This is a genomic window from Curtobacterium sp. 458 (assembly GCF_030406605.1).
GTDB lineage: Bacteria > Actinomycetota > Actinomycetes > Actinomycetales > Microbacteriaceae > Curtobacterium.
In genome coordinates this window covers 2,369,830-2,427,500 of the sequence record NZ_CP129104.1, presented here as the reverse complement: position 1 = coordinate 2,427,500, position 57,671 = coordinate 2,369,830, and the positions used below count along the sequence as shown (strand labels likewise).

The window sequence follows — 57,671 nt, the reverse complement described above, 5'->3', positions numbered from 1 at the left end:
TCTCGCGCCAGAGCGCGGCGAGCATCTTGCGCTGTGGCGAGACCACGTCGACGCGGTGGTACGCGTCGCCGGTGTAGCCGATGGCGGCGTGCTCGCGGAGCACCGAGAACCCGGCGTCGGCGAGCACCGGGTCACCGGAGACCAGCTCGGCGACCCAGTCGTTCACGGCCGGCGCGCTCCGCATGTACGCGGGTGACATCCCGCGGAGGAACCCCATGTTCTGCACGGCGAGCGCCGTCTTCACGTACGAGCGCTCCGGACGCGACCGGTTGAACGCCGTGCGGATGGACTGCTGCGGCTGGTGGTCGTCCGGTCCCTCGCCGAGGTCGACGAGGTCCTGCCGGCCGAGGTCCGGCGCGAAGGTGACTGCGATCCGGTGCTGCCACTGCCACGGGTGCACCGGGAACCACGTGTACTCGTCCGGGTCGAGCCCGCGTCGTTCGAGCGTGTCCCGGAACCGGTCGATGGTGGCCGGGTCGAGTTCGGCCTGCCAGTGGGCTCCCTCGGTGCGGCCCGCGGCGAGCGCCAGGTGCGTGTGCTCCCGGCGGGCGGCGAGCCACCGGTAGCGGAAGCGGCCGCCGGACTCCGGCGCGTAGGCCCGGTACTCGTCGAGTCCGAACCCGATGCGGCCGTTGGCGGCGACGAACGCGGGGTGCCCCTCGGTCATCGCGGCCTCGGCGTCCTGGAACGACGCGACGACGTCGCCGTCCGTCCGGCCGCGGGCGAGTTGTGCGGCGGACGGTCCACCGCGGCGGTGCTTCGCGGCGGCGCTCGCGAGGGTCGATGCGATCTCCTCGAGGTAGGTGCCGAGGAGCTCGTCGGGGATGCCGAGGACGTGGTGCAGGGCGAGCACGAGGTCCTGTGCGTCGAGCGGTGCCGGGCGGCCGTCGCGGGTGCGGGTGAGCGACGGCTCGTCGATCGACCAGTGCTCGAGCGCGTGCACGCGAGCGCGGAAGCGGTAGGTCGAGTCGCCGGCGTCGAGTACCCACTCCCCGCCGTCCGGGCGCGGGCTGACCAGTCGTTCGTGGGTGAACTCGGCGATCGCCTTGGCGACGAGGTGCCGCTCGGCCGGCTCGAGGTGCTCGGGGCGGAGGTGCGCCGCCGGGCCGTCGTCGTCGGGCACCCCGATCCGTGCCGTGTCGAGCACCGACAGCATCGCCCGCTTGCCGTCGACGTCGACCACGCGGAGCGCCCGGAACCCGACCTCGGCGTTCTTCCGCTGCACCGCCGTGTTCCGGACGTCCGGCTCGACCACGACCCGGCGAGCGCCGAGCGCGTCACGGCAGTGCTCGACGACGGCGCGCATCACGGCGGTGGTGAGGCCGTGCACCCGCCCGCCGCCCGGTGCGGTGTCGGCGGGCGGCGGCGCGACGAGCAGGTGCATCCCGACGTCGCCGGGTACGGCGTCCCACACGTCGGTCAGCAGCACCACGGCCGGGTCGTACGTCTCGGCGTACGCGATCGGCGCACCGTGTCGGTGGAGCAGCCAGCCCTGCTGCGCGGGGTCGTCCTGCACGGCGCGCAGGGACGCGCGCACCGCCGGGACGTCGTGGTCGGACATCCCCCACCACACGGACGCCGGGTGTGCGAGCCACGTCTGGACGACGGCGGCGTCCCGGTCCGGGTCGACGGGCTGGACGGACGGGAGGCCCGTGGCGGCGTCCGCCGTGTCGGCGAGCGTCGCGGGGGCGCTCACGCCGAGACCCCCGCGGTCGCGCGGCGAGCGGCCGCGGCCGCGCCGTCCACCGGTCGGGCGGTCGCCGGCGCGTCGGTGGTGACCCGCGGCTGTGGGGCCGGCCGCCCACCGGGCAGGCCGAACTCCTGGAAGGCGATCCGTTCCTCCAGGCCGTACACGGCGCGCCCCGTGACGGACCGGATGATCGAGGCGTTCCGCCAGGCACCCATGCCGAGGTCAGGGGCGGTGAGGCCGTGTGTGTGCTCCTCCGCGTTTTGCACCCACAGACGGCCGCCGAGCGTGTCGACGTGGAGGTCGCGCGCGACCGCGAACCGACCCCGTTCGTCGCGGGCCACGAGGTGCTCGACCGGGGCGAGGAAGTCGGGCGTGCGCGGGCGGTAGCCGGTCGCGAGGACGAGCCGGGCGACCTCGTGGGTCGCCTCGGTGCCGAGCTGTCCGTGCCGCAGGGTCAGGGTGTACCGGTCCCGGTCGGGGAGCCACTCGGCGGCGACGACGCTCGTGTCGGTCCGGAGGGTCGTCGGGACGGGGCCGCGCGCACTGGTGCGGTAGAGCGTCTCGTACACCTCGTCGACGAGGTCGGCGCTGATGCCCTTGTAGAGCCCGCGCTGCTCGCGCCCGAGGCGGTCGCGGACCTCGTGCGGCAGGGCGTGGAAGTGGTCGGTGTACTCGGGGCTCGTCATCTCGAGGGTGAGCTTGGTGTCCTCCATCGGGAAGAACCGGGGCGAGCGGGTGATCCAGTCGAGGCGGTAGCCGCCGTCGCGGATGCCCTCGAGCAGGTCGCGGTAGACCTCGGCGGCGGACTGCCCACTGCCGATGACCGCGATCGAGTCGGCGCGGCGGAGCTCGTCGCGGGCGTGCAGGTAGCCCGCGGAGTGCACGACCGGGCCGCCGACCCCCTGCAGCGCCTCGGGGACTGCGGGCTCGGTGCCGATCCCGAGGACCACGTGGCGCGTGCGGTAGCGCTCCGGTCCGTCGGCCGTCTCGGCGTGGACGGTGAACGTGTCGGTGGCCTCGTCGTGCTCGACGGCGACGACCCGGCGACCCCACCGCAGCGTGTCGAGGCGGTCGGCGGCCCAGCGGCAGTAGGCGTCGTACTCCACGCGCAGGGGGTGGAAGTACTCGCGGATGTAGAAGGGGTAGAGCCTGCGGGTCTCCTTGAGCCAGGCGAGGAACGTGAACGGCGACGTCGGGTCAGCCATCGTCACGAGGTCGGCGAGGAACGGGACCTGAATCGTGGCGTCGTCGAGCATCATGCCGTGGTGCCAGGCGAAGCCGTCGGCCTGGTCGAGGAACACGGCGTCGAGGTCGTCGAGCGGGTCGGTGAGGCAGGCGAGACCGAGGTTGAACGGTCCGATGCCGATGCCGACGACGTCGTGCACGGCGTCCGTGGGGCCGGTGCTCGTGGTGCTGGTGCCGGTGCTGGTGCTGGCGGTCATCGCGCGGCTCCCGTCGTCTGGGCGGCATGGTGGGCGTCGTGCTGGGCGGCGTGCTGCGCTGCCCCCAGCTCGGCGTGCAGCCGTCCGGCCGTCGCGGTCACGTGGTCGAGCGCCGCGGCGACCTGCTCCGCCCTCGTCCCGGGGTTCAGCAGCGTCAGCTTGTTGCACGGTCGGCCGTCGATCACGGTCTTCGCGACGAGCACCCGTCCCTCGGCCAGGAGCGCAGCCCGGAGCGGGGCGACGAGGGCGTCCGCCTCGTCGTCGGTCACGTCGTCCGGCTGCCAGCGGAACAGCACGGTGCTCAGCTGCGTCGGGGCGACGAGCTCGAGGTCGGGGTGTCGTCGGACGTGCTCGTGCACCAGGGCGGCGACGTCGAGCACGGTGTCGAACGCCCGCCCGATCGCGGCGGCCCCGCTCGCCCGGAGCGTCGCCCAGAGCTTCAGCGCGTCGAGCCGGCGGGTCGTCTGCAGGGACTTGTCGACCTGGTTCGGCTCCTCGGCGTCCTCGGGGTTGAGGTAGTCGGCGTGCCACGCGGCGCGTCGGAGGTCTGCCGGCTCCCGGATGAGCAGTGCGCTCGAGGACACCGGCTGGAAGAACGACTTGTGGAAGTCCGCCGTGACGCTCCGAGCTCGCTCGATGCCGTCGAGCAGGTGTCGGCGTGTCGGAGACACGAGCAGCCCGCAGCCGTACGCGGCGTCGACGTGGAGCCAGACGCCCTCGAGGTCGCACACGTCGGCGATCGGCTCGAGCGGGTCGATGCAGCCACGGTCGGTGGTCCCGGCGGTGGCGACGACGGCCATCGGGACACGACCCTCGCGGCGGGCGTCGGCGACCGCGTGGGCCAGGGCGTCCGGGCGCATCCTGCCGGAGGGGTCCGTCGCGACGTCGACGACCGCGTGCTCCGGGAGCCCGAGGACCATCGCGGACTTCCGGACACTGAAGTGGCTCGACGCGGTGGCGAACACGACGAGGTCGTCGAGCGCCGGGCGGCCACGCCGCCCCGTCACGGCGGGCGCGCTGGTCGCGGCCTGGCGGGCGAGCAGCAGGGCGTGCAGGTTCGACTGCGACCCACCGGAGGTGAAGACCCCGTCGCCGTCCGCGAACCCGATCGTCTCCGCGGCCCATCGGACCACCCGGCGTTCGATCTCGGTGCCGATGCGCGACTGGTCCCACGTGTCGACGGAGGGGTTGACCGCGGCGAGCACGGCCTCGGCGGCGACCGCGGGCAGGGCCACGGGGCAGTTGAGGTGTGCGAGCGAGTCGGGGTGGTGGAACCAGACCGCCTCGGCGCTGAAGAGCCGGTCGACCTCGTCCGCCGCGGCCTCGGCGGTACCGAGCGGGGTGTCGAGGTCGACCTCGGCGATCCGCTCGCGGAGCTCCGGTGCCGGGGTGTCGGTGGTGGGCGAGGACACGGTGGCGAACCGGTCCGCCGTGCGGGCGACGGTGGCCTGCACGACCTCGCGGTACCGGTCGGCGCGGTCGGTGTCGAGGATTTCGAGCTGAGGTGTAACGCTGTTCACGTTAGGTAAGGCTAACCTCACTATGTGTCTCAGCGGAACCTCGAACGGGGGAAGAACGGTCGTTCCACCCCGGGGCCCGGATCGTCAGCCCCAGTCGATCCGGTCGAACTCCGCCCGGAGCCGTGCCGCTCGCCCGGGGTGCGTCTGCCCGACCCATCCGATACGGCCGAGCAGGTGCGCGCGGAACTCCGGGTGGCCGTCCCGGTTCTGCGAGTCCGGACCGGACCGGACGCAGTTGTGCAGGATCGCGTGCAGTCGGTCGACCTCGGCGCGGCCGGGCGACAGCCGGTCGTTGACGACCACGCCGGTGACCGACTGCCGGACCCCGCGACGCCGGACCCGGGTCTTGTGCGGGTTGACCGCGTGGCCCTGGTCCCGCACGATCCGCTCGACCCCGGCGACGAACGCCCCCACCCGGGCCGCGAGTGCCGCTCCCCCGCTGAACGTCAGGTCGTCGGCGTACCGCGTGTACGTCGCTCCGGCAGCAGCGGCCCACCCGGCGAGGCGGGCGTCGAGGTGCCGGAGCACGAGGTTCGCGAGCGCCGGCGAGGTCGGCGCGCCCTGCGGCAGGTGCGCCTCGGCCAGGGCACGGCGCAGCGCGGACCGTTCGTCGAGGGAGCCGGCGCCACCGCTCGGCATCGCACGCAGCACGCGCGGCGGGACCTCGTGCACGCACAGCCCGGTGAGGACGTGCGCGACCGGCTCGGCGAGACCGGTGCGCCGGAACACGCCGTACACGCTCGGCGCCCGCACCGTGGCGAAGAACGCGGTGAGGTCCATCGTCACGACGACCTCCGTCCCGACGTGGAGCGCCGCACTCGTCACGACGCTCCTCCCAGGGACGAAGCCGTGCGCCGCCTCGTGCACCGGCAGGGTCGCGAGCAGCCCGTCGAGGACCGTCCGCTGCGCCCGGCGGAGGAGGTGCATCGGCGCTTCGAGCAGCCGGGGCGTCCGGCCGGGACGGACCGTCCACGTGTGCCGGTAGTGGTGCAACGGACCGTCGGGGTCCGCACGCCGGTTCCACCCCTTCGTGTCCGCGAGCCAGAGGAGCCGACCCACCGTCAGGTCGAGCGCGCGAGCGAGTTCGGGCAGCGTGTCGACGACCAGCGGTCCCTCGACGTGTCGTCCGGCCTGGACCGGGGCGACCCGCCGCGCGAGGACGGACACCGGGCGACGACCGATCCGCCGCGCGTGCTCGGAGACGAGCCGGGGCGTCGTCACGAGCACGTCGGCGAGGGCTCGGGGCGCGTCCGTCGGCGGTCGCGGGAACGCCTCGAGTGCGGCCACGACGGCAGCGCCGACGAACGACCGCTCGGGCCCGACCACGTCGTGACCCGCCGCCCGGAGCGTCGCGAGGTCCCAGCCCTCGGCCGCGAGGAACCCGTCGGCGAGGGCGACCGCGATCACGTCGAGGGGCGTGGCGTTCCCGGGGGACCCGTCGGTGCCTCCGTGCGGCAGCGCGCGCGGAGCGCGCCCGCCCGCTCGGGGCGTGGTGTCCTGCTGGTCCTGCGTACCCCGGGGTGACCCCGGAGAGGACGACGCACCGCGTACGTCATCCGCCTCCCCCGGGAACTCCACGCGCTCACCGTACGCGAGACCGGTGACGACGCGCCGCCGGGGCTGCATCGCTCGCGGAACGACGAACGCCCCGCTCCTGGAGGAGCGGGGCGTTCCGGTGGTGACCCCAGCGGGATTCGAACCCGCGTTACCGCCGTGAGAGGGCGACGTACTAGGCCGCTGTACGATGGGGCCGTGGTCCTGCTCGGGAGCGGGACGCACTCGTTGTCGGACTCGGAAGTGAGCCACCTGTGGTGACCCACTGCTGGTGACCCCAGCGGGATTCGAACCCGCGTTACCGCCGTGAGAGGGCGACGTACTAGGCCGCTGTACGATGGGGCCGTTCCGACAACTCGACAAGTATGGCACAGCGCTCGCTCCGCGCCAAAACGAGGCGTGTCGCCCGGGTGTGCCGTCGATCCGCGGCCCGGCCACGACGTGACGCGGCGGTGCGTGACGGACGGGAGGCGCGCCTCCAGGCCGTCTCACCGCGACCGTCCGTCAGACGGTCGTCGTGTCGCCGGGGGCGAGCACGGTCACGGCACCGGCGGGCTCCACGACCTCGCGGAGACGGCCGACGTGCATGCCGAGGCCGACCTCGGAGAGGGTCGCCTCGTGGATCGGGTACGCCCGGCTCGGCGCGATCGCGGCGACCCAGTCCATGAGCTCGCCGATCTGCAGCCAGGGTGCGCCGATCGGGGTCGCGAGCACCTCGACCGGGACGACGGGGACCGTGTAGGCGTCGCCGGGGTGGAAGAGCCGCCCGTCGACGAGCACGCCCGTGTTGTCGATCACGGGGATGCTCGAGTGGATGACGTTGTGCCGGGTGCCGTGGAACGTGAGGTCGAACGGTCCGACGGTGCGGGCGTCCCCGTCGGTGACCACGTCGACCCGGATGCCATCGTCCGCGAGTGCGTCCGCGACCCCCGCGGGGCCGATGACGACGGCGCCGGGGTTCGCGGCGAGGATCCGCTGGACCTGCTCGGGCGTGACGTGGTCGGGGTGGGCGTGCGTGACGACGACCCCCACGACGCCCGTGGTGTCGACCGGCCGGGTGAGGTTCCCCGGGTCGAGGACGAGCCGGGCCCCGTCGCGGGTGAGCACCTGGCACGCGTGTTCGAGCTTCGTGACCTCCATGCCCGCGACCCTACGCGCGGACTCGTCACCGCGGCGGCGCTGCGCGTCACCGCGGCAGCGCTGCGCGTCACCGCGGCGGCGCCGTCGTCCCCCGCACCACGAGCTCCGCGGTCGCCGGCCGGAGCGGCTCCGACCCGTGCCCCTCGACCTCCGCGAGCACGGCACGCGCAGCCGTCCGTCCCTGCGCTTCCGGGTCCTGCGCGACCGTGGTCAGGCCCACGGTCGCGCCGTACTCGTGGCCGTCGACCCCGATCACGGAGAGGTCCTCGGGGACCCGGAGACCGGCACGCTGCGCCGCGAACAGGAGTCCCAGGGCCATCTCGTCGGACGCGCAGAACACCGCCGTGGGTCGCGCGGAGCCGGACCCGGAGCCGGAGCCGGCCCCGGCGCCGGAGCCGGCCCCGGCGCCGAGCAGCGCGGCGCCGGCGTCCGCTCCGCCCGCGAACGAGAAGCGGCCGTCGACCATCCACTCGGGCCGGACGTCGCAGCCAGCGGCCGTCATGGCGTCGACGAACCCGTCGTGCCGCAGGTACGGGACGGCGACGTTCATCCCGTCCTCGTCCTGCCCGCCCATGTACGCGATCGACCGGTGCCCCAGTGACGCGAGGTGCTGCACGGCGAGGTGCGACACCACCGCGTCGTCGACCCCGACGTTCCGCAGCCCCGGGGCCGGTCCGCCGATGACGATCATCGGGTGGCGGGTGAGTTCGAGCTCGGTCCGCTCGGTCTCGTCGAGCACGAGCGACAGCAGCACGAGGGCGTCCACCCGGTGCCGGAGCATCGAGCGTCGGAACGCTCGGTCGCGGTCGCCCCCGGCCCCGCCGAGGTTGTACAGCACCAGGTCGTGCCCGGCCCGGCGGAGCTCCGCGTCGACCCCGCCGAGCGCCTTGACGTAGAACCACCGGTCGATCACCGGGACGACGACGCCGACGGCGCGCTGCCGGCCGGTGGCGAGGCCGGCCGCCGCCGAGCTCGGGACGTACCCGAGCTCGTCGGCGACCCGCCGCACCTGGTCGATCGTCGGTCCGGCCACCGACGGCAGGCCGCGCAGCGCGCGGGACACCGTGGACTTCGACAGTCCGGTGACGGTGGCGATCTCCTGGATGCCCATGGGTCCGGCCTGGAGGCGCGTCACCCGTCCGCCGGGCGACCCGCGTCCGCCGTCCGGCCGGCCGGGACGACCGGTGCGGACCGGACGACGCCGGTCGAGCGGGCCGGGGCGGTCCGCGCCGAGACCGCGCCGTCGCCGGCCGAGCGGGTCGGGGCGGTCCGCGCGGGGACCGCGCCGACGCCGTCCACCTCGCCGGTGGCCTCGTGGTGCCGCCGGAGCACGGACACCCGCCAGCGGTCGAGCAGCACGATCGCCACGACGGCCGCCAGCAGGGTGAGGGCCCAGCCGAGCGCCGGCCGTCCCGTGACCTCGCAGAACACGGTCACCCCGAGGAACAGGACGCCGAAGGTGCCGACGAAGCCGATCGCCTCCTCGATCCGGGCGGTGGGTCGGGTGGGGCCGCGCTGTGCCATCGCCGTCAGCCCTTCACGCCGCCGGCGGTGAGGCCGGCCACGATGCGCCGCTGGAACACGAGCACGAGGATGACCAGCGGGATCGTCACGATCGTGCCGGCCGCCATCACCGCCGTGTAGGGCTCCTGGTGCGGCTGCGACCCGGCGAAGGACGCGATCGCGACCGTGACCGGCTGGGTGGCGTCCGAGGACAGCTGGGACGAGATGAGGTACTCGTTCCAGGAGGAGATGAACGCCAGGATCGCGGTGGTGAACACGGCGGGGGCGGCGAGCGGCATGATGATCCGTCGGAACGCCTGGATCCGCGTGCAGCCGTCGATGCGGGCCGCCTCCTCGAGGTCCCAGGGCATCTCCCGGAAGAAGCTCGCGAGCGTGTACACCGTCAGGGGCAGCACGAACGAGATGCTCGGCAGGATCAGGGCCTGGTACGTGCCCATCCAGCCGATGTCCGTGAAGAGCTGGAACAGCGGCGAGATGAGCGCGACGCCCGGGAACATCGACGCGGCGAGGATCGCACCGGCGATGAGCGACTTCCCCTTGAACTCGAGCCGTGCCAGCGCGTACGCGGCGCTCGTGCCGACGAGCAGCGCGATGACCGTCACGGTGATGCCGATGAACACACTGTTGAGCAGTGCGCGTCCGAGGTGGTTGCCGAGCGCGGTCGAGAACGCCGTCTCGTAGTTCGCGAACGTGAAGTGCGTGAACCACGGTGTCGGGTCGAACGTGAACCCGACGTCACGGAACGACGTCACGACCATCCAGTAGAAGGGCAGGAGGCACCACACGGCGATGACGACGGCCTGGATGCCGGTCCGGAGCTTCTGGCCGGTGTGGCGCTGGATCCGGACCTGGGTGCGGTCGACCTCGCGTTCGCGGGGCCGCGTCGTGGAACGGGGCCGGTCTGCTGCGATGCTCATCGGAGTTCACCCTTCTGCTGGGCTGCCTGGGTCTGGACGACGTTCGCGCCGAGGAACCGGACGAAGATGAACGCGACGAGGAAGATCACGAGGAACGTGATCGTGGAGAGGGCCGACGCGGAGTTGAACCCCTGCCGGATCTGGTCGACGACGAGCACCGACAGCGAGACGGTCGCGTTGCCGGAACCACCACCACCGCCGGTCATGATCGCGATGAGGTCGTAGATGCGGAGGGCGTCGAGGACGCGGAACAGCACCGCGACCATGAGCGCCGGCTTGACGAGCGGGAGCGTGATGTTCCAGAACCGCTGCATCGTCGACGCGCCGTCCATCTTCGCGGCCTCGTAGACCTCGTCCGGGATCAGCTGGAGGCCGGCGAGGATGAGGAGCGCCATGAACGGGGTCGTCTTCCACGTGTCGGCGATGATGATCGCCCACCGGGACGCCCACTCCCCCGAGAACCAGAGGACCTGGTGCCCGATGACGTGGTTGAGGACGCCGTTCGCGTCGAAGATGAAGTACCAGAGCTTCGCGGTGACGGCGGTCGGGATGGCCCACGGCACGAGGATCGCGGCGCGGACGAAGGCACGGCCCTTGAAGTTGCGGTTCATGATGATCGCCATCCACACGCCGATGACGGTCTCGAGGGCGACGGTCACGACCGTGAAGAAGAACGTGTTGCCCATCGCGGTCCAGAACTGGGACCCGAGGTTGCCGGGCGGGCAGGCGGTGTTGCCGCACTGCTGCCCCAGCCAGTGCACGTAGTTCGTGACCCCGGCGAAGCCGCCGGCCACGAAGAGCCCGGTCGCCTTGTCGAGACCGGCGTCGAGCTGGAACGACTGGATGACGGCACTGACGACGGGGTAGCCGATGACGATGGCGAGGAGCACGATCGTCGGGCCGATGAGGTACACGGCCCACCGGCCGTGCTCGGCGTTGAGGCCGCCCTTCCGCCGCTTCGGCGGCTCCATCCCCGTCGGGTTGGGGATGGCGGCGGGGATCTCGGTTGCTGCTGACACGTGACGGCCTCCTTGCCGGGTGTCGGGACGCGAGTGGGGGCGGACTGGGCCCACGCCGCCGGTTCCCGGCCATCGCGGAGCGACGGCCGGGCCGTGCCGGTGGGGGGAGGCACGGTGCACGCTGGCACCGTGCCTCCAGTCCGACGCGGCGCGAGCCGCTAGTTGCTGTTGCCGCTGGTCGCCGTCTTCAGGGCGTCCTGCATGTCCTTCAGGGCTTCGTCGACGCTCTTCGAGCCCTTCAGTGCCGCGTAGGTGTTGTCCTGGATCGCCTTCGTCACGGCCGGGTAGAACGGCGTGACCGGGCGGGGCTCCGCGGACTCGATCGACTTCAGCAGGGTGGGCAGGTACGGCAGCTTGCTCGTCAGCTCGGAGTCGGTGTACAGGTCACCGACCACCGGGGCGAGGGAGCCCTGCGTCGCGAAGAACTTCTGCGTCTCGTTCGACTCCAGGAACTCGAGGAAGTCGTGCGCGGTCGCCTTGTGCTTCGAGTAGACGCTGATCGCGGCGTTGTGGCCGCCGAGCGTCGAAGCGCCGGTGCCGTCCTTGCCGGGGATCGGGGCGATGCCGAAGGTGTCCTTCACCTTCGACGAGCCGTCGGTCTTGGCGAGGTTGTAGACGTACGGCCAGTTGCGCAGGAACAGGAGCTTGCCGTCCTCGAACGCGGTGCGGCCCTGCTCCTCCTGGTACGTGATCGCCTCGGCCGGGATGTTGCCGTCCTTGAAGGCGTCGACGAGGTTCTGCAGACCGGCCTTGGCGTCGGAGGTGTCGACGTCCGGCGAGCCGCTCTTGCTGAGCACCGAGCCGCCGGAGCCGTTGATCGCCTCGGAGGCGTTCACGGTGAGGCCCTCGTACTTCGCGAACTGTCCGGCGTAGCAGCCGATGCCGGCCTCCTTGGCGATGGAGCAGTCCTTCATCATCTCGTCCCACGTGGTCGGCGGGGTCTTGACGAGGTCCTTGCGGTAGTAGAGCAGCGCGCCGTCGGACGTCTGCGGAGCCGCGTACAGCGTGTCGTTGTACGTCGCGGTCTTCACCGTCGCCGGGAGGAGCTTCGACGTGTCGATCTTCATCTTGCCGGTGAGCGGCGTCAGCCAGCCCTTCGCGGCGAACTCCGCGGTCCAGACGACGTCGACGTCGACGACGTCGTAGTTCTCGTCCTTCGCCTGGAAGTGCTGCACGAGGTCGTCGTGCTGCTGGTCGGCCTGGTCGGACTGCTCCTTGAAGGTGACCTTCTCGTCCGGGTGCGCCTTGTTCCACTTGGCGATCAGCGGGCGGACGACGTTCGAGTTGTCCTTGCCCTGCACGTAGGTGATCGGTCCGCGGCTGTCCTGGCCGTTCTGGGCGTCACCGGAGTTCGCGGACCCGCCGCTCGAGCAGCCGGTGAGCACGAGCCCGATCGCGGCGATGCCGGCGACCGAGGCGAACCGCACCTTGGCACGTGTTGTCTTCACGGGGTTGTCTCCTCATCGAGATCACCAGGAGCCCCGATCGGGTGCGATGACGCTGCCTGGAGCAGGCGGCGGTGCCTGCTGACGGAGGAAGTTACGCCCGCGATCGACGTTCCGCAACCGGTTGCATTGGTTCCGTGACCTGCTCGTGATGACCTTCCACCGGGAGGTTTCTGCGAATCTGCCGAAAGTGTGCGCTCACTCTCCCGTCGTTCCTGGGATCGTCGCTGCGCGGGGTGCGGGGCACCGGTGCGGGGTTCCGCACGAACACCGCCGTCACCCGGTCGCGCCGTTGTCCGGTGCCCGCACGCTCCGTAGCGTCGCGGACATGGCCCTGATCCCTCCCGTCACCGTGCCCGGCCCACGTCGGGTCGTCAGCCTCGACCTCGACGCGCCGCTCCCGGAGCTCGTCGCCGACCACCGCGGCTCCTCGGCGCTCGTCGTCGGCTACCGCGGCGGGTTCCCGGTGACGACGCTCGACGTGCTCCTCACCGACGACCCCGCTGATGCCCGTCGTGCCGTCGAGCCGCTCGTGGCGCAGACCGCGGGGACCACGGCCGGCGCCGAGGCGTCGACGTCGGTGCCGGACGAGGACCTCCCGCTCATCTCGGTCGTCGTGTCGACGATCGTCGCGCGCATCGAGACCATCACGACGCTCCTGGCGGTCCTCGAGCAGCTCGACTACCCGCGGTACGAGGTCATCATCGTCGACAACCGCGTGAAGGTGCCGGCGGACGACCAGCTCCCCCGGATCCTCGAGGGGCACAACGTCCGTCTCGTCGTCGAGCGCCGCCCGGGGTGCTCGGCCGGGCGGAACGCCGGGGTCGCGGCGGCGAAGGGCGAGGTCATCGCCTTCACCGACGACGACGTCCGGATCAGCCCGCAGTGGCTCCGGATGATCGGCTCGCGGTTCGTCCGCGAACCCGCGCTGTCCGCGGTGACCGGGCTCATCCTGCCCGAGGAGCTCTCCACCCCCGCGCAGATCTGGTACGAGGCGTACTACGGCGGGTTCAGCGGCGAGCGCACCTTCGAGCCGGTCACCATCGTCCCCGACGACGTCCCCGGTGCGATGCGCAACGCCCGCGCCCGCGCGATCGCCCCCGACGGCCGCGTGCTGAAGCACTTCGCCGTGTACGGCATCGGCGGGTACGGGGCCGGCGCGAACTGGGCCGTCCGGACCTCGGCGTTCCGTGCCGCCGGCGGCTTCGACCCGGTGCTCGGCGCCGGGGTCCCCGCCCGCGGGGGTGAGGACCTCGCGATCTTCATCGACATCCTGTGGGGCGGCGGCCGGATCGGCTTCGAACCGAAGGCCGTCGTGCACCACACCCACCGTGCCGACCTCGAGGGGCTCCACCACCAGCTGCACTCGAACGGCGTCGGGTTCACCGCGCTCATGTGCGCGCTCATCGTGAAGGACCGACGGCACCTGACGGCGCTCACGCGGCTGATGCCGATCGCGGCGAAGGTCAAGCTCAAGCAGCTCGTCACCCGGCTCGCGGGCAAGCGGGACGCGGCGCCGGAGACCGTGACGGAGGCCTCGACCACGAGCATCCCGCGGTCCCTGGCGTACCACGAGTTCCGGGGCTTCCCGGCGGGTCCGGCCGCGTACCTGCGGAGCCGTCGGTTCTGGCGGGACGTCGAGGAGGGGCGCTTCCACCCCTGAGCCGGCGCGGGGCGCTGTGGCGCGGCCGCGGGACCGCTGTCGCGCGACACGTCCGTCGTCGTGCGACAGCGGACGTGTCGCTCCAGCGCGCGTGCAACACCCGGCGCCCGCAACCAGCGACGCGGCCGTCGTCGTACGACAGCGGCGACGTCGTTCCGGCGCGCGTGCAACACCCGGCGCCCGCAACCAGCGACGCGGCCGTCGTCGTACGACAGCGACGACGTCAATCCACAGCGGCCGCCGGACCACCCGCCGTGCACTCGCGGCCCACCCGCGATGGCCTGACACCGACGCGACGTTGCACCCGTCGATCGACACGTGCAACGTCGCACCCGTGTCGCGCCGGTCCATGCGGGCGCATCGTGCGACGTCGCACCCGTCGATCGACGCGCGGGACGTCGGAACGCGCGCGTTTCGTCGCCCGGCGGACCCCGACCGGACCCCGACCCGCCCCGACCCGCGCCCGCCCGACCGCTACCGCGCGGCGAGCCGCCCGCGCACGTACCGCCACGGGCCGCCGAGCGCCGCGGTGAGCTCCGCGCGCTTCAGTCCGGCCGTCGCGGCGCGGAACTCGTCGTCCACCGGCCACCCGCCGACCGCGTCCACCGCTGCCGACACCTGATCGGCACCACCAGCACCACCGCTGCCCTGGCCGAGCGCCCCGAGCTGCCGGAGCGCCCCCACGGCTCGCCGGAGCACGGCGAGCGCGGTACCGGGGCGTGTCATCAGCTTCGCGACCCACGCCCCGAGCCCGGTGCCGTAGCCGAGGGCCTGGGAGCGCAGCGCCTCCCGGTCGGCACGGTGCTTGTGCCACACGATCGCCGAAGGCTCGACGGCGAGCGCCCCACCGGAGAACAGCACCCGCGTGAACAGGTCGGGGTCCTCGCCGGCACGCGCGGGGGTGCCCGGACCGAGGGCGACGTCGAACCCGCCGAGTTCGAGGGCCGCAGCGCGACGGAGGGACATGTTCGCGCCGGTCCCGAACGCGCCGACCGAGAACGGGAAGAGCGGCAGGTCCGCCGGCGGCGCCGCGGTCCGGTACACCCGGCGCTCGGTGTTGCGCGCCCAGGTCACCCGCTCGTCGAAGTACCGCTGCGTCGGCGTCCGGAGCTCACCGCTCGGCACGAGCCCGGTCACGCAGACCACGTCCGCGTCGCGGGCGTACGCCGCGGCGATCGCCGCTGCCCACCACCGGTCGACGACCACGTCGTCGTCGACGAAGGCGACCACGTCGCCGGTGGCCGCCGCGAGACCGGCGTTCCGTGCGCGCGAGACCCCGGCACGGGCCTCCAGGACGTACTGCAGGCGAGGGTCCGTGAACGACGCGACCACGTCGCGGGTCGCGTGGGAGCTGGGTGCGTTGTCGACGACGATCACCTCGAGGTCGTCCCACTCGGACGCGAGCACCGAGGCGACGCAGCGGCGGACGTCGTCCGGTCGGTCCCGGGTCGCGACGACGACGGTGATCCGACCGACGGTCGGACCCTGCGGGGCGGCCGGGAGGCTCGTGGCGCGCAGGGCGCGCAGCGCGCGTGCCGTCTCGGCCGGGTCCAGGGCACCGTCCGTGCCGACCGCGAGGTCGACGGAACCCGCGAGTTCGCGGCCGTCCCGGACGAGGAGCCGCGCGCGGTGGAACCCCTCGGCGCCGGCGAGGACGACGGCGTCGGCCGCGAGTGCCTCGCCCCGGTCGACGGCGCCGACCCAGGCGGCACCGGACCAGGTCGGTGCGTCCGCAGCGGGCATCGCGGGCTGCAGGGTGAGCACGCCGGTCATCGTGGGACGGTCGGTCATGCTCCGATGCTCCGGTGCTGTCGTGCGGCGGTCAACGACGGTCGCGCGTGGGTGCGCGGACCTTGCGGTTTGCCGCCACCTGACAGCCCCGCTCCCCTAGGATCGTGGGGATCCCCGGGCGTCTGGTCGGGGGCACGAGGAGGACGCATGCCGCTGGGCCCGACGAACGAGTCCGGGACGCTCCTCGAGGTCGTGCTCGACGACACCGTGACGTGCGTGTGCGGCCACCCTCGTGAGGCGCACGAGCACTACCGCCCCGGCACCGACTGCGCGCTCTGCGACTGCCCGAAGTTCCGCAAGAAGCGCTGATCAGGAGCCTGGGTGCGGGAAACCGCTGCTTCCCCGCACCCGGTCCGACGCCGCCTTGTCGGGGTCCTGCGGCCACCGTAGCGTCGCGGTCATGGCCAACTCCCCCGCCGTGGCGTGCGTCGTCCTCGCCCACGAGGACCCGGCGCACGTCCGACGCCTGATCGAGGCGCTCGCACCGTTCCCCGTGTTCCTGCACGTCGACGCGCGCACGCCCGAGTCGGAGTGGACCGCGATGACCACCGACCTGCCCGAGCGCGTCCGGCTGCTGCCGCGGATGCGCACCGGGTGGGCGAAGTGGGAGAACGTCGCCGCCGAGGTCGAGGGCTACCGGGCGGCACTCGCCGCGACCGACGCCTCGCACGTGGCGGTCCTCACCGGGAGCGACTACCCGCTCGGGAACCCCGCCGAACTCACGGCGCTGCTGGAGCAGCACCGTGGCACGTCGTTCCTCGGCGTGCACCCGCTGCCGTACGCGGAGTGGGGCCGGGGTGGCGGTCTGCCGCGACTCCGCTACCCGCACTGGGCGTGGCGGAAGCACATGGTGCGCGTGCCTGTCCCGCGCCGACTCCCCCGTGACCTCACGCCGGCCGGTGGCTCGCAGCTCAAGGTCCTCGCCCGCGCGCACGCCGAGGCCGTCGTCCGCGCTGTCGACACCCGCCCCGACCTCGTCCGGTTCTGGCAGCGCGTGTGGATCGCCGACGAGACCTTCGTGCCGTCCGTGCTCTGGACCGAGTCGCTGACGCCGGGCTTCCGTGACGCCCACGTGCCGCACTCGCTGTGGTGGATCGGGTGGGACGGCTCCGCGATGAAGAGCCCGCCGTGGCTGACGCTCGCGGACGCCGGACGGCTGCTCGAGTGGCGCATGCAGCCCTCGGCCGAGGCGCGTCGGGCACCGCAGCTGTTCGCCCGGAAGTTCTCGACGGACCGGAGCTCGGAGCTGCTCGACCTCGTCGACGCGGCGTTCGGGCTGCGTGAAGCGGGCGCGACGGCCCTCCGCGACACGACCGCCGTCGACCGTCGGGCGGTCGTCCGGTGAGCGTGCCGCAGGAGACCCGGACGGACCAGCCGGCGACGCGACGCGAGGCACGGGAAGCACGTGCGGCCGCGACGCCCGCTCCGGCCGGCACGCCGGAGCCCACCGGCGGAGCCGACACCGGGACGACCCACACGGTGTCGTCGAAGTTGTTCGGACGCGGCCTGCTGTACGTCGTCGTCTGGTCGATGCAGCTCGTCGTCTCGTCCCTGATCTCCCCGGTGCTGGCGCACCTCATGCCGCCGGCCGAGTTCGGCGTGCTCGCGTCCGCGATCGCCCTCTACCAGGCGCTCGGCGTCCTCGCGGTCGCCGGTCTCGACCAGGCCGCGGTCCTGCAGCGCGCCGAGGACGGGAACGACCGTCGCGCGCGGGGGCTGCTGAGCGTCGGCATCACGACCGCCGTGCTCGTCACGGTCGTCGCGCTCGCGTCGATCCCGGTCTGGGGCGACGCCGCCGGCTTCGTCGGGCAGCACCCGCTGCTCCTCATCGCCGTGCTCTGGGTCGGACCCGCCGCGGTCGTGCAACTGTCGCTCGCGCTCCTCGTCGCCCAGGACCGCATCCGCGTGTTCGCCGTCACGAGCCTGCTCTCGTCGATCGGCGGCTCGATCATCGGCCTCGGGCTGCTCACCTTCGTGCACGCCGACGCCGTCACCTACGCCTGGGGCGGCGTCGTGGCGCAGGGCATCGCGATGGTGATCGGCGTCGCGGCCACACGCCCCCGGATCGCCGGTCTGTTCGACCGCGCCACCACCGCCCGCGCCTTCCGCCTCGGCATCCCGATCGCGCTCGGCAACCTGTCGTACTTCGTCCTCAACGCCGGCGACCGCATCGTCGTGCAGCGCATCCTCGGCCCCGAGGAGGTGGCGCGCTACCAGATCGCCTACGTCGTCGGGTCGGCCGTCATCCTCCTGCTGTCGTTCACCAACCAGGCGTGGGCCCCGCACTTCGCCGCCCTCCGCGACGCCGTCGCCCGCCGCGAGCTCGCCATGCACGCCCGTGACGAGCTCTACAAGATGCTCGCGCCCGTGCTCCTCGCCGTGACCCTCGTCTCGCCGGTGGCCCTGCCGATCCTGGCGCCCGCCTCGTACCGCGTCCACGAGCTGACCGTCGTCGTCCTCATCGTCGCCGTCACCGCCCTGCCCGTCGTCGCCAGCGGTGCGACCGGCCGACTGCTCGTGATCGAGCGGCGCGGCGTCGCCGTCGGGGTGATCGCCGCGATCGCGGGCGTCGTGAACATCGGCGCGAACCTCCTCCTCGTGCCGTGGCTCGGGCTGTCCGGCGCCGCCGTGGCGACCGTCGTGGCGTACGTCGTGCTCGCCGTCCTGCAGCAGGCGTCCCTCCCCGACCGCCGCGCGTGGAAGGGCCCGGGCTGGCGCGTCACCGTGCCGGTCGCCGCTGCGCTCGCCGTGGCCGTCGCGTCGCTCTTCGTCCCGCAGGACGTCTTCTGGAACTGGTTCCGCTTCGCCGGGGCACTCGCCTGCCTGCCGTGGTTCATCCGTCGTCTCCGAGCTGCCCGAGGAGGGTCCTCATGACCACCGCACGCCCCCTGCGCATCGCCCTCGTCACCTCCGGGCTGGCGATCACCGGTGGGCTCGAGCGGTGCGTCCTCGAGGACACCGAGGAACTCGTCGCGGCCGGCCACGACGTCGTCGTCTGGCACCGGGACGACGAGATGGCCCGCCCCGGCGAGGGCCGACCGCCCTACGAGCGACTCGGCGTGCGCCTCGTGCACGGGACCGACCCGCGCTTCGGCGTCCGCACGGCGTTCCGCGACGTCCTCCGCTTCGTCCGCGAGGGTCTCCGCATCCGCAGCTGGCGACCCGACGTGATCTGGTTGAACCGACCCGAGTACCTGCCCTACGGCCGCGTCCTGTCCGCGGTGTCGCGCGTGCCGCTCGCCGTTCACCTCCACCACGCCCCGAACTACGGGCGCCTCCGTCCGTTCGCCGGCGGGCGGACCCGCTACCTCGCGGTCTCCTCGGCGATGGCCGATGCGTGGGCCTCGGTCGGCGCGCCGCGCGACCGGATCACGATCGTCCCGAACGGCGTCGACACCGCCGAGTTCCCGCCCCCGACGGCCAACGACACGCGCGCTGCCCGCGAGCGGCTCGGCCTGCCGGCCGACGCCCCCGTCGTGCTCTACTACGGTCGCCTCAGCCGAGCCAAGGGCGTCGTGGCCCTCCTGGAGGCATGGAGTCGCGTCCGCACGGCGGCCCACGTCCGCGAGCGGGTCGCCGGCCCGTCCACGGCCGGCTCCGCGCCGACCGCACCGGTCCTCGTCCTCGCGGGCGCCCTCTACCCCGACGAGACGGCCCCCGTCCAGCAGGCGGTCGACGCGCTGCCCGACGGCAGCGTCGTGGTGCTCCCCGAGCGCGACGACGTGCTGCCGCTCCTGCACGCGGCGGACCTCGTCGTCGTGCCGTCGATCGAGCCGGAGGGCTTCGGTCGCACGGTCGTCGAGGCGATGTCGGCGGGGACGCCCGTCGTCGCGGCCGCGTCGGGCGGCACAGCCGAGATCCTCTCCGACGAGTGGGCGCGGTACACGGTCGACCCGACCGACCCGGACGCCCTCGCCGGACGGATCGTCGAGGTCCTCGCCGAGGCCGCGGCCGACCCGTCGCTGGGTGCGCGCGGCCGGGCCCACGTGAGCGCCCGCTACGGTCGGACCCCGCACGTCGCGGCACTGCTCACGGCGCTCGAGGAGCACGCGGGGCGCTGACCGCGGGCCTCGTCCGCCGTCGGCCGCTGCCCGAGCCGCCCGTGCCGCGCGTGCCGGACGCTCCGCTCGCGCGGAGCCAGCTCCACGGCGATCGTGCGGCGCGTGGCGGAGGTGATCCGTGCCTCCCGTCCGCCTCGCGGCCAGATCCGTGACGGCGAGACGCCGCGTCCGATCGCGCCACGGCCAGACCGCGTCGCGGGTCAGGACTCCGGGACGTCGACCGTGATCCAGTCGATGAGCAGCGAGCCGTCCGACTCCTTCGGCGGCACCCCACCGAGCGAGCCGGCCTGCACGACGAAGTGCATCGGCATCGTCGGGATGTCCTTGTCCGTCGAGGCGATCTGCCGACCGTCGATCGAGAACGTCATCCGCTGCGGCGTCCAGTCGATCGTGTACGTGTGCCAGTCCTTGAGCGAGGCCGCCGTCTCCTGGTGGATGCACTTCTCCGCCGGGTCCACGAGGCAGTGCACGTTCAGCCACGCCGGCGCACCGAGCGCCCCCTCCGGGAAGTCGACCTCGCCGTCGGCCCACACGTTCCGGTCGCTCCAGAGCAGGACGGCGACGCCGTACCCGTCGACCTCGTCGCTCCGGAGCCGGATGCTGTACCGGCCGGCGGTCTGGCCGCCCCACTTCCCGTCGACCAGCGGCACGATGCCGCCCGCGAGGGGTGTCCCGCCCGCGGTGGTGCGCATCCGCATGTCGAGCACGCCGTCGTGCGCCGTCAGCGCGGATGCCGAGTACCGGCCGGTGCCGGCGGTGTCCGCGAAGCCGTGGTACACGGAGAACCGGTCGGCGTAGGGCTTCTCGAAGCCGCCGGTCGCGGTCGGTTCGGCGAAGTCCTCGGAGAACACGCGCTTCCACCCCGAGGCGGCCGCGGTGGGCATGGTCTCGCCGCTCGGGTCGACGGCGCTGCCCGTGGACGACCCGGTCGCAGCCGCCGCGACGATCCCCGCGGTGACGACGAGAGCGCCCACCGTGAGGGCGACGCTGCGGCGCCCCGGGCGGCCAGGACGGCGGTGACGGGAGAGCCCGGCGCCGTGCGCGGGCGGAGCGCCGTTCGCCGATGCCACCTCGGGGTCGACCGTCGACGGCCGGACCGCTCCGGGGTCCTCGGTCGTGGTCGTGGTACGGATCAGCTCGTCCACGCGCGCACCTCCGCGAGTCCGGCGTTCTGGGTGCCGGAGGAGACGCCCGTGACGGTGAAGCGCACCCAGGTGACCGACCGAGCGGTGAAGTCGACGTTGAGGGTCGACCCGTCGTTCGGCAGCGATCCCACGCGGACACTCGTCCCGTTCGAGAACGTGAGGGTGCCGCTCGTGATCCGGTCCGTCGTGTTCGGTCGGTCGTGGAGCTCGATCCGTCCGAGCCTCTGCGCCGACGACCAGGTGAGCTGGATCCAGGTGCCGGAGCGGCCGTTCGGGGCGACCCACTCGGCCGACGGGTTGACCGGGTAGCCGGACACGACGCCGTCCACGGCCTTCTGGACGGTCTGCCCGTCGGCGGCGTTCTGCGCGCTCGCGGTCGGGGTGGCCGAGCCCGTGACGTCACCAGGACCCGGCGTCGGCGTCGGGGTCGGGGTGGGCGTCGGGGTCGGGGTGGGCGTCGGCGTCGGGGTCGGCGTCGGCGTCGGGGTCGGCGTCGGCGTCGGGGTCGGCGTCGGCGTCGGAGTCGGCGAGTCCGACCCCGCGATCGCCCGGATCTCCGCGAGCCCGGCGTTCTGCGTCCCGCTGCTCACCGAGGTCACGGTGAACCGCACCCACGTCACGGACCGCGCGGGGAACACCACCTTCTGCACCGCACCGCCGTTCGGCAACGCCGGCACCGTCACGCTCGACCCGTCCGAGAATGTCAGCATCCCGCCGGTCACCTGGTCGGTCGTGTTCGGACGGTCGGCGAGGTCCACCTCGACCAGCTTGCGCGCTGCGGTCCAGGACAGCTGGATCCACGTGCCGGCGCGGCCGTTCGGCGCCACCCACTCCGCGGCGGGGTTCGCCGGGTAGCCGGAGACGACCCCGTCGACCGCCTTGGCCGCGGTCTGTCCGTCGGCGGGGTTCTCGGCGCTCGCGGTGACGGACGCCGCCGCGGTGACGTCCGACGTCGTGGGCGTGGGGGTCGGCGGCGGTGTCGTCGACGCGGCGGTGAACGCGCGGATCTCCGCCAGGCCGACGTTCTGCGTGCTGCTGCTCACCGAGGTGACGGTGAAGCGCGCCCACGTCACGGACCGCGACGGGAACGTGACCTGCTGGACCGCGCCGGCGTTCGCCAGCGCGGGGACGGTCACGCTCGACCCGTCCGAGAACGTCAGCGTCCCGCCGGTGACCTGGTCGTCGCCGTTCGGTCGGTCGGCGAGGTCGATGGTCGTGAGCGACTTCGCCGACGCCCACGAGAGCTGCAGCCAGGTGCCGGCGCGCCCGTTCGGGGCGACCCACTCGGCGGACGGGTTCGCCGGGTAGCCGGACACCACGCCGTCGACGGCCTTGGCGGCGGTCTGCCCGTCGGCGGCGTTCTCCGCGCTCGCGGTGACCGTGGCCGAACCGGTGACGTCGGTGCGGTCGCTGCCCGGTGTCGACGGGTTCGTCGGCGCGGTGGGGTCTGCCTGTCCGACGGTGTACTGCCGCTGCAGCCACGCCGACTCGGGCCGTGGCGGCGCGCACGCCTCCCAGGTGGCGCACGTCTCGCTGTCGTGTGCGGCGTAGGTGAAGAACGCGGACGACTTCGCGGCGACCTGCTGGGAGGTGAGGTTCGTCGGGCGCCCCTCGATCGTGTAGCCGAGGTACCCGGTGAACGTGTGTGCGCCGGTGTACCGCTGCTGCGCCTCGTTCGCGAGGTACGCCACGGTGTGGTGGTCGCTGTGGTCCCCGTCGCCGTACCCGCCCGCGTGGTCGAGCGTGCGGACGGCCGTCGGCGCGTACCCGTCGAGGAGTCCGGAGATCGTCGCCCGCAGCTCGGCGAGCGTGTAGGTCGCCGGGTTGGGGGCGTCCGCGACGGTCGCGAGGGTCGAGGCGTAGCCCTGGTAGAGCTGCTGCAGGCCCGTGTAGCCCGTCGCCCAGAAGCCGTTGCCGCCCAGGTTGCCGTCCGGCAGGTCCATGAACACGAGGCTGATCCGCGGGTCCGCGGTGAGGGTCTCGAGCCGGAGCGTCTTGCCGGCGACGGTCAGCGTGGACGTCGTGGTGGCGGGGTCGACACCCGCGATCGCCGCGTACGCCGCGACGAGACCGGTCTGCCGCTCGCGCCAGTACCACGCGGGGTACCCGCCGTCGGCCGCCGTCACGACGACCGTCCGCACGCAGGCGCCCGAGTCGATGCTGGCGCGGAGGTCGGTGCCCTGGAAGAGCAGGTCGTCGTCGGGGTGGGCGACCACGTCGAGCACCCGACCGGCCCGGCAGTCCGCGGTGGACACCGGGTCGGTCGTCACGGCACCGGCCGCGGCACGGGCGCCGAGGACGGTCGTCCCCGTGAGCACGAGTGCCAGGGCGGTGACGGCCGCCGTGACGAGGCGGGCCGTCCGCGGCGATCGTCGGTGCGGTGCCTCACCTCGCGGCATGGCGCATGCCCTCGGTCGTGAGCTCGTAGACCACGGTCGTGCCCTTCGACCAGACGGGCGTCCAGTACGGCGAGTCGGCCATGGCGGCCGCGAGCTTCCGGTAGTCCGCGTCGCTCTGGTAGCCGTACCGCTCGTCGTAGGCGCCGAACGGTGCGGCCACGAGGGCGTAGTACTTCGTCGCCGACCAGGTGCTCACGAGCTTCCGCGTGATGTTCGACACGTCCGCGGTGGCGTCGTAGCCCTCGCTCGCCGGGTACGCCCCGAAGGCCTCGCGGGAGAGCGCTCCGACGTCGAAGTACCGGGCGCCGGTGTTGCTCGGGACGGCGTTCGCCGAGCCGGTGAGCAGCATGATCGAGCCCTTCGGCGCCGTCGCGTCGTAGTACTGCGTGGCCTCCGACTGGCTGCGCGTGGGGACGCGGTTCCAGTCCAGGGCGGTCTGTCCGAACGACCCGACGGCGACCATGCCCGCGATGAGTGCGGTGGCGGCGACGAACCGCACGGCGACCGGGCGTCCGGCCAGGGTGACGAGCCGACCGACGGAGGCGAACCGCCCGCCGGGCACCGGGAGTCCGGCCGCGAGGACGGCGATCCAGGGCGTCGCGAAGAGGACCACGCGGAAGATGCCCTCCTGGCCGTAGTTCGTCGCGACGAGCAGCGAGATCGGGCTCGCGGCAGCGAGCAGCAGCCCCCAGTGCACGCGGTCGCGGCGGAGCAGCACGGTGACGATCGCCGCGAGCCCGAGCACCACGAGGGCGGCGGCGGGCACGTCGAACGCGAGCCGCGTCACGAGCGGCTTCGGCAGCACGGTCATGTCGTGCGACGGCGGCTGCACGTTGGTGAGCACCTGCCCCACGGCGGCGAGCGACAGGAACTTGTCGAGGATGCTGCCGTTGAGCAGGGCGAACACGACGGCCGGCACGAGCACGACGAGCGAGACCCACCACGGACGCAGCATGCGGAAGACGACGAGCACGACGATGGCGGCGACGGTGAGGTACGGCGAGATCTGGTGCGTCACGGCGAGCACGATGCTGATCGCACCGATCCCGAGCAGACGCGACAGCCCCACCGGCTGCGGACGCATGATCGTCGTGGGCTCCCCGTCCTCCCCCGTCACGGTGACCCGCCGGAGCGCACCGGTGGCGAGCACGAGGATCGCGACCGACAGCAGGATGCCGGTCGACTGCGGCGAGAAGTAGGTCGTGTTGAGCGACCCGGTCATGGCGGTCAGGAACGCTGCGATCCACGGACGCCGTGCGCCCGGCAGCCAGTGCGCGGCGAGCACACCCACGCCGATGGTCGTGGAGAACGCGAGCAGGACGGGCACCCACGCGGCGATCGTCATCGCGTTCACGATGCCGCCGACGTCGGCGACCCAGGCACCGCCGGCGAACAGGCCGGACCAGGTCTGGAAGATGTCGGCGGCGGGGTCGGTGCGGCCGAACTGCCGGATGTACTCGAGCACCCCGACGTGCCGTGCGGCCGCCATGACGGTGGGCATGCCGTACGTGATCGCCTGGGCGAGCTGGACGACACCGCCGAGCACGACGACGGGCAGGGCGACACCCCGGCCGCGCACGAGGGCGACCACGGCGGCGGCGACGACGATCGCGAGGCCGATCGGCAGTCCGATGCCCAGCGACCCGAAGAGTCCGTCGGGGACCGGGTCGCCGACGTGCGTGATCGCGGTGACCACCACGACGAGGAGGCCGACGAGCGACGCAGACGTGACCGTGCCGGTCGTCGTCCAGGTCCACCGACGCTCCGCCCCGCCGGCGGCGGCGCGCTCGAGGCGCTGCCGGTGCAGGTCACGGAGGTCCCGCGGCACCGCGGCGGCGACCGCGACGGCGACCAGCAGGACCACCGCGGCGAAGGGCACCGCGGGCGCCCACAGTCCGGCCGTGGCCATCGTGTAGCCGATCGCGATGGTGCCGACGATCGACGTCGTGACCGCGAACAGCGCGAAGCGTGCGAGGGGCATCGGGCGCAGGAGCAGCATCGGCGCGACACCGACCACGGCGAAGAGGAAGACGCCGATCGCGGAGCCCCGCACCACCGGCAGGTCGAACGCCGCGCCGACCGCGGCGACGAGCAGGGTCACGACGACCAGGCCGGCGGCGGTCAGGCGTGCCGCAGGTCCCATCGCACCGGGCAGCACGGGCGCGGGCGCGACGGTGGCGAGCTCGTGCCGGCCGTGTCGCGTGCGGTCGATCGTGCCGGCTCCGCCGAGACGCTCGGCGAGCGCGAGGAACGGCGCCACGAGGACCGAGCGGCGCTCGACGCGGCGCAGGCGGCGGGACGTGTCGTTCCAGGCCTCCTCGACCCCGGCGAGCGCCGGGCCCGCAGTCGCGGCCGCAACGCCGTCGGCGCTACCGGTGGCTCCGGCCACCGCGCCAGCACCAGCACCACCAGCACGAGCACCGCCGGCACGAGCACCAGCACCAGCACCGACACCGGACGCAGCCGCAGCGACGGCCGGACGACCCGCCGCACGACGACCGCTCCCGCCGCCGAGCTCGGTGACCGCGTCGCCCTGCTCGAGCCCAAGCCGCGCGAACGCGGCGATGGCCTCGGGGACGGAGTCGACGGTCGCTGCGACGGTGTCGCGGTCGAGGGCGTTCTTGGTCATCCAGGCTCCGAGTCCGTGGCCGTGCGCGGCGGCGGTCCGGCGGAGCGACGAGGTGTCGTCCGCGGGCCGCACCCAGGCGATCGCGGCGGGTTCGACGGCGATCGCGGAACCCGCGAACAGCAGTCGGGTGAAGAGGTCGAGGTCGTCGCCGCCGCCGACCCGGGTCCCGGGTCCGAACGCGGTGTCGAACCCGCCGATCGAGAGCGCGGCCCGTCGGCGGACGGCGAGGTTGGCGCCGGTGCCGTAGGCGGCCGCCGCGAAGGGGTGCAGCGGTGTGTCGCCGGGCTCGTCGCCGAGTCGGAACACCCGACGGCGGATCGTGCGGGCAGCGGGCGTGTGCTCGTCGTGCCAGCGCTGCGCGGGCGTCCGGATCTCCGCGGTGGGCACGAGACCGGTGACGCAGGCCACGTCGTCGTCGAGCACGAACGGTGCCGCGATCGCCGCCGCCCAGTCGGGGTCGACGACCGTTCCGGAGCCGAGGAAGGTCACGACGTCGCCGGTGGCGGCGAGGAGTCCCGCGTTCCGCGCGGCGGCGAGCCCGCCGGTCGGGGCGGGCACCGTGGTGACGGTCCGACCGGCGATCTCGGTGCGACCGTCGCCGTCGGCTCCGGCGGAGACCACGACGACGTCGAGGGCGACGCCGCGCTGGGCGAGGACGGAGCGCATGGTCTCCCCCGCGTCCCCGTCCGTGCAGAGCACCACGGTGACGGACGGCAACGCCTGATCAGCGGCCGGTCGTCGTTCCGGGGTGGGCATGTGCCGGACGGCACGCTCGAGGGTGCGGAGCTCGATCGAGGGTCCGATCCGGCGACGGTCGGTCACCTCGGCCTCGACGAACCCGACGGGCTCGCCGCGGTCCCGCACCAGGAGCCGGGCGCGGCTGTAGCCGTCGGCGCCGGCCAGCCCGATCGCGTCGCGGTGTCCGGCGCCGTGGAGCTCGGCCCGGTCGAGTTCGCCGATCCAGACGGCGCCGTCCCAGGTCGGCACGAGCGAGGTGTCGACGACCGGGCGGAGCACCCGGGTGAGGGTCGTCCTGGTCATGGGGTACCGATCGGTTGGCGGACGGCGGGTGTGACGGGAGCGGAGACGACGACGCCTCCGAGGATCCGTCCGACGGCGTACCCGGTGATGGTCGAGACGACGGAGAGCACGATCGCGGCGGCACGGATGCCACCACCCCGTCCGAAGCGGCGCAACTCGCGGGCGACGGCACCGGGGATGACCCGGGTGAGGTAGGTGGACTCGCTCGACAGCGAATCGCCCGTCCCCACGCGGCGGCTCAGCACGGCCTTCGAGATGCCCTCGTAGTAGCTGCGCCGACGCAGGTACCGCATCGTGACGCGGTCCGCCGACACGCGGTGGGACACGTTCGAGCGCGGTTCGTGGCGGATCCGGCTGCCCGGCCGGGCCTGTGCGAGCCGGATGCAGAGCTCCGTCTCCTCGCACCCGAGGGGCTGGTTGCCGACCCGGCCGATGCCGGAGCGGAAGCCGCCGGCGGCGAGGATCGCCTCGCGGCGGAAGGCCATGCTCGACCCGATCACGTTGCGGACGTCGCCCGCGGTCTCGGGGAGGCCGGTGTAGCTGCAGCCGACGATCCAGAGGAGCTCGTCGGAGTAGGGCCCGGAGCCGGTCGCGTCGGGCCAGGAGGGGGTCGCCCGTCCACCGACCCCGACGACCTCGGGGTCGTCGAGCGCCGCGAGCAAGTGGCCGAGCCAGTCGGCGTCCGCCGTGGCGTCGTCGTCGAGGAACGCGACGACGTCGGCGTCCGTCAGCGCGACGCCGGTGTTCCGGGCACCGGAGAGCCCGCGGTCCTCGGTGTTCTCGACGACGCTGAGCTCCGGCCAGCGGGCCTTGGCCCGTGCGTACAGTTCGGGCTCGTGGTCGATCACGACGACGACCTCGGGCTGCTCGGGCTGGCGCTTCGCCGACTCGACGCTGTCCAGCAGGTCGCCCCACCGCAGCTGCGTGTAGGCGCAGATGACGACGGCGACGCTGCTCACGCGAGGTCCCCGTCGAGCGCGCGGGCGTCCAGCACCGCGGCGTCCGCGGTGCGGGCACGAGCGGTCGGCGCGGTGATCTCGCCCGTGGGGGCGTCGATCGGCGACACGGGCGCCGGCATCGTCAGCGCGGAGGCTGCGGCGAGGCGTGCGCGGCTCTTCGCCTGCGACGCCCGGCGACGCTCGTGCATGATCGACTTGAGGACGCGGATGCCGTCGGTCACGGCGTTGAGGTTGCTCGCACCGTGCACGCGGAGCTTCTCGTGGCTGCCGACCTCGGCGATGCGGAGCTCCGCCGCGGACCAGCGGCAGGTGAGGACCGTCTCGATCTCGAACCCGTCGCCCCACAGCATCGAGCCGTCGGCCGGCTTCGGGAGCGTCGACGACAGCAGCGCGATCGCGGGGAGCGTGTCGGCCCAGAACGCGTTGTAGCCGTAGCAGAGGTCGCTGTACCGGGTGCCGAGGATGGCGTTGCACACGATGTTGAGGCCGCGGTTGCCGAGGTTGCGGACGATCGTGATGTCGTCGCTGCCACCGCCGAGCGCGTAGCGCGTGCCCTTGGCGACGTCGGCGCCGTCCACGAGGGCCTGCACGAAGCGCGGGATCTCGTCCGGGTCGGCGGAGCAGTCGGCGTCGAACATGACGACGACGTCGCCGGTGACGGCCTCGAAGCCGCACGCGAGCGCGTTGCCCTTGCCCTTGCGGGTCTGGTGGACGACGCGGATGTCCGGCATGAGCCGCTGCGCGGTCGCGATGGTGTCGTCGACCGAGTTGCCGTCCACGAGGATGACCTCGTACACCGGGGGCAGCTTGGGCAGGATGATCTCGAGGTTGCGGGCTTCGTTCCTCGCCGGGATGACGACGGAGACCCGGGGGTCTGCGGGTCGGACGGTGTTGGCGGGCATTGGACGTGCTCCTGTCGGGTTCAGGTTGCCGTGTTCGGTGCTTCGGACGTGGCGCGGACGATCACGGTCCGCAGTCCGGCAGGGGCGCGGGTACGACGCCGCCGGGTGGTCCAGGGGGCGGGTCTTCCCCCTGTGCTCCAACCCTCGCGGCGGCGCGGTGACGGGTCAACGCCCTGCGGGTCCGCTTGCGGACCCCCGGGTGCGGATACGGAAACCCGCAACCGGTGTCAGCCGGCGGCGCAGGCAGCGACGACGGACGGCCGGGAGGCGCGTGCCGGGCTCGACACGGGCCTCCAGGCCGTCATCGGGTCGCCGCTGCGGGCCGCAGGGTCACCTGGCGGCGACGGGTGCCGCGTCGAACGCGGCGCGCAGCGCCGCAGCGAGCTCCGCGACGTGCGGTTCGCGGAGGAGCGACGTGTGCTCGCACGCCATCCGTACCGTCCCGGACGCGCCGACGAGGTAGCGGCTCCAGCCGTCGGCGTCCGGGTTGGCGTCCGCGAGCACGTAGGTGGAGCGGCCACCGAACGGCGTCGGGTGGTGCCGCCGGGTGACGATCTCGGCCTGGTCGAAGAAGGCGTCGAAGTCGTCCTGCCCGCCGAAGCGCAGCACGCCGGCGGTGTAGGCCCGGAACCGCTTCGCCGCGAGGGCGCCGTAGGGCACGCCGGCGGGCATGATGCGCCGCGCGACCCGGTCGACGCCGGAGCGGAACGCTCGGACCGTCGGGTTCCGCGATGGTCGGGGCTCCATCCGGCTGAACAGCAGTCGCGCCTGCTCGCTCTTGGTCCGCGGGAGGTACGTGTCGAGCAGTGCGAGGTGCTCGACGTGCTCGCCGTTCTCCTCGAGCAGACGCGCCACCTCGAGGGCGACGAGGCCGCCGAGCGAGTGCCCGACGAGCAGGTACGGTCCGCGGGGCTGCACGACGCGCATCAGCGCGAGGTAGCGCCGGGCGCTCCGTTCGATGCTCCAGTCGGGCACGCCGCGGCGTTCCAGGCCGTGCTGTTGGAAGGCGTACACGTCGTGGTCGTCGAGGTACCGGGACAGTGGCAGGAACGTCAGGGCGAGGGCGCCGCCGCCCGCGAAGCAGAACACCGGCAGCCGGCCGACCGTGCGGGCCGAGGACACCTTGACGACGTCCGGGTGGCTCGGGAGCGCGCTCGTGCCGCCGCGGACGCGTCGCGCGAACTGGCGCAGCGTCGGGTGTTCGAGCAGTTCCGAGGACCGCAGTGCGACACCGAGCCGCTCCTGCACGACGGCGAGCATCTCCTCCGCCGAGAGCGAGTCGCCGCCGAGCGCGGTGAAGTCCTCGTCGAGCGGCACGCCGGACAACCCGAGCACCTCGGACCAGATCTGCCCGACGACGAGCTCCCACTGGTCGTACGCGGCCTCGGTCATCTCGGCCTCGACGGACGGCGCACCGGGCAGCGCCGAGCGGTCCACCTTGCCGCGCTCGTTCCGCGGCAGTTCCGTCATCGGGACGATCGCCGCGGGCACCATGTACTCGGGCAGGCTGCCGCGGAGCACCTTCCGCAGCGCGGCGGGCGCCGGCGTGCGGTGGCCCGGTCGGGGCACCACGTAGGCGACGAGCCGGGTCGCCGCGGGTGGGGCGACGAGCGCCGTCACGACGACGTCCTGCACCTCGGGGACGGCGCGGAGTGCCGCCTCGACCTCGGACGGCTCGACGAGGTACCCGCGGACCTTCACGGCGTCGTCGGCCCGTCCGGCCAGGACGAGTCGACCGGACTCGTCGACCTTCGCGAGGTCGCCGTGCCGCCAGGTCGGGGTGCCGTCGGTGTCGACGCCGAGGTGCGCCGCGGTCTGCTCCGGCGCACCCCAGTACCCGGTCGTGACCCCGTCCGAGACGACGACGAGCTCACCGGTCTCGCCGGGGGACGCCTCGGAGCCGTCCTCGCGCACGATGCGGATGGTCTTGCTCTCGATGGGCCACCCCGCGGGGACCACGCCGTCCGGGACCGCGTCGTCCGGGAGCACCGGACAGAACGCCACGCTCGCGAGTTCGCTCGCCCCGAACCCGTTCACGAGCACGGTGTGCGTGCCGAGGTGCGGCCGGGTCGCGGCGACGTCGGTGCCGGTGATCGGCTCGCCGACCGTGACCACCAGCCGGAGCCCCGTCAGTCCCGCTCGCGGTCCGCGGTCCGAGCCGGCGACGGCGCCTGTGATCGAACGCAGCAGGTGCGGGGTGCAGAGCACGGTCGTCGCACCGTGCGTCGCGAGGTCGTCGAGCGTGCCCTCCACGCCACGGTCCCGGGGCTCGAGCGCCACCACGGCGCACCCGTTCATCAGCGCGGCCAGGGCGTACATGAGTCCGGCGGTGAAGGACAGCGGCGCGGCGATCGCGAGCCGGTCCCCCGGGCCGAACCCGAGCGAGAGCGCGTCGGCCTCGGCGTCCCGCACCTGCTGACGGTGAGTGACGACGACGCCCTTCGGCAGGCCGGTCGAGCCGGAGGTGAAGACGATCACGAGCGGGTCGGAGCCTCCCGGCCGCTCGACACCGGCGTCGGGAGCGACCTCGACACCGGCGTCGGTGTCGGCGTCGGTGTCGGCTCTGTGGGCAGCGGCGCGCTCCTGCAACGCGTCGAGGTCGTGCACGAGCCCGGAGACCGCTCCGGCCCCGTCGAGCGCTGCGGCGGCCTGCGCTGCGTACGCCGGAGCGGCCACGACGTCCAGGACGTCGGCGAGCCGCACCACGTGCGCGAGCCTGGCCTCCGGGAGGTGGTCGTCGAGCACCACCACGGTCCGTCCGGCCGCCACGAGGGCGAGCACCGCCACGATCGTGTCCGCGGTCTGCCCGGCCATCACGCCGACCGGACGCGAGGCGCCACCGCGCTCCGCACCGACGCCGGCCCCGCCGTGGTCATCCGGACGCAGGGCTCGGCGCAGCTCGGCGCCGAGCCCACGGACCGCACGGTCGACCGCGGCGAACGTCAGGTCCCCCTCGGGCAGGATCAGCGCCGGGGCGTCGCCGTGGCTGGCCACGACGCGGTCCCACCGGTCGAGGATCGAGTGGTCGGCAGCGGCCGGGACCACGGGCACGTGGCCCCACGGCGCACTCCTGGTCGTCACGGTTGCGGGCACGAGGACTCCCCTGTCGTTCTCGGACGTCGCCGCGGACACGCGGCGCCCCTGTGACGCTAGGGCCAGGACCGGGTACCGAGGACGGCTCGGCTCCCGCCGTGCGGTTCCCCGCAACCGCCTGGAGGCGCGCTGCGGCCCGGCGAGACCGGGTCACGACCGCGGGTGGTCGCTGTACGCCCACACAGGTCCGCAGATCGTGGACGCACTCCGCCGCGGTGTGCGTGCGGCGGCCGGAGCCTCGTCACTGCTGCGCGGGCCGCCGTCGTGCTGTTCAGCGCGGATCCCCCGGGAGTTCACCGCCGCGACGGTCTGCGGTTCCCCGCAGGGGGCCCGGGCGTCGTCGCCGTCGGCATCCTGCGCGCCGGGAGCCGGGGCGCTGTACCTGGCGGTTCGTGGGTGTGGCGGCCCGCCGGTGCCCGCCGGGACGCCCGGCCGCCGGTGCATCTGGCCGCCAGCGCCCGCCGAAGCGCCAGTGCCCGCCAGGACGCCGTGCCGCCGGTGCCCGCCGTGCCCGCCAGGACGCCTGGCCGCCAGCGCCCGCCAGGACGCCGAGACGCCGGTGCCCGCCAGGACGCCCGGCCGCCGGAAGCCGGAAGCCGGGAGGCCGTGCGTGGCGGCTTGTGACTGAGGCCCGAAGCCAGCCGCCAGTGGTCGCCGAGGCGACAGTGGCCGCCGCGGCGCCGGTGGCCGCTCGGGCGCGGTGGTCCCAGCTGTCGGTCCCCGCCAGGAAATTCGTCGCCGACTGGACGATCGGGCGTGTCGTCGGCTCCGACCGAACCACATCGCGCCACGCAGGGCCTGTCGTGTGAACCGCTCGCGGAACGCAACAGGCCCCCGACTTCCGTCGGGGGCCTGTTCACGATGGTGGCTGGGGTACCTGGACTCGAACCAAGAACGACGGTACCAGAAACCGCTGTGTTGCCAATTACACCATACCCCAAGAGGCCTCACGGCCCCGTGTCCCGGTCGCCCGGGGCACGATCAACTACTGTACAGCATCCCGGACGTCCGTGAGACCACCGACGAGGTCCCGGTGCACCGCCGAGGCCGTCCGGGCCCCGTGACCGGCCGCCACGATGAGCTGCTCCGGCCCCGGCGGCGTCACGTCGCCCACGGCGTAGATGCCCGGCACAGCCGTCCGTCCGACGCCGTCGACGACGAGGAGCCCGTCGGCGTCCCGCTCGACCTGGGCGTGCAGCCAGCCGGTGTCGACGTGCCACGTCGGCCGCACGAAGCCACCCGTCCGCGGCTCGACGTGCCCGTCCACCAGCCGGACGCCGGTCATGCCGGTCCGATCACCCTCGAGGTCCGCGACTCCCCGCTCGTCGACCCGCACCCCTGCCGCCGCGAGCCGTCCTCGGCCGGCGTCGTCGAGCGTCGGGGCGCCGTTCGTGTACACGATGAGGTCGTCGGACCACGCCGCGAGGAACAGCGCCCGGTCGACCACGTCGGGCGTCTCGCACACGAACGCGAGCGGTTCGCCCGCCTTCTCGTACCCGTCGCACTCGACGCAGCTGTGCACGGAGGTGCCGTAGAACGCTCGGAGCATCGGCAGCGCGGGGAACTCCTCCCGGAGCCCCGTCGCGACCACGACCGCACGGGCGGAGGCGGTCACCTCGGTCCCCCGCCACGCCCCGTGCACACGCCACCGAGCACCGTCCGGGGCGACCTCGTCGACGACCGCCTGCACGACGGTCGCCTCCGGGTAGCCTTCCACCTCCGCTCGCCCGAGCTTCCGGAGCTCGAGCGGCGACACCCCGTCGCGCGTGAGGAACCCGTGCGACTGCAGCGTGGCGGCGTTCCGCGGCCGGTTCGCGTCGACCAACAGCACGGTCCGCCGCGCTCGCACCAGGTTGAGTGCGGCGCTGAGGCCCGCCGGACCCGCGCCGATGACGGCGACGTCGACGATCAGCCCTGCGTCGTCCGCCGACGCGGTGTCCGCCGGAACGCCGGCATCGCTGCGCGCCACGATCGTCAGCGGGCTGCGAGCGCGCGGAGCCGGGTCAGCGTGGAGTCCTTGCCGAGGATCTCCATCGACTCGAACAGCGGCGGCGAGATCCGACGACCCGACACCGCGACCCGCAGGGGGCCGAACGCCAGCCGCGGCTTCAGCCCGAGCCCGTCGATGAGTGCCGCACGCAGCGCCGCCTCGATCGCGGTGGACTCCCACGACTCGAGCGCCTCGAGCGCCTCGATGCTCGTCGTCAGCACCGTCCCGGCGTCGTCCTTCAGCGTCGCCGCGGCGTCGTCCTCGACCACGAGGTCCTCGTCGGCGGTGAACAGGAACCCCAGCATCGCCGGTGCTTCGCTCAGCACCTGCATGCGCTCCTGCACGAGCGGCGCCGCTGCGGTCAGCACCGCTGCCTGCTCGGCCGTGGGCGGCGACGCCACGAAGTCCGTCAAGTACGGCAGCAGGCGGTCCCGGAAGTCGTCCGGCGCGAGCAGGCGGATGTGGTCGCCGTTGATCGCCTCGGCCTTCTTCTGGTCGAAGCGGGCCGGGTTCGGGTTGACGTCGGCGACGTCGAACGTCGCGACCATCTCGTCGACCGAGAAGACGTCGCGGTCCGGACCGATCGACCACCCGAGCAGCGCGAGGTAGTTCACGAGGCCCTCGGGCACCATGCCGTTCGCACGGTGGTGGAACAGGTTCGACTCCGGGTCACGCTTCGAGAGCTTCTTGTTCCCCTCGCCCATCACGTACGGCAGGTGACCGAACACCGGGATGGACTCGGCCAGCCCGATCTCGTACAGCGCCTCGTACAGGGCGATCTGCCGCGGCGTCGACGACAGGAGGTCCTCACCGCGGAGCACGTGCGTGATCCCCATCAGGGCGTCGTCCACGGGGTTCGTGAAGGTGTAGAGCGGCTTGCCGTTCGGACGCACCACCACGAAGTCCGGGAACGTCCCCTGCTTGAACGTGATCTCCCCGCGCACGAGGTCGTCGAACGAGAGATCACGATCAGGCACCCGGAGACGGAGCGCCGGCTGCCGCCCCTCGTCCCGGAACGCCTGGCGCTGCTCGTCGGTGAGGCCACGCTCGTGGTTGTCGTAGCCCTGCTTCGGGTCACGACCGGCCGCCCTGTTCCGGGCTTCCATCTCCTCCGGCGTGACGAACGACTCGTACACGTGTCCGGATGCCGTGAGCCTCGCGATGACGTCGTCGTAGACGTCCGACCGCTGTGACTGCCGGTACGGCCCGTGCGGACCGCCGACGTCGACGCCCTCGTCCCAGTCGAGCCGGAGCCACCGCAGGGCCTCGAGGATCTGCTCGTAGGACTCCTCGCTGTCCCGCGCGGCGTCGGTGTCCTCGATGCGGAACACGAGCTTGCCGCCCGTGTGGCGTGCGTACGCCCAGTTGAAGAGCGCCGTCCGGATCAGACCCACGTGGGGCGTCCCCGTCGGGCTGGGGCAGAAACGGACACGGACGTCGGAGCCGGTGGCTGTGGTGAACGGTGCAGTCATGACCACACCAGCCTACCGGCGGCGAAGGAACCCGTGGACGCAGAAAACCCCTGACCACGTCGTGGTCAGGGGTTCCCTGGTGTTGCAACGTTGAGTCCGGCGGCGTCCTACTCTCCCACAAGGTCCCCCTTGCAGTACCATCGGCGCTGAGAGGCTTAGCTTCCGGGTTCGGAATGTGACCGGGCGTTTCCCTCTCGCTATGACCACCGGAACACTTTCGACCCAATCACTGGGAAATCTCGAAAGCTGTTCCGCGCATGCGCGGTGTTCAGTTTCGTGTTCCCGATCGTCTGTCGGGAACCACAAAGTGGACGCGAGCCCCACACCCGAAAGTGTGGGAAATAGTTGTGTTGTCAAGTCTTCGGCTTATTAGTACCGGTCAGCTCCACGGGTCGTTAGTCCCCGCTTCCACATCCGGCCTATCAACCCAGTAGTCTGCTGGGAGCCTCTCACACTCAAGGTGCATGGAAATCTCATCTCGAAGACGGCTTCCCGCTTAGATGCTTTCAGCGGTTATCCGGTCCGAACGTAGCTAATCAGCGGTGCCCTTGGCAGAACAACTGACACACCAGAGGTTCGTCCATCCCGGTCCTCTCGTACTAGGGATAGATCTTCTCAAATTTCCAACGCGCGCAGCGGATAGGGACCGAACTGTCTCACGACGTTCTAAACCCAGCTCGCGTACCGCTTTAATGGGCGAACAGCCCAACCCTTGGGACCTACTCCAGCCCCAGGATGCGACGAGCCGACATCGAGGTGCCAAACCATGCCGTCGATATGGACTCTTGGGCAAGATCAGCCTGTTATCCCCGAGGTACCTTTTATCCGTTGAGCGACAGCGCTTCCACAAGCCACTGCCGGATCACTAGTCCCGACTTTCGTCCCTGCTCGACCTGTCAGTCTCACAGTCAAGCTCCCTTGTGCACTTACACTCGCCACCTGATTGCCAACCAGGTTGAGGGAACCTTTGGGCGCCTCCGTTACTCTTTGGGAGGCAACCGCCCCAGTTAAACTACCCACCAGGCACTGTCCATGAACCCGATCAGGGTCCTACGTTAGACATCCAGAGTGACCAGAGTGGTATTTCAACAATGACTCCACGAACACTAGCGTGCCCGCTTCACAGTCTCCCACCTATCCTACACAAGCCACACCGAACACCAATACCAAGCTGTAGTAAAGGTCACGGGGTCTTTCCGTCCTGCTGCGCGTAACGAGCATCTTTACTCGTAGTGCAATTTCGCCGAGTTCGCGGTTGAGACAGCTGGGAAGTCGTTACGCCATTCGTGCAGGTCGGAACTTACCCGACAAGGAATTTCGCTACCTTAGGATGGTTATAGTTACCACCGCCGTTTACTGGGGCTTAAATTCAGAGCTTCGCCCAAAGGCTAACCCTTCCTCTTAACCTTCCAGCACCGGGCAGGCGTCAGTCCGTATACATCGTCTTGCGACTTCGCACGGACCTGTGTTTTTAGTAAACAGTCGCTTCCCACTGGTCTCTGCGGCCTTCACCGCTCACGGAGCAAGTCCGGTCACGGTTCCGGCCCCCCTTCTCCCGAAGTTACGGGGGCATTTTGCCGAGTTCCTTAACCACGATTCTCTCGATCTCCTTGGTATTCTCTACCTGACCACCTGAGTCGGTTTCGGGTACGGGCGGCTGCAACCTCGCGTCGATGCTTTTCTCGGCAGCATAGGATCACTGATTTCCCCAAAACGGGTACGCGTCGGATCTCAGGCATACAGACGACGGATTTGCCTATCGTCAGCCCTACATCCTTACACCAGGTTCACCTTACGGATACCATCGCCTGGCTCAGCTACCTTCCTGCGTCACACCTGTTCATACGCTAGCCGCACCAGCATGGGGTCGAGCGTTAGACCGGCCCGCATCACCCCGAAGGGATCCGCTGGTCCGGGTTAGGACTCTTAGCACCACTGGATTAGCTTGGGCGGTTGTTCGCCGGTACGGGAATATCAACCCGTTGTCCATCGACTACGCCTGTCGGCCTCGCCTTAGGTCCCGACTTACCCAGGGCGGATTAACCTGGCCCTGGAACCCTTGGTCTTTCGGAGGACGGGTTTCTCACCCGTCTTTCGCTACTCATGCCTGCATTCTCACTCGTGTAGCGTCCACGGCTGGATTACTCCGCCGCTTCACTCGCCACACGACGCTCTCCTACCACTCCGCACGACTGAACCACGAAGGCTTATCGAGTGTGCGAAATCTACAACTTCGGCGGTGTGCTTGAGCCCCGTTACATTGTCGGCGCGGAATCACTTGACCAGTGAGCTATTACGCACTCTTTCAAGGGTGGCTGCTTCTAAGCCAACCTCCTGGTTGTCTATGCAACTCCACATCCTTTCCCACTTAGCACACGCTTAGGGGCCTTAGTTGGTAGTCTGGGTTGTTTCCCTCTCGACGATGAAGCTTATCCCCCACCGTCTCACTGCTGCGCTCTCACTCACCGGCATTCGGAGTTTGGCTGACGTCAGTAACCTGTTGAGGCCCATCGGCCATCCAGTAGCTCTACCTCCGGCGAGAAACACGCAACGCTGCACCTAAATGCATTTCGGAGAGAACCAGCTATCACGAAGTTTGATTGGCCTTTCACCCCTATCCACAGCTCATCCCCTCCATTTTCAACTGAAGTGGGTTCGGTCCTCCACGACGTCTTACCGTCGCTTCAACCTGGCCATGGATAGATCACTTCGCTTCGGGTCTAGGACATGCGACTCAATCGCCCTATTCAGACTCGCTTTCGCTACGGCTACCCCACACGGGTTAACCTCGCCACATATCGCTAACTCGCAGGCTCATTCTTCAAAAGGCACGCCGTCACCCCTACAAGGAGGCTCCGACGGTTTGTAAGCAAACGGTTTCAGGTACTATTTCACTCCCCTCCCGGGGTACTTTTCACCTTTCCCTCACGGTACTTGTCCGCTATCGGTCATCTGGGAGTATTTAGGCTTATCAGGTGGTCCTGACAGATTCACACGGGATTTCTCGGGCCCCGTGCTACTTGGGATACACATCCGGCCATAACACCATTTCGTCTACGGGGCTGGCACCCACTACGGCCCGGCTTTCAAACCGGTTCGACTATGATGCGCTGTAACCGTCCCAGTCCGGCAGAACTGAGCGACGTGTCCCACAACCCCGACCATGCAACGCCCGCCGGCTATCACACATGATCGGTTTAGCCTCATCCGCTTTCGCTCGCCACTACTCACGGAATCACATGTTGTTTTCTCTTCCTGTGGGTACTGAGATGTTTCACTTCCCCACGTTCCCTCTACCCGCCCTATATATTCAGGCGGGAGTCACCAGGTCGACAAGTCGCCTGGCGGGGTTTCCCCATTCGGAAATCCTCGGCTCACAGCTCGATTATCAGCTCCCCGAGGCTTATCGCAGATTTCTACGTCCTTCTTCGGCTCCAGATGCCAAGGCATCCACCGTTTGCTCTTAGAAACTTGACCACAAAGATTAAAATTGCGATCGACTCGAACAACAACCAACACAAGCCGGTCATCGTCACGAGCGATCTAAGATGCTCGCGTCCACTGTGTAGTTCTCAACATACGATCGGCACCACACTCCCCCAACACTCTCGCGTCAGCTTCATGTGGCCCATCGAAGAACCAGCAACACCCACGACCCGAAGGCCCCGACTGTCACGGCTCAACCCCCGACCAAGCGGCCGGGAAGCCTGGTCCCTCAGGACCCAACAACGTGCACCAGCCACCCCGCCTGCCCACCAACCCGTTCCTGACCAGCCCCGAAGGACCAGCCGTACTGAGATCGGCAGACGCGCCGACGACTGCACTGTCAATGTTCCACCCATGAGCTACCGGCAACCACACTCGGGTTGCATCGGCGCCTGGATCCCTGCGAGCCACGAGGACTGCACGAGACCAGATGCTCCTTAGAAAGGAGGTGATCCAGCCGCACCTTCCGGTACGGCTACCTTGTTACGACTTAGTCCTAATCACCGATCCCACCTTCGACGGCTCCTTCCACAAGGGTTAGGCCACCGGCTTCGGGTGTTACCGACTTTCATGACTTGACGGGCGGTGTGTACAAGGCCCGGGAACGTATTCACCGCAGCGTTGCTGATCTGCGATTACTAGCGACTCCGACTTCATGAGGTCGAGTTGCAGACCTCAATCCGAACTGAGACCGGCTTTTTGGGATTCGCTCCACCTTACGGTATCGCAGCCCTTTGTACCGGCCATTGTAGCATGCGTGAAGCCCAAGACATAAGGGGCATGATGATTTGACGTCATCCCCACCTTCCTCCGAGTTGACCCCGGCAGTCTCCTATGAGTCCCCGCCATAACGCGCTGGCAACATAGAACGAGGGTTGCGCTCGTTGCGGGACTTAACCCAACATCTCACGACACGAGCTGACGACAACCATGCACCACCTGTACACCGACCACAAGGGGGCGACCATCTCTGGCCGTTTCCGGTGTATGTCAAGCCTTGGTAAGGTTCTTCGCGTTGCATCGAATTAATCCGCATGCTCCGCCGCTTGTGCGGGCCCCCGTCAATTCCTTTGAGTTTTAGCCTTGCGGCCGTACTCCCCAGGCGGGGCGCTTAATGCGTTAGCTACGACACAGAAACCGTGGAAAGGTCCCTACATCTAGCGCCCAACGTTTACGGCGTGGACTACCAGGGTATCTAATCCTGTTCGCTCCCCACGCTTTCGCTCCTCAGCGTCAGTTACGGCCCAGAGATCTGCCTTCGCCATCGGTGTTCCTCCTGATATCTGCGCATTCCACCGCTACACCAGGAATTCCAATCTCCCCTACCGCACTCTAGTCTGCCCGTACCCACTGCAAGCCCGAGGTTGAGCCTCGGGATTTCACAGCAGACGCGACAAACCGCCTACGAGCTCTTTACGCCCAATAATTCCGGACAACGCTTGCACCCTACGTATTACCGCGGCTGCTGGCACGTAGTTAGCCGGTGCTTTTTCTGCAGGTACCGTCACTTTCGCTTCTTCCCTACTAAAAGAGGTTTACAACCCGAAGGCCGTCATCCCTCACGCGGCGTTGCTGCATCAGGCTTTCGCCCATTGTGCAATATTCCCCACTGCTGCCTCCCGTAGGAGTCTGGGCCGTGTCTCAGTCCCAGTGTGGCCGGTCACCCTCTCAGGCCGGCTACCCGTCGTCGCCTTGGTGAGCCATTACCTCACCAACAAGCTGATAGGCCGCGAGTCCATCCCCAACCAAAAAATCTTTCCACCACCAGGCCATGCGACCAGTAGTCATATCCAGTATTAGACGTCGTTTCCAACGCTTATCCCAGAGTCAGGGGCAGGTTACTCACGTGTTACTCACCCGTTCGCCACTAATCCACCCAGCAAGCTGGGCTTCATCGTTCGACTTGCATGTGTTAAGCACGCCGCCAGCGTTCGTCCTGAGCCAGGATCAAACTCTCCGTAAAAAATTACCAACCACACCCGAAAGCATGGCCGAGTTGATACTGACAAAAAGAACTGTCAACTGACAATTCTGTCTATCCAAAAGGAATTGTCTCCGAACCGAGCAAGCTCGGCCACGGGGTCAATAAATTGGCAATGACAATGTGCACGCTGTTGAGTTCTCAAGGACCAGACGCACTCCCCACTCCACCCCGAACACGAGGCTTCGCCAGAGAGGCAGTTCCTTCCATACCGACGAGCTCACCTTGCGGTGTGGCTTCATCGGGATGGTGTTGCTGCGAGCGGGACCCCGTCCGGACTGCATCTCCAGGTCTTCGACCCGGTGACCGTCTCGGCCGTTCCGTTCTCCGCCTCAGCGGCAACGAGTGATTACTCTACACACGCCCCGGGAGCCCCGCCAACCGCGGCCCATCCCGGGCGTGTCGCACTGCCGTCCGCTCGGACCTGCTGCGGCCACATCGGCGCAGAGACGGCGAACGGCCCGCTCCCTGTGCAGGGAACGGGCCGTCGGGTGGAGCTGGTCAGTGCTTCGCGATGACCGGGTTCGTGAGGGAACCCAGACCGGAGATCGTCACCTCGACGACCTCGCCGTCGCGGATCTCCCCGACGCCGGCGGGCGTGCCGGTGAGGATGACGTCACCAGGGAGGAGCGTCCAGATCGACGAGACGAACTCGATGAGCGTCGGGATGTCGTGGATCATCTCGCTCGTCGAGGCCGCCTGGCGCAGCTCGCCGTCCACGCGGGTCTCGAGGCGGATGTCCGACGGGTCGATCTCCGTCTCGATCGCGGGCCCGAGCGGGCAGAACGTGTCGAAGCCCTTCGCCCGGGTCCACTGCCCGTCCCGGGCCTGGAGGTCTCGGGCGGTCACGTCGTTCGCGATCGTGTAGCCGAGGATGACGCTGGCGAAGTCCTCACGACGGACGTTCTTCGCGAGCGAACCGATCACGATCGCGAGCTCGCCCTCGTGGTCGACGCGGCCGACACCGGCGGGTAGGCGGATCGGGTCGTCGGGGCCGATCACGGTCGTGTTCGGCTTGAGGAACACCACGGGGTCGTCCCCCGAACGCTCGTCCATCTCCGACGCGTGCTCGGCGTAGTTGAGCCCGACGCCGACCACCTTCGACCGAGGGATCACCGGGGCGAGCAGCTTCGCCTCCTTGAGGGGCACCCGCTCCCCCGTGGTCTCGAACCCCTGGTACATCGGGTCCCCCGCGAGCACGACGAGGTCACGCTCGTCGAGGATGCCGTAGCGGGGGTCCTCACCCTTGCTGCTGAACCGTGCGATCTTCACCGTTCGACCCTACCGACGCCCGCGCCGCGATCAGGACGCGTCGGTCAGCTTGGTCATCCACCCGTGGGGGTCGGGACGACGGCCGTACTGGATGTCGGTGAGTTCCTGGCGGAGCGACATCGTCAGCTCGCCGGCACCCTCGGTCGGCGAGCCGATCGTGAAGCCGTCGCCGCGGAGCTCGGCGATCGGGGTCACCACGGCGGCGGTCCCGCACGCGAAGGCCTCGGTGATCGAGCCGTCGGCCACCCCGTCGCGCCACTCGTCGAGGGTCACGCGACGACGCTCGACGCGGAGCCCGCGGTCCTCGGCGAGCTGCAGGATCGAGTCTCGCGTGATGCCCTCGAGGATCGAGTCGGAGTCCGGCGTCACGAGGGTGCCGTCCGACCGCACGAGGACGACGTTCATGCCGCCGAGCTCCTCCAGGTACTTGCCCTCCTGCGAGTCGAGGAACATGACCTGCTGGCAGCCGTGCTCGTAGGCCTCCTGCTGGGGCAGCAGTGACGACGCGTAGTTGCCGCCGGTCTTCGCGGCGCCGGTCCCGCCCTTGCCGGCACGGGCGTAGGTGGTCGAGAGCCAGATCGACACGGGCTTCGGTCCCGAGGTGAAGTAGGCGCCGGCCGGGCTCGCGATGCAGTGGTAGGCCACCGCCTGCGCGGCCCGCACGCCGAGGAACGACTCGGTCGCGATCATGAACGGCCGTAGGTACAGGCTCGTCTCCGGTGCTGACGGCACCCAGTCGACGTCGGTCCGCACGAGCTGCCGGATCGACTCGACGAACACGTCGACCGGGAGCTCCGGCAGCGCCAGACGCACGGCCGAGCGCTGGAACCGACGGGCGTTCGCGTCCGGTCGGAAGCTCCACACCGACCCGTCCGCGTGCCGGTAGGCCTTGAGCCCCTCGAAGATCTCCTGCGCGTAGTGCAGGACGCTCGCGCTCGGGTCGAGGGTGAGCGGACCGTACGGGTGGATCGACGCGTCGTGCCAGCCGTCCTCGAGCGTCCAGCTGACGGTGGCCATGTGGTCGGTGAAGTGCTTGCCGAAGCCCGGGTCCGCGAGGATCGCCTCACGCTCGGCGGCGGCGCGTCGCTCGGGCGACGGGGTGGTGGAGAACTCGAGCCCGAAGGCGGTGTCGGTCGACATGGGGTGACTCCTGTCAGGCGGTGGTGGTGCGTGCCGTGACCGCGGCGGCGACGGCGTCGCCGACCTCGGCGGTGCGACGCTGCGTGGTACCCCGGTCCGCGAGGTCCGCCTCGACCGCCCGGGTGACCGCCGACGCGAGGTCGCTGCGACCGAGGTGGTCGAGCAGCAGGGCGACGGAGAGGATGGCGGCCGTGGGATCGGCCTTCTGCTGACCCGCGATGTCCGGCGCGGAACCGTGGACCGGCTCGAACATGCTGGGGAAGGTGCCGTCCGGGTTGATGTTGCCCGAGGCCGCCAGACCGATGCCGCCGCTGATCGCGCCGGCCAGGTCGGTGATGATGTCGCCGAAGAGGTTGTCGGTGACGATGACGTCGAACCTAGCAGGGTCCTGCACCATGTGGATGGTGACGGCGTCGACGTGCTGGTAGTCGACCGCGACGTCCGGGTACTCCGCGCCGACCGCCGCGACGGTGCGCTGCCAGAGCGCACCCGCGTTGACGAGCACGTTGCTCTTGTGCACGAGCGTGAGGTGCTTCCGCGGCCGCCGGTCGGCGAGGTCGAACGCGTACCGGACGACCCGCTCGACGCCGTGCGCCGTGTTCAGCGACACCTCGGTGGCGATCTCGTGGGGCGTCCCGACGCGGATCGCACCGCCGTTGCCCACGTACGGCCCCTCGGTCCCCTCGCGCACCACCACGAAGTCGACGTCCCCGGGCGACGACAACGGGGTCGTCACGGTCGGGTACACGACGGTGGGCCGGAGGTTCACGTAGTGGTCGAACGCGAAGCGGAGCTTCAGCAGCAGACCGCGCTCGATGATGCCGCCGGCGAGCCGCGGGTCGCGCGGGTCACCGCCGACCGCACCGAGCAGGATCGCGTCGTGCGTCGCGATCGCCGCGAGGTCGTCGTCGGTGAGGATGTCGCCGGTCGCGAGGAACCGGTCGGCGCCGAGCGAGAACGCGGTCTCCTCGACCACGAGGTCGTCCGGCAGGACGGCGTGCAGGACCTTCAACGCCTCGTCGACGACCTCGGGTCCGATGCCGTCCCCGCGGACGACGGCGAGCTTCACGGTCTGCGTCATCTGCCGGACTCCCCTACAGCGTGATGTCGATCTCGCGGAGCGAGGTCGCGTCGATGGTGGAGCGGACGTGCTCGAGGATCTCGGCGGGGACCGGCGAGTCGACCGTCAGCACGCTGAGTGCCTGGCCGCCGGCTGCCTCGCGCGAGATCTGCATCGCGGCGATGTTGATGCCGGCTTCGCCGAACTCCTTGCCGTACACCGCGACGATGCCGGGACGGTCGACGTACTCCATGACGACGTGGTGCCGGTCGAGCGGCACCTCGACGTCGTGCCCGTTGATCTCGACGAGCTTCTCGACCTGCTTCGGGCCGGTGAGCGTGCCCGAGACGCTGATCGCCGGCCCGTCGGACTGGGCACCGCGGATCGTGAGCACGTTGCGGTACTCGGGGCTGTCGGCGTCGGTGATGAGCCGGACCGAGACGCCGCGCTGCTCCGCGATGAGCGGGGCGTTGACGTACGACACCTGGTCACTGACGACGTCGGTGAACACGCCCTTGAGCGCCGCGAGCTTGAGCACACTGACGTCGTACCCGGCGAGCTCGCCGTGGACCTCGACGTCGATGCTCGTCACCGGGGAGGTCGCGAGCGCGGTGAAGACCTGGCCGAGCTTCTCGACGAGCGGGATGCCCGGGCGGACGTACGGGTCGATGACGCCACCGGCGACGTTGACCGCGTCCGGCACGAGCTCCCCGCCGAGCGCGAGACGGACCGACTTCGCGACCGAGACGCCCGCCTTCTCCTGGGCCTCGTCGGTCGAGGCGCCGAGGTGCGGCGTCACGACCACGTTCGGGAGCGACGTCAGTGCGTCGTCCTGCGGCGGCTCGGACACGAAGACGTCGAGACCGGCGCCCGCGATCGTGCCGGCGGTGAGGGCACGTCGCAGCGCGTCCTCGTCGATGAGCCCGCCACGGGCGACGTTCACGACGAAGGCGGTCGGCTTCATGAGCGCGAACTGCTCGTCGGAGATCATGCCGAGCGTCTCGGGGGTCTTCGGCATGTGGATCGTGGTGAAGTCCGCGCGACGGAGCAGGTCCTCGAGGGAGACGAGCTCGACCCCGAGCTGCTGCGCGCGGGCGGTGGTCACGTACGGGTCGTACGCGATCACCGAGACGCCGAACGCCTGCAGGCGCTGCGTGATGAGCGCACCGATGCGGCCGAGGCCGATGATGCCCACCGTCTTCTCGTACAGCTCCACGCCCGTGTAGGCCGAGCGCTTCCAGGCGCCGCCCGCGAGTGACGCGTGCGCGGCCGGGATGTGCCGAGCGAGCGACAGGATGTGCCCGACGGTGAGCTCCGCGGCGGAGATGATGTTCGACGTCGGCGCGTTGACGACCATCACGCCGGCGGTCGTCGCCGCCTTGATGTCGACGTTGTCGAGACCGACACCCGCGCGGGCGACGACCTGCAGGTTCGGGGCCGCGGCGATCGCCTCGGCGTCGACCTTGGTGGCGGACCGCACCAGGATCGCGTTCGCGTCGGCGAGGGCGGACAGGAGCGCTGGGCGGTCGGTACCGTCCACGTTCCGGACGTCGAAGTCGGGCCCGAGGGCGTCGACGGTGGCGGGCGAGAGTTCTTCGGCGATCAGGACGACCGGCTTCGGCACGACTGCTGTTTCCTCACACGAGACGGGCGGTATCCCACCATGCTATCGACGCGAGCGGATGGTTACGACCGCGGGTCCGCCCTGGTGGCGACCGGACGACGGACGGGAGGCACGGCGCGCGTCGCGAGCCGTGCCTCCCGTCCGGTGGTGGGCGGGGTCCGTCAGGACCCGATGACCGTCGTCGACGTGACGTACTGCAGGAGGGTGAACCAGAGCGCGCTCACCGCGCAGAGCGCGGTCAGGAACACGACCACCGTGCGGAGCGGCTGCATGCGACGGGACACGACGAGCGCGACGACGAAGCCGACCGGGGCGATCGCGACGTCGAGCACGAGCGCCGCCCACGGCACCGAGCTCTGGAGCGCGGTCGCACCGTTCTTCGCGAGGAACTCGTTGTTCTGCAGGATCGGCGTCGAGACACCGACGAAGTTGCCCACCGCCTGCCACGTCACGTACGCGAGCAGGAGCGCGGCGACGACCCAGATCGCGATGCGCCAGGGCGCCAGCACGGGTGTGGGAGCGGGCGCGGTGTCGGCGGTCACCCGAAGCTCCTCGTGAGGATGAACGGCCACGGGATGAGGACGACCGCCCCGATCAGGAGCCACACGAACTTCGTGCGGTTCCTGGTGGACTGGCCGAGCCACAGCGTCGCGACGAACCAGAGGGCCGGGGCGACGATCGCGAGGGCACGCATGACCTCGGACGCCGGGTCGGCGACCGCGAGCACGCTGGCGCTGATCAGCCACGCGACCGTGTAGAGCAGGTAGAGGCCGCCCAGGACGCCGAAGCCGATGAGGGGGCCGGAGCCCATCGGGCCCTCGTCGTCGCGGGAGCGGCGCTCCTTGACGGCCACCGGGTTGTGGGCGGCGTCGACGTGCGTCGCGTCGTCCGCGTCGCCCCAGCGCAGCGCGTCGTCGTCCTCGTGGTCGACGGAGCCGTCCGGAGGTGATGCTGCCGTGGTCATGCCACCGATTCTACGAGGCGTCGAGGGCCGAGCTCACCCACGCCCGGTCGTCCGGGCACCGGCACGGGCAGGGCGCCCGGCGTCAGACGTCGGCCGACTCGGTCTCGAGTACGGCCGCGACGACGTCGCGCACCGCGGGGAAGAGCGGGTGGCTCTCCATCAGACCGGTGAGGATCTCGGTCAGCGCGTGCGCGGTCGCGCCCGAGCGCAGCAGCGCGTGGAGCTCGATCGACTCCGGGTCGTCCTGGTCGTCGAACGCCAGCGCCGCGCGGATCGCTCCGAGCAGGTGGTCGACGGGGAGGCCGCGCTCGGCGAGCTGGGCCGCGGGACCGACGAAGCGTTCCCGCCGCCCGAGCTTGCGGAGCGGGTTCCGTCCGACGCGGACCGTGGTGTCGGGGAGGTGCGGGTTCGCGATGCGCGACAGGTTCGCAGCGACGTAGCGGGCGTGCTCCGCGGGGTCGAACCCGTGCTTCGCGATGAGCAGTGCGGTGGTCTCGGCGAGCACGCCGTCGACCTCGGCGCGGACCTCACGGTCCTCGAGGGCTTCGCGGATGAGGCGGATGCCGCGGGTGTAGCCGTGGTAGGCGGCCGTCGCGTGCGCGGTGTTCACCGTGTAGAGCTTGCGCTCGACGAACGGCTGGAGGTCCTCGACCCAGGTCACGCCGTCGATCACCGGCGGTTCGGTGTCCGAGGCGTCGAACGGGGTCCGCTCGATGACCCACTCGTAGAAGGGCTCGAGCACGACGTCGAGACCGCCGGACTGGCCGAGGACGCCGGACTGGTCGGGGACGATGCGGTCGATCGCGCAGTTCGCGAACACGGCTGCGACGTCGCGGTCCTCGAGCACGGGGGCCCGTCGGATGCTGGCGTGCAGGGAGTCCGTCGCGTTGAAGGCGTTCTCACACGCGACGATCGTGACGTCGCCGCGGTCGGTGCCGCGGGCGGCGAGGCCCTCGGCGATGACGGGGGCGACGAGCGGCAGGGTGCGGGCGCCGACCGCGGTGGTGACGACGTCGGCCTCGGCGATCGCCTGCACGACGCGTTCGCGGTCGGACTTGCTGTTGAGAGCGCGGAACCCGTAGACGAGGTGCTCGACCGGCATCTCGCCGACCTCGTGCACCACGAAGCGGCCGGCTTCGTTGAGGGCGGACACGACGCGCTCGTCGACGTCGACGAAGGTGAGCTCGTAGCCGCTCGCCACGAGGAACTGGCCCACGAAGCCGCGCCCGATCTTGCCGGCGCCGATGTGGACCGCTCGTCTCGTCACCGCCATCGGACGATCATCCCATGCCGATCGGTACGGTCCTGACCAGCGTCGGTCGCGGTCGACGACGACCGTCGGCGAACGACCGACGGCCGGGCCGTGTCGAGCACGGCGGCCCCGCGGACGCGCCGATCTCCGGCGCCGGGGGTGGTGAAGAGCTGCTGCATAACGTTCGGGTCACATCGAGAGGCGGCGGTGCACGGTGCACCGCCGCCTCGTCGTCGAGTGGTGTTGCGAAGACTACCGCGCGGCCGAGCCGTCCACGTAGTCGGCGTCGTTCGACTTCCACGCGAAGAGCGCACGGAGCTCACGACCCGTGGCCTCGATCGGGTGGCCCTCACCCTTGGCGCGCAGGGCCTTGAACTCGGGTGCGCCGGCGTCCTGGTCCTCGATGAAGCGCTTGGCGAAAGTGCCGTCCTGGATGTCCTTGAGGACGGCCTTCATGTTCTCCTTGACCTCGGGCGAGATCACGCGCGGGCCGGAGACGTAGTCGCCGAACTCGGCGGTGTCGGAGATGGACCAGCGCTGCTTCGTGAGGCCGCCCTCCCAGATGAGGTCGACGATGAGCTTCAGCTCGTGCAGGACCTCGAAGTAGGCGATCTGCGGCTGGTAGCCCGCCTCGGTCAGGGTCTCGAAGCCGTACTGGATGAGCTGCGAGGTGCCACCGCAGAGGACCGCCTGCTCGCCGAAGAGGTCGGTCTCGGTCTCCTCGGTGAAGGTCGTCTTGATGCCGCCGGACCGGAGACCGCCGATGGCCTTCGAGTAGCTCCACGCGAGGTCCCAGGCGGAACCGGACGCGTCGACCTCGACGGCGACGATCACCGGCACGCCACGGCCGGCCTCGTACTCGCGGCGGACCGTGTGCCCGGGGCCCTTCGGCGCGACGAGCGACACGTCGACGCCCTCCGGCGCCTCGATGTAGCCGTAGCGGATGTTGAAGCCGTGGCCGAAGACGAGCGTGGCGCCGTCCTTGAGGTTGGGCTTGATGTCCTCGGCGTAGACGATGCGCTGCACCTGGTCGGGCGCGAGGATGACGACGACGTCGGCCCAGGCGGTCGCGTCGGCCGGGGTGAGGACCTCGAAGCCGGCCTCTTCGGCCTTCTGGCGGCTCTTCGAGCCCTCCTTGAGGCCGATCTTCACCTCGACGCCGCTGTCGCGGAGGTTGAGGGCGTGGGCGTGGCCCTGCGAGCCGTAGCCGATGACGGCGACCTTCTTGCCCTGGATGAGCGTCAGGTCGGCGTCGGCGTCGTACACGATGTCAGTCACGAGGGTGTGTCTCCTTGGTTCTGGTGGTCTGTGGGGGCCGACGGGGTCAGCGCACCCGGTCGGTGATGCTCTTCGGTCCGCGGCCCATGCCGAGCAGGCCGGCGCGGGCGAGCTCCTTGATGCCGTAGGGCTCGAGCACGCGGAGGATGGCCTGGATCTTGCCGGGGTCGCCCGTGACCTCGACGACGAGCGAGTCGGTCGCCACGTCGACGACCTGCGCACGGAAGAGGTTCACGGCCTCGAGCACGGCCGAGCGGGTCTGGTTGTCGACACGGACCTTCACGAGCATGTGCTCGCGCTGGACCGACTGCGGGAAGTCGAGCTCGACGATCTTGATGACGTTGACCAGCTTGTTCAGCTGCTTCGTCACCTGCTCGAGCGGCAGGTCCTCGACGTCCACCACGACGGTGATGCGGGACAGCCCCTCGACCTCGGTGTTCCCCACCGCGAGCGACTCGATGTTGAAGCCGCGGCGGGCGAACAGGCCGGCGACGCGCGTCAGCAGACCCGGCTTGTCCTCGACGAGCAGGGAGAGGACGTGGCTCATGCGGGGTCTCCGGTCATGTCGGCGTCCTCGACGTCCCAGCTGGGCGCGTGGTCGCGGGCGTACTCGATCGAGGAGTTGCCGACGCCCTGCGGGACCATCGGCCAGACCATCGAGTCGCGGCTCACGACGAAGTCGATCACCACGGGGCGGTCGTTCGTCTCCAGCGCGAGCTTGATGGCGTCGTCGACCTGGTCGGCGCGCTCGACACGGATGCCGAGGGCACCGTAGGCGTCGGCGAGCTTCACGAAGTCAGGGACCCGTCGGCTCTGGTGCCCGGTCTCGAGGTCGGTGAAGGAGTGTCGGCCGTCGTAGAACAGCGTCTGCCACTGCCGCACCATGCCGAGGGACGAGTTGTTGATCACCGCGACCTTGATCGGGATGTCGTTGATGACGCAGGTGGCGAGCTCCTGGTTCGTCATCTGGAAGCACCCGTCGCCGTCGATCGCCCAGACCACACGGTCCGGCTCGGCGACCTTCGCGCCCATGGCCGCGGGGACGGAGTAGCCCATCGTGCCGGCGCCGCCCGAGTTCAGCCACGCGTGCGGACGCTCGTACTGGATGAACTGTGCGGACCACATCTGGTGCTGGCCGACGCCCGAGGCGTAGATCGCCTCGGGACCGGTCAGTTCGCCGATGCGACGGATGATCGCCTGCGGTGCCAGGAGGCCGTCGGTCGGCTCCGCGTACCCGAGCGGGAAGTCCTTCCGGAGCTGCTCGAGCTTCGTCCACCAGGCGGACGTGTCCGCACGGTCGGCGACGGGGATGCCGCCCCACGCGTCGAGGAGGTCGGCCAGCACCTCCTTCGCGTCACCGACGATCGGGACGTCGGCGAAGCGGATCTTCGAGATCTCGGCGGGGTCGATGTCGACGTGCACGACCTTGGCGTGCGGCGCGAATTCGTCGGCCTTGCCCGTCACGCGGTCGTCGAACCGGGCGCCGAGGGCGATGATGAGGTCGCTGTCCTGCAGGCCGAGCACCGCCGGGACGGTGCCGTGCATGCCGGGCATGCCGAGGTGCTGCGGGTGCGAGTCCGGGAACGCGCCGCGGGCCATGAGCGTCGTGACGACCGGCGCACCGGTGGCCTCGGCGAACGCCTTGAGCTCGGCGGTGGCGCCGGAGCGGACGACCCCGCCACCGACGTACAGCACCGGACGCTCGGACTCGGCGAGCAGCTGCGCGGCGGCCGCGATCTGCTTGCCGTGCGCCTTCGTCACGGGGCGGTAGCCGGGCAGGTCGATCCTCGGCGGCCACACGTAGGGCGCCGACTTCTGCTGGGCGTCCTTCGTGATGTCGACGAGCACCGGGCCCGGGCGACCGGTCGTGGCGATCTGGTACGCCGCCGCGAGGGTCGCCGGGATGTCGGCGGGGTCGGTGACGAGGAACGAGTGCTTCGTGATCGGCATCGTGATGCCGACGATGTCGGCTTCCTGGAAGGCGTCGGTGCCCATCAGGGTCGAGAACACCTGCCCGGTGATCGCGATGAAGGGCACCGAGTCCATGTAGGCGTCGGCGATGGCGGTGACGAGGTTCGTCGCGCCGGGGCCGGACGTCGCGATGGCGACGCCGACCCTGCCCGACGCCGAGGCGTAGCCCTCGGCGGCGTGGCCGGCGCCCTGCTCGTGCCGGACGAGGACGTGGCGGATCGTCGTGGACGCCATGAGCTCGTCGTAGAAGGGGATGATGGCGCCGCCGGGCAGGCCGAAGACGTCGGTGATCCCGAGGTGCTCGAGCGTCCGGAGGACGGCTCCCGAGCCGGTCAGGACCTCCGGCGTCCGGCGTGCACCGGCGGCCGCGGACAGCGGAGTGGCTTCCGTGGGCATGAGGTGTTCCTTGCCTGGAGGGATGGCGGTGGTGCGGGTGTCGACGCTAGCCCGTGACCGCGCCCTTGGCGGCGGACTGGACGAGCTTCGCGAACTTCGCGAGGACTCCGCGGGTGTAACGCGGGGGCAGCGGGGCCCAGCCTTCTCGGCGGGCCTCCAGCTCGGCGTCGTCGACCAGTAGGTCGAGCGAGCGAGCCGCGATGTCGACACGGATGCGGTCGCCATCGCGCACGAATGCGACTGGACCTGCGTCCACCGCTTCCGGTGCGATGTGGCCGATGCACAGGCCGGTTGTGCCGCCTGAGAATCGTCCGTCCGTCAACAGTAGTACATCCTTGCCGAGGCCAGCGCCCTTGATGGCGGCGGTGATCGCCAGCATCTCGCGCATGCCCGGGCCGCCCTTGGGTCCCTCGTAGCGGATGACGACGACGTCGCCCTTCTGGATGCGCCCCTCGGTCAGGGCGTCCATCGCGGCACGCTCGCGGTCGAACACGCGGGCCGGCCCCTCGAACACGGCGGCGTCGAACCCGGCGGTCTTCACGACGGCACCCTCGGGGGCGAACGAGCCCTGGAGGATCGTCAGGCCGCCGGTGGCGTGGATCGGCTGGTCGAGCGGGCGGAAGACCTTGCCGTCGACCGCCGGCGGGTCGATCTCGGCGAGGTTCTCAGCCATGGTCTTGCCCGTGACGGTCATGACGTCACCGTGCAGCAGCCCGGCATCGAGGAGCGCCTTCATGACGACGGGGATGCCGCCGTTCTTGTCGACGTCGTTCATGACGTACTGGCCGAACGGCTTCATGTCCGCGATGTGCGGGACCTTCGAACCGATGCGGTTGAAGTCATCGAGGGTCAGCTCGACCTCGGCCTCGTGCGCGATGGCGAGGAGGTGCAGCACGACGTTGGTCGAGCCCCCGAGTGCCATCGCGACGGCGATCGCGTTCTCGAACGCTTCCTTCGTGAGGATCTGGCGCGCCGTGATGCCCTTGCGGAGCATGTTCACGACGGCCTCACCCGAGCGGTGCGCGTAGTAGTCGCGGCGACGGTCGGCCGACGGCGGGGCGGCGGACCCCGGGAGCGACATGCCGAGGGCCTCGGCCACCGATGCCATCGTGTTGGCGGTGTACATGCCGCCGCAGGCGCCCTCGCCCGGGACGATCGCGCACTCGATCTCCTTGAGCTCGGCCTCGGTGATCTTGCCGGCCTTGCACGCACCGACGCCCTCGAAGGAGTCGATGATCGTGACCTCCTTGAAGGAGCCGTCGGCCTGCTTCACGTAGCCCGGCATGACCGAGCCCGCGTAGAGGAAGACGCTCGCGAGGTCGAGGCGCGCGGCGGCCATGAGCATGCCGGGGAGCGACTTGTCGCAGCCGGCGAGCAGCACGGTGCCGTCGAGGCGCTCCGCCATCACGACGGTCTCGACGCTGTCCGCGATGACCTCGCGCGAGACGAGGGAGAAGTGCATGCCCTCGTGGCCCATCGAGATGCCGTCGGAGACGGAGACGGTGCCGAACTGCAGCGGGTACCCGCCCCCGGAGTGGACGCCTTCCTTGGCGCCCTGGGCGAGGCGGTCGAGGGACAGGTTGCAGGGGGTGATCTCGTTCCAGGAGGACGCGATCCCGATCTGCGGCTTCTCCCAGTCCTCGTCGCCCATGCCGACGGCCCGGAGCATCCCACGCGAGGTGGTGGCTTCGATCCCGTCGGTGACGACCCGGCTGCGCGGCTTCACGTCGATGTCAGGCATGGGGTGAGTCTAGGCGCAGTTGGGATACCAACCGAGCAACAACATGCGTCCGCATGGTGTCCGCTGCGCCGGCCGGGAGGCACGGTGCGGCTCCGTCGTGCCGGTCGCGTCAGCCAGGCCGGTCACGTCGGCCACGCCCGTCCCGACGATCAGGCCGGTCGGGTCGCCCGTGCCCTCGCCAGCTGCTTCAGGACGTCGGTCAGTGCGGCCGGGTCGGTGACCCGGTAGCGGGCGAGCGTGTCGCCCTCCCCCACCTTCACACCGACGTCGCCGTCGCGGAGCACCCGGAAGCCGTCCTCGTCGGTGACGTCGTCGCCCGCGAAGAACACGGCGTCCGCACCGCGCAGCTCACGAAGCCGGTCGATCGCATCGCCCTTGGTGACGTGGCGGACGGCGAACTCGAGGATGTCCTTGCCGCCGCGCTCGAGCACGGCGTCGTCGACCTCGTGGGCGACCCGGCTGGCCTCGGCGTCGGCAGCCGCCGCGGTCTCGGCGTCGACACCACGGGTGTGGACGCCGACCCCGGCGGGCTTGTGCTCGATCCGCACGCCCGGGTAGCGCGTCGCCACCTCGTCGATCGCCGCGCCGAGCCGTTGCACGCGCGCGGACTCGTCGTCGGTGAGGGCGTCCTCGTCGTGGCCGTCGACGCGCCACTCGACGCCGTGCGACCCCACGAGCGCCATGCCCTCGGGGGCGTGCGTGACGCGGGCGAGGCCGTCGAGCGAGCGACCGGACACCAGGACCACCTCGGTGTCGCGGGCCCGCTGGAGGGTCAGGACGGCCGCCCAGGAGCCGGGGAGCGCGCCGACCTGCGCCGGGTCGTCCGCGAACGGAGCGAGGGTGCCGTCGAAGTCGAGGGCGACGATGAGTCGCGGCGCAGCCGCGAGCGTCTCGAGGGCCGACGACAGGGCGGACGGATCGGTGACGGTGTCAGGCACCACGAGCCTCCCGGGTGTCCTCGGCCGCACGCGCGGTCTGGGCGTCCTGGTCGAAGATCGACGTCGTGTCCTGGAGCTCGTCGACGTGCTCGTCACCGGGGTCGGCGGCGGCCGGGTCGAGCTTCGCGCGACTCGGCGCGTGGCGGTCGAGCGCCTCGAGGAAGGAGCGCGACCAGCGCGCCACGTCGTTCTCGCGGACGCGCTTGCGGAGCGCGCGCATGCGCGTCGAGCGCTCGCGACGCGGCATCTCGATGGCGCGCTGGATCGAGTCCTTGAGCGCACCGATGTCGTGCGGGTTCACGATCACGGCCTGCTTCAGCTCGTCGGCGGCGCCGGTGAACTCGGAGAGGATGAGGACCCCGTCGTTGTCGAAGCGCGTGGCGATGTACTCCTTCGCAACGAGGTTCATGCCGTCACGGAGTGCGGTGACGAGCATGACGTCGGCGGCGAGGTAGAGCGCCACCATCTCCTCACGCGGGTACCCGTGGTGCAGGTACGCGATCGGCTGGTGTCCGATGACGCCGAGGTCGCCGTTGATGCGACCGACGGTCAGCTCGATCTCGTCGCGCAGTGCGGCGTACGTGTCGACGCGCTCGCGGCTCGGGCTCGCGACCTGGACGAGGGTGGCGTCCTCCACCGCGACGCGGCCGTCCTCGACGAGTTCGCCGAACGCCTTGATGCGGTGCCGGATGCCCTTGGTGTAGTCGAGCCGGTCGACCCCGAGCAGCACGGTCTTCGGGTTGCCGAGGCTCGCGCGGATCTCGCGGGCGCGCTCCTGCACCTCGGGCCGGTGCGCGATCTCCTCGAACCCGGCGGCGTCGATCGAGATCGGGAAGTGCCGCGCCTCGACGTGGCGGACGGTGATCCCCTTGCGGCTCCGCGGCGCGGCCGGGTCGTCGACCGGGACGTCGATGGTCGAGCCCTTCGTCGTGTAGCCCTTGATGTGCCGGACCGCTCGGAGGAAGTCGCTCGCGTCGTCGTGCCGCTGGAAGCCGATGACGTCGGCGCCGAGCAGGCCGTCGAGGATCTGCGCGCGCCACGGCAGCTGGGCGTAGATGCCCACCGGCGGGAACGGGATGTGGTTGAAGAAGCCGATCGTCAGGTCGGGCCGGAGCTCGCGGAGGAGCGCCGGGACGAGCTGCAGCTGGTAGTCCTGCACCCACACCACGCCGTCCTGCTCGACGATCTCGGCGATCTGGTCGGCGAAGCGCTGGTTCACCCGCTTGTACGCGTTCCACCAGTCGCGGTGGTAGCTCGGGTGCTCGATGACGTCGTGGTAGAGCGGCCAGAGGGTGTCGTTGCTGAAGCCCTCGTAGTACTCCTCGACGTCGTCGGTGCTGAGGGGCACGGGGACGATGTGGATGCCGTCGTTGTCGAACGGGTCGACCTCGACATCGGGCTGTCCGACCCAGCCGACCCAGGCGCCGTCGTTCGCGCCCATGACCGGCTCCAGCGCGGTCACGAGGCCGCCGGGCGAGTGCCGCCAGCCCTCGTTGCCGTCCTCGTCGACGACGCGGTCCACCGGGAGGCGGTTCGACGCGACGACGAAGGCGTAGCGGGAGGGATTGGTGTCGTCAGCAGCCATGGGTTGGTGGTGTCTCCGTTCGACCGGGTCGGTGCACACGGGTCGTGGTGCACGTGGACGATGCCGAAGTTACCAGCGGGACGCCAGCAGATTCACGGGACCTCGGCAGGATGGATATGATGCTCCCTCGTGTCGGGGGGACACGAGGTGCCCACAGGGGTGGCGCCGGCCTCCCGGTCGGAAAGGACACCACCTCTCGTGAGCGAGCACCCACCCGTTCCCCCGCAGCCGCCGCAGCAGCCCGCTGCCGCACCGGCGCCGACCCCGGCGCCGTCCGACGGCTTCGACCGCCTCCTCCGCACGGTGCCCGGACGGGACTGGCTCGCCGCCGTGCTCGGCGCGGTCGGGGGCTGGGTCGCCGCCTACGTGGTCGCCGTGGTCTCGCTCCTGCTCACCGTCGCGGTCGCCGCAGCGGGCGGGTCCGGCGGCGGGTCGTCCGACCTCGGTCCGTCGAGCGGCATCGGCGGCGGCTCGGGCTCGGGCGTCCCCGACGTGCAGTCACTCCTGTCCGGCGTCAGCGTCATCCTCGGCGCCCCTGCGCAGCTCGTCGTGCTCGCCGATCTCGGTCGACTCCACGGCTCCGGGTCGATCGGCCTGCTCGGCTCCGGCTCCGGCTCGATCGGCGTGGTCCCGGCGGTCGTGCTCGCCGCGCAGGTCGTGCTCGCCGTCGTGCTGACGCGGCGCATCCGCTCGCGCGTGGTCGCCCTGCCGCAGCTGCTGCTCACGAGCGTCGTCAGCGGCCTGGTGCTCGTCGCGCTGACGACCCTGACCGGGCTCGTCCTGGCGATCCGGTTCCCTGAGGTGGACGGCGCGACCATCGAGCCCGTGCACGGTGTCGGGCTCGGCAGCGTGCTCGGTTCCTTCCTCATCGGTGCCCTCTGCGCCCTGCTCGCCCGTCCGGCGCTGCTCGTCCGCGGCAACGTCGTCGTCGGCCGCGTCCTCGGCACGGTGCGGGTCGCCACCTCGCAGCTCGTCGTCCTCGTCGTCGTCGTGTCCGTCGTCGTCGTGGTCGTGGCGTTCGTCGCCCAGCCGTCGTGGGGCGCCGCGCTCCCGCTGCTCGTCGGCAACGCCGGCGTCGCCCTGACCGCGCTCGGGTTCCTCGGTGGGATCGGCAGCGGCGGCCTCGGCCCCGTGAACAGCACGGCGACCGTGTTCGGCGGTGCCGGCGGGTGGACCTGGCTCGTCGTGCTGCTCGTGCTCGTCACCGCGTTCGCCGCCGGCCTGGCCCTCGCCGTCCGTCGGAACGACCGGGCCCGCAGCACGCTCGACTGGGTCGTGACGCCGGTCGTCTGGGCCCTCGGCGGCCTGGTGCTCCTCGTCCTCGGCACGCTCGTCGTGTCCTACCGCGTCAGCGGCGCGAGCACCGTCGGCGGCTCCGGCTCGGTCGGCATCGCACCGTGGACGCCCGTCGTGTTCCTGCTCTGGGGCGCGGCGATCGAGGTCGTCGCCCGGTACGTCGCGCCGGTGCTGCTCCCCCGCCTCGGCGGCGGGACGCTCCTGCGCACGGCGAAGCTCGTCGGGACCGACCCGCAGCCCGTGCCGGCGTGGGCCGTGCCCGCGGCCGGCGCGGCCGGCGCGGCCGGCACT

General features: G+C 70.9%; 38 protein-coding genes, 3 tRNA genes and 3 rRNA genes (1 of these 44 running past the window's edge). 6 read left to right on the top strand and 38 right to left on the bottom strand.

Annotation, left to right across the window (positions count from 1 at the left end; translation table 11 throughout):
• The 12 genes from QPJ90_RS11930 to QPJ90_RS11875 all read right to left on the bottom strand — a co-directional run.
• A protein-coding gene (locus tag QPJ90_RS11930) for a GNAT family N-acetyltransferase (RefSeq protein ID WP_290131428.1) crosses the window boundary here: on the bottom strand, positions 1-1,696 show its 5' portion. 644 nt of this gene lie to the left of the window's left edge; 1,696 of the gene's 2,340 nt are visible here — the first part of the coding sequence; the start codon lies at positions 1,694-1,696; the stop codon falls past the left edge of the window.
• The gene (locus QPJ90_RS11925; RefSeq protein WP_290131427.1) at positions 1,693-3,132 is read right to left on the bottom strand and encodes a SidA/IucD/PvdA family monooxygenase; all 1,440 of its coding nucleotides are present in this window, start codon (positions 3,130-3,132) and stop codon (positions 1,693-1,695) included. Before QPJ90_RS11925 ends, QPJ90_RS11930 begins: the two co-directional genes overlap by 4 nt.
• Positions 3,129-4,652 carry a pyridoxal-dependent decarboxylase gene (locus QPJ90_RS11920; RefSeq protein WP_290131426.1) on the bottom strand — a complete coding sequence of 508 codons (1,524 nt, stop codon included), beginning with the start codon at positions 4,650-4,652 and terminating at the stop codon, positions 3,129-3,131. Before QPJ90_RS11920 ends, QPJ90_RS11925 begins: the two co-directional genes overlap by 4 nt.
• 84 nt (positions 4,653-4,736) lie before the next feature.
• Complete coding sequence (locus QPJ90_RS11915) at positions 4,737-6,059, bottom strand: reverse transcriptase family protein (RefSeq protein ID WP_290131425.1); 1,323 nt, start codon at positions 6,057-6,059, stop codon at positions 4,737-4,739.
• Between the two features lie 269 nt (positions 6,060-6,328).
• Positions 6,329-6,404 (bottom strand) — tRNA-Glu (locus tag QPJ90_RS11910).
• Between the two features lie 71 nt (positions 6,405-6,475).
• Positions 6,476-6,551: transfer RNA gene (locus QPJ90_RS11905), tRNA-Glu, on the bottom strand.
• 159 nt (positions 6,552-6,710) lie between these two features.
• Positions 6,711-7,346: an MBL fold metallo-hydrolase gene (locus QPJ90_RS11900; RefSeq protein WP_290131424.1), complete on the bottom strand. Its 636-nt coding sequence runs from the start codon at positions 7,344-7,346 to the stop codon at positions 6,711-6,713.
• 67 nt (positions 7,347-7,413) lie between these two features.
• A complete protein-coding gene (locus tag QPJ90_RS11895; RefSeq protein ID WP_290131423.1) occupies positions 7,414-8,457 on the bottom strand; it encodes a LacI family DNA-binding transcriptional regulator in 1,044 nt (347 codons plus the stop codon).
• Positions 8,458-8,477: 20 nt separating this feature from the next.
• On the bottom strand, positions 8,478-8,870 hold the full coding sequence (locus tag QPJ90_RS11890; protein ID WP_290131422.1) for a hypothetical protein: 393 nt from the start codon (positions 8,868-8,870) through the stop codon (positions 8,478-8,480).
• Between the two features lie 5 nt (positions 8,871-8,875).
• On the bottom strand, positions 8,876-9,787 hold the full coding sequence (locus QPJ90_RS11885) for a carbohydrate ABC transporter permease (RefSeq protein WP_290131421.1): 912 nt from the start codon (positions 9,785-9,787) through the stop codon (positions 8,876-8,878).
• On the bottom strand, positions 9,784-10,758 hold the full coding sequence (locus tag QPJ90_RS11880; protein ID WP_290134219.1) for a sugar ABC transporter permease: 975 nt from the start codon (positions 10,756-10,758) through the stop codon (positions 9,784-9,786). The genes QPJ90_RS11885 and QPJ90_RS11880 overlap by 4 nt, the downstream gene beginning before the upstream one ends.
• Positions 10,759-10,964: 206 nt before the next feature.
• Entirely contained in the window at positions 10,965-12,254 is a 1,290-nt protein-coding gene (locus QPJ90_RS11875) for an ABC transporter substrate-binding protein (protein ID WP_290131420.1), read from the bottom strand.
• A 325-nt stretch (positions 12,255-12,579) separates the two neighbouring features.
• On the opposite strand from QPJ90_RS11875, the gene QPJ90_RS11870 reads away from it, so the two are divergent.
• Positions 12,580-13,914, top strand: coding sequence for a glycosyltransferase (locus tag QPJ90_RS11870; RefSeq protein ID WP_290131419.1), 1,335 nt, complete (start codon positions 12,580-12,582; stop codon positions 13,912-13,914).
• 474 nt (positions 13,915-14,388) lie between these two features.
• On the opposite strand, the gene QPJ90_RS11865 is transcribed toward QPJ90_RS11870, so the two are convergent.
• The gene (locus QPJ90_RS11865) at positions 14,389-15,705 is read right to left on the bottom strand and encodes a glycosyltransferase (protein WP_290131418.1); all 1,317 of its coding nucleotides are present in this window, start codon (positions 15,703-15,705) and stop codon (positions 14,389-14,391) included.
• A gap of 147 nt (positions 15,706-15,852) precedes the next feature.
• Between QPJ90_RS11865 and QPJ90_RS11860 the strand changes: the two genes are divergently transcribed.
• From QPJ90_RS11860 to QPJ90_RS11845, 4 genes are all read left to right on the top strand, one after another.
• On the top strand, positions 15,853-16,014 hold the full coding sequence (locus tag QPJ90_RS11860) for a hypothetical protein (RefSeq protein WP_290131417.1): 162 nt from the start codon (positions 15,853-15,855) through the stop codon (positions 16,012-16,014).
• 91 nt (positions 16,015-16,105) lie between these two features.
• Positions 16,106-17,050: a beta-1,6-N-acetylglucosaminyltransferase gene (locus tag QPJ90_RS11855; protein ID WP_290131416.1), complete on the top strand. Its 945-nt coding sequence runs from the start codon at positions 16,106-16,108 to the stop codon at positions 17,048-17,050.
• Positions 17,047-18,579, top strand: a complete 1,533-nt coding sequence (locus QPJ90_RS11850) for an oligosaccharide flippase family protein (RefSeq protein WP_290131415.1) — start codon at positions 17,047-17,049, stop codon at positions 18,577-18,579. Before QPJ90_RS11855 ends, QPJ90_RS11850 begins: the two co-directional genes overlap by 4 nt.
• Complete coding sequence (locus QPJ90_RS11845) at positions 18,576-19,766, top strand: glycosyltransferase family 4 protein (protein WP_290131414.1); 1,191 nt, start codon at positions 18,576-18,578, stop codon at positions 19,764-19,766. The genes QPJ90_RS11850 and QPJ90_RS11845 overlap by 4 nt, the downstream gene beginning before the upstream one ends.
• Before the next feature lie 200 nt (positions 19,767-19,966).
• On the opposite strand, the gene QPJ90_RS11840 is transcribed toward QPJ90_RS11845, so the two are convergent.
• The 25 genes from QPJ90_RS11840 to otsA form a co-directional block, all read right to left on the bottom strand.
• The gene (locus QPJ90_RS11840) at positions 19,967-20,911 is read right to left on the bottom strand and encodes a glycoside hydrolase family 16 protein (protein WP_290131413.1); all 945 of its coding nucleotides are present in this window, start codon (positions 20,909-20,911) and stop codon (positions 19,967-19,969) included.
• The gene (locus QPJ90_RS11835; protein ID WP_290131412.1) at positions 20,899-23,310 is read right to left on the bottom strand and encodes a PIG-L family deacetylase; all 2,412 of its coding nucleotides are present in this window, start codon (positions 23,308-23,310) and stop codon (positions 20,899-20,901) included. Before QPJ90_RS11835 ends, QPJ90_RS11840 begins: the two co-directional genes overlap by 13 nt.
• Entirely contained in the window at positions 23,297-26,980 is a 3,684-nt protein-coding gene (locus QPJ90_RS11830; RefSeq protein ID WP_290131411.1) for a glycosyltransferase family 2 protein, read from the bottom strand. The genes QPJ90_RS11835 and QPJ90_RS11830 overlap by 14 nt, the downstream gene beginning before the upstream one ends.
• On the bottom strand, positions 26,977-27,939 hold the full coding sequence (locus tag QPJ90_RS11825) for a glycosyltransferase (RefSeq protein ID WP_290131410.1): 963 nt from the start codon (positions 27,937-27,939) through the stop codon (positions 26,977-26,979). The genes QPJ90_RS11830 and QPJ90_RS11825 overlap by 4 nt, the downstream gene beginning before the upstream one ends.
• Positions 27,936-28,841, bottom strand: a complete 906-nt coding sequence (locus tag QPJ90_RS11820) for a glycosyltransferase family 2 protein (protein ID WP_290131409.1) — start codon at positions 28,839-28,841, stop codon at positions 27,936-27,938. The genes QPJ90_RS11825 and QPJ90_RS11820 overlap by 4 nt, the downstream gene beginning before the upstream one ends.
• Before the next feature lie 330 nt (positions 28,842-29,171).
• The gene (locus tag QPJ90_RS11815) at positions 29,172-31,934 is read right to left on the bottom strand and encodes an alpha/beta fold hydrolase (RefSeq protein WP_290131408.1); all 2,763 of its coding nucleotides are present in this window, start codon (positions 31,932-31,934) and stop codon (positions 29,172-29,174) included.
• 865 nt (positions 31,935-32,799) lie between these two features.
• Positions 32,800-32,874 (bottom strand) — tRNA-Gln (locus tag QPJ90_RS11810).
• A gap of 45 nt (positions 32,875-32,919) precedes the next feature.
• Entirely contained in the window at positions 32,920-33,903 is a 984-nt protein-coding gene (locus tag QPJ90_RS11805) for an NAD(P)/FAD-dependent oxidoreductase (protein ID WP_290131407.1), read from the bottom strand.
• Positions 33,904-33,908: 5 nt separating this feature from the next.
• Complete coding sequence (gene gltX, locus QPJ90_RS11800) at positions 33,909-35,396, bottom strand: glutamate--tRNA ligase (RefSeq protein ID WP_290131406.1); 1,488 nt, start codon at positions 35,394-35,396, stop codon at positions 33,909-33,911.
• A gap of 94 nt (positions 35,397-35,490) precedes the next feature.
• A 5S ribosomal RNA gene (gene rrf, locus QPJ90_RS11795) occupies positions 35,491-35,607 on the bottom strand.
• Positions 35,608-35,745: 138 nt separating this feature from the next.
• Positions 35,746-38,873 (bottom strand): 23S ribosomal RNA (locus QPJ90_RS11790).
• A gap of 450 nt (positions 38,874-39,323) precedes the next feature.
• Positions 39,324-40,845, bottom strand: a 16S ribosomal RNA gene (locus tag QPJ90_RS11785).
• Together the 16S, 23S and 5S rRNA genes form the textbook arrangement of a ribosomal RNA operon.
• A 519-nt stretch (positions 40,846-41,364) precedes the next feature.
• Positions 41,365-42,135 (bottom strand): fumarylacetoacetate hydrolase family protein, encoded by a 771-nt coding sequence (locus QPJ90_RS11780; protein ID WP_290131405.1) that lies wholly within the window; start codon positions 42,133-42,135, stop codon positions 41,365-41,367.
• A gap of 30 nt (positions 42,136-42,165) precedes the next feature.
• Positions 42,166-43,275 carry a branched-chain amino acid aminotransferase gene (locus tag QPJ90_RS11775; protein ID WP_290131404.1) on the bottom strand — a complete coding sequence of 370 codons (1,110 nt, stop codon included), beginning with the start codon at positions 43,273-43,275 and terminating at the stop codon, positions 42,166-42,168.
• 13 nt (positions 43,276-43,288) lie between these two features.
• Positions 43,289-44,356: a 3-isopropylmalate dehydrogenase gene (locus QPJ90_RS11770; protein WP_290131403.1), complete on the bottom strand. Its 1,068-nt coding sequence runs from the start codon at positions 44,354-44,356 to the stop codon at positions 43,289-43,291.
• A 13-nt stretch (positions 44,357-44,369) separates the two neighbouring features.
• Positions 44,370-45,959 (bottom strand): phosphoglycerate dehydrogenase, encoded by a 1,590-nt coding sequence (gene serA / locus QPJ90_RS11765; protein WP_290131402.1) that lies wholly within the window; start codon positions 45,957-45,959, stop codon positions 44,370-44,372.
• Positions 45,960-46,120: 161 nt separating this feature from the next.
• Positions 46,121-46,501 carry a hypothetical protein gene (locus tag QPJ90_RS11760; protein ID WP_290131401.1) on the bottom strand — a complete coding sequence of 127 codons (381 nt, stop codon included), beginning with the start codon at positions 46,499-46,501 and terminating at the stop codon, positions 46,121-46,123.
• A complete protein-coding gene (locus QPJ90_RS11755) occupies positions 46,498-46,923 on the bottom strand; it encodes a hypothetical protein (RefSeq protein ID WP_290131400.1) in 426 nt (141 codons plus the stop codon). The genes QPJ90_RS11760 and QPJ90_RS11755 overlap by 4 nt, the downstream gene beginning before the upstream one ends.
• A gap of 82 nt (positions 46,924-47,005) precedes the next feature.
• Positions 47,006-48,196, bottom strand: a complete 1,191-nt coding sequence (locus QPJ90_RS11750) for a mannitol-1-phosphate 5-dehydrogenase (RefSeq protein WP_290131399.1) — start codon at positions 48,194-48,196, stop codon at positions 47,006-47,008.
• A gap of 231 nt (positions 48,197-48,427) precedes the next feature.
• Positions 48,428-49,453 carry a ketol-acid reductoisomerase gene (gene ilvC, locus QPJ90_RS11745; RefSeq protein WP_096897982.1) on the bottom strand — a complete coding sequence of 342 codons (1,026 nt, stop codon included), beginning with the start codon at positions 49,451-49,453 and terminating at the stop codon, positions 48,428-48,430.
• Between the two features lie 46 nt (positions 49,454-49,499).
• Positions 49,500-50,000 (bottom strand): acetolactate synthase small subunit, encoded by a 501-nt coding sequence (gene ilvN, locus QPJ90_RS11740; protein ID WP_290131398.1) that lies wholly within the window; start codon positions 49,998-50,000, stop codon positions 49,500-49,502.
• A complete protein-coding gene (locus QPJ90_RS11735; RefSeq protein ID WP_290131397.1) occupies positions 49,997-51,820 on the bottom strand; it encodes an acetolactate synthase large subunit in 1,824 nt (607 codons plus the stop codon). Before QPJ90_RS11735 ends, ilvN begins: the two co-directional genes overlap by 4 nt.
• Positions 51,821-51,866: 46 nt before the next feature.
• Entirely contained in the window at positions 51,867-53,561 is a 1,695-nt protein-coding gene (gene ilvD / locus QPJ90_RS11730) for a dihydroxy-acid dehydratase (protein ID WP_058725538.1), read from the bottom strand.
• Between the two features lie 149 nt (positions 53,562-53,710).
• Entirely contained in the window at positions 53,711-54,499 is a 789-nt protein-coding gene (gene otsB / locus QPJ90_RS11725; protein WP_290131396.1) for a trehalose-phosphatase, read from the bottom strand.
• The gene (gene otsA, locus QPJ90_RS11720) at positions 54,492-56,084 is read right to left on the bottom strand and encodes an alpha,alpha-trehalose-phosphate synthase (UDP-forming) (protein ID WP_290131395.1); all 1,593 of its coding nucleotides are present in this window, start codon (positions 56,082-56,084) and stop codon (positions 54,492-54,494) included. The genes otsB and otsA overlap by 8 nt, the downstream gene beginning before the upstream one ends.
• A 198-nt stretch (positions 56,085-56,282) precedes the next feature.
• On the opposite strand from otsA, the gene QPJ90_RS11715 reads away from it, so the two are divergent.
• Positions 56,283-57,671 (top strand): hypothetical protein (locus QPJ90_RS11715; protein ID WP_290131394.1); only part of this gene is annotated, 1,389 nt, incomplete at its 3' end.

What these genes read in the sequence shown, in the direction of transcription:
- QPJ90_RS11890 (WP_290131422.1), bottom strand. Translation starts at nt 8,870, where the DNA reads ATGGCACAGCGCGGCCCCACCCGACCCACCGCCCGGATCGAGGAGGCG.
- QPJ90_RS11870 (WP_290131419.1), top strand. Translation starts at nt 12,580, where the DNA reads ATGGCCCTGATCCCTCCCGTCACCGTGCCCGGCCCACGTCGGGTCGTC.
- QPJ90_RS11925 (WP_290131427.1), bottom strand. Translation starts at nt 3,132, where the DNA reads ATGACCGCCAGCACCAGCACCGGCACCAGCACCACGAGCACCGGCCCC.
- ilvD (WP_058725538.1), bottom strand. Translation starts at nt 53,561, where the DNA reads ATGCCTGACATCGACGTGAAGCCGCGCAGCCGGGTCGTCACCGACGGG.
- gltX (WP_290131406.1), bottom strand. Translation starts at nt 35,396, where the DNA reads ATGACTGCACCGTTCACCACAGCCACCGGCTCCGACGTCCGTGTCCGT.
- QPJ90_RS11865 (WP_290131418.1), bottom strand. Translation starts at nt 15,705, where the DNA reads ATGACCGACCGTCCCACGATGACCGGCGTGCTCACCCTGCAGCCCGCG.
- ilvN (WP_290131398.1), bottom strand. Translation starts at nt 50,000, where the DNA reads ATGAGCCACGTCCTCTCCCTGCTCGTCGAGGACAAGCCGGGTCTGCTG.
- QPJ90_RS11755 (WP_290131400.1), bottom strand. Translation starts at nt 46,923, where the DNA reads ATGACCACGGCAGCATCACCTCCGGACGGCTCCGTCGACCACGAGGAC.
- QPJ90_RS11735 (WP_290131397.1), bottom strand. Translation starts at nt 51,820, where the DNA reads ATGCCCACGGAAGCCACTCCGCTGTCCGCGGCCGCCGGTGCACGCCGG.
- QPJ90_RS11830 (WP_290131411.1), bottom strand. Translation starts at nt 26,980, where the DNA reads ATGACCAGGACGACCCTCACCCGGGTGCTCCGCCCGGTCGTCGACACC.
- QPJ90_RS11880 (WP_290134219.1), bottom strand. Translation starts at nt 10,758, where the DNA reads ATGGAGCCGCCGAAGCGGCGGAAGGGCGGCCTCAACGCCGAGCACGGC.
- QPJ90_RS11820 (WP_290131409.1), bottom strand. Translation starts at nt 28,841, where the DNA reads ATGCCCGCCAACACCGTCCGACCCGCAGACCCCCGGGTCTCCGTCGTC.
- QPJ90_RS11885 (WP_290131421.1), bottom strand. Translation starts at nt 9,787, where the DNA reads ATGAGCATCGCAGCAGACCGGCCCCGTTCCACGACGCGGCCCCGCGAA.
- QPJ90_RS11775 (WP_290131404.1), bottom strand. Translation starts at nt 43,275, where the DNA reads ATGTCGACCGACACCGCCTTCGGGCTCGAGTTCTCCACCACCCCGTCG.
- QPJ90_RS11835 (WP_290131412.1), bottom strand. Translation starts at nt 23,310, where the DNA reads ATGCCGCGAGGTGAGGCACCGCACCGACGATCGCCGCGGACGGCCCGC.
- QPJ90_RS11845 (WP_290131414.1), top strand. Translation starts at nt 18,576, where the DNA reads ATGACCACCGCACGCCCCCTGCGCATCGCCCTCGTCACCTCCGGGCTG.
- QPJ90_RS11900 (WP_290131424.1), bottom strand. Translation starts at nt 7,346, where the DNA reads ATGGAGGTCACGAAGCTCGAACACGCGTGCCAGGTGCTCACCCGCGAC.
- otsA (WP_290131395.1), bottom strand. Translation starts at nt 56,084, where the DNA reads ATGGCTGCTGACGACACCAATCCCTCCCGCTACGCCTTCGTCGTCGCG.
- QPJ90_RS11750 (WP_290131399.1), bottom strand. Translation starts at nt 48,196, where the DNA reads ATGGCGGTGACGAGACGAGCGGTCCACATCGGCGCCGGCAAGATCGGG.
- QPJ90_RS11860 (WP_290131417.1), top strand. Translation starts at nt 15,853, where the DNA reads ATGCCGCTGGGCCCGACGAACGAGTCCGGGACGCTCCTCGAGGTCGTG.
- QPJ90_RS11855 (WP_290131416.1), top strand. Translation starts at nt 16,106, where the DNA reads ATGGCCAACTCCCCCGCCGTGGCGTGCGTCGTCCTCGCCCACGAGGAC.
- QPJ90_RS11770 (WP_290131403.1), bottom strand. Translation starts at nt 44,356, where the DNA reads ATGACGCAGACCGTGAAGCTCGCCGTCGTCCGCGGGGACGGCATCGGA.
- QPJ90_RS11895 (WP_290131423.1), bottom strand. Translation starts at nt 8,457, where the DNA reads ATGGGCATCCAGGAGATCGCCACCGTCACCGGACTGTCGAAGTCCACG.